At 63.8% G+C, this 55800-nt stretch carries 55 protein-coding genes and 1 tRNA gene (2 of these 56 only partly in view); 29 read left to right on the plus strand and 27 right to left on the minus strand.

Annotated features, from left to right (window positions below; translation table 11 throughout):
* On the minus strand, positions 1–816 hold the 5' portion of the coding sequence (locus tag ACZ7GB_RS03600) for a sensor histidine kinase (protein ID WP_078539797.1). It extends 609 nt beyond the left edge of the window; 816 of the gene's 1425 nt are visible here — the first part of the coding sequence; the start codon lies at positions 814–816; the stop codon falls past the left edge of the window.
* A gap of 305 nt (positions 817–1121) precedes the next feature.
* On the opposite strand from ACZ7GB_RS03600, the gene rpmH reads away from it, so the two are divergent.
* From rpmH to yihA, 8 genes are all read left to right on the plus strand, one after another.
* The gene (rpmH, locus tag ACZ7GB_RS03605) at positions 1122–1256 is read left to right on the plus strand and encodes a 50S ribosomal protein L34 (RefSeq protein ID WP_075776231.1); all 135 of its coding nucleotides are present in this window, start codon (positions 1122–1124) and stop codon (positions 1254–1256) included.
* A gap of 130 nt (positions 1257–1386) precedes the next feature.
* A complete protein-coding gene (gene rnpA / locus ACZ7GB_RS03610; protein ID WP_077701152.1) occupies positions 1387–1815 on the plus strand; it encodes a ribonuclease P protein component in 429 nt (142 codons plus the stop codon).
* On the plus strand, positions 1812–2102 hold the full coding sequence (yidD, locus tag ACZ7GB_RS03615; RefSeq protein ID WP_472157665.1) for a membrane protein insertion efficiency factor YidD: 291 nt from the start codon (positions 1812–1814) through the stop codon (positions 2100–2102). The genes rnpA and yidD overlap by 4 nt, the downstream gene beginning before the upstream one ends.
* Positions 2095–2976 (plus strand): tRNA 2-thiocytidine(32) synthetase TtcA, encoded by an 882-nt coding sequence (gene ttcA / locus ACZ7GB_RS03620; RefSeq protein WP_078539799.1) that lies wholly within the window; start codon positions 2095–2097, stop codon positions 2974–2976. Before yidD ends, ttcA begins: the two co-directional genes overlap by 8 nt.
* 80 nt (positions 2977–3056) lie before the next feature.
* Entirely contained in the window at positions 3057–4676 is a 1620-nt protein-coding gene (locus ACZ7GB_RS03625; protein ID WP_472157666.1) for an EAL domain-containing protein, read from the plus strand.
* Positions 4677–4867: 191 nt separating this feature from the next.
* Positions 4868–6715, plus strand: a complete 1848-nt coding sequence (gene yidC / locus ACZ7GB_RS03630) for a membrane protein insertase YidC (RefSeq protein ID WP_472157667.1) — start codon at positions 4868–4870, stop codon at positions 6713–6715.
* Positions 6712–7479: an MOSC domain-containing protein gene (locus tag ACZ7GB_RS03635; RefSeq protein WP_078569520.1), complete on the plus strand. Its 768-nt coding sequence runs from the start codon at positions 6712–6714 to the stop codon at positions 7477–7479. The genes yidC and ACZ7GB_RS03635 overlap by 4 nt, the downstream gene beginning before the upstream one ends.
* A complete protein-coding gene (yihA, locus tag ACZ7GB_RS03640; RefSeq protein ID WP_472157668.1) occupies positions 7479–8129 on the plus strand; it encodes a ribosome biogenesis GTP-binding protein YihA/YsxC in 651 nt (216 codons plus the stop codon). Before ACZ7GB_RS03635 ends, yihA begins: the two co-directional genes overlap by 1 nt.
* Positions 8130–8150: 21 nt before the next feature.
* Here the strand turns inward: yihA and argF are convergent, their stop codons facing one another.
* From argF to ACZ7GB_RS03655, 3 genes are all read right to left on the minus strand, one after another.
* Positions 8151–9077 carry an ornithine carbamoyltransferase gene (argF, locus tag ACZ7GB_RS03645; RefSeq protein ID WP_078519747.1) on the minus strand — a complete coding sequence of 309 codons (927 nt, stop codon included), beginning with the start codon at positions 9075–9077 and terminating at the stop codon, positions 8151–8153.
* 88 nt (positions 9078–9165) lie between these two features.
* Positions 9166–10344: an acetylornithine transaminase gene (locus ACZ7GB_RS03650; protein WP_472157669.1), complete on the minus strand. Its 1179-nt coding sequence runs from the start codon at positions 10342–10344 to the stop codon at positions 9166–9168.
* 221 nt (positions 10345–10565) lie between these two features.
* A complete protein-coding gene (locus ACZ7GB_RS03655) occupies positions 10566–11312 on the minus strand; it encodes a ZIP family metal transporter (protein ID WP_078520030.1) in 747 nt (248 codons plus the stop codon).
* Positions 11313–11466: 154 nt separating this feature from the next.
* On the opposite strand from ACZ7GB_RS03655, the gene ACZ7GB_RS03660 reads away from it, so the two are divergent.
* Positions 11467–12630, plus strand: a complete 1164-nt coding sequence (locus ACZ7GB_RS03660; protein WP_472157670.1) for an alpha-hydroxy acid oxidase — start codon at positions 11467–11469, stop codon at positions 12628–12630.
* 10 nt (positions 12631–12640) lie between these two features.
* On the opposite strand, the gene ACZ7GB_RS03665 is transcribed toward ACZ7GB_RS03660, so the two are convergent.
* Positions 12641–13513 carry a bifunctional helix-turn-helix transcriptional regulator/GNAT family N-acetyltransferase gene (locus ACZ7GB_RS03665; RefSeq protein ID WP_472157671.1) on the minus strand — a complete coding sequence of 291 codons (873 nt, stop codon included), beginning with the start codon at positions 13511–13513 and terminating at the stop codon, positions 12641–12643.
* A 185-nt stretch (positions 13514–13698) separates the two neighbouring features.
* On the opposite strand from ACZ7GB_RS03665, the gene ACZ7GB_RS03670 reads away from it, so the two are divergent.
* The 3 genes from ACZ7GB_RS03670 to pth all read left to right on the plus strand — a co-directional run bounded on the left by ACZ7GB_RS03670 (position 13699) and on the right by pth (position 15611).
* Positions 13699–14334: a 50S ribosomal protein L25/general stress protein Ctc gene (locus tag ACZ7GB_RS03670; RefSeq protein ID WP_078569525.1), complete on the plus strand. Its 636-nt coding sequence runs from the start codon at positions 13699–13701 to the stop codon at positions 14332–14334.
* A 189-nt stretch (positions 14335–14523) separates the two neighbouring features.
* Complete coding sequence (locus ACZ7GB_RS03675; RefSeq protein ID WP_078599527.1) at positions 14524–14814, plus strand: hypothetical protein; 291 nt, start codon at positions 14524–14526, stop codon at positions 14812–14814.
* A gap of 86 nt (positions 14815–14900) precedes the next feature.
* Positions 14901–15611 carry an aminoacyl-tRNA hydrolase gene (pth, locus tag ACZ7GB_RS03680; protein ID WP_472157672.1) on the plus strand — a complete coding sequence of 237 codons (711 nt, stop codon included), beginning with the start codon at positions 14901–14903 and terminating at the stop codon, positions 15609–15611.
* Here pth and ACZ7GB_RS03685 read toward each other — a convergent pair whose 3' ends face one another.
* The gene (locus ACZ7GB_RS03685; RefSeq protein WP_078519753.1) at positions 15612–16046 is read right to left on the minus strand and encodes a VOC family protein; all 435 of its coding nucleotides are present in this window, start codon (positions 16044–16046) and stop codon (positions 15612–15614) included.
* A 154-nt stretch (positions 16047–16200) separates the two neighbouring features.
* Between ACZ7GB_RS03685 and thyX the strand changes: the two genes are divergently transcribed.
* From thyX to ACZ7GB_RS03700, 3 genes are all read left to right on the plus strand, one after another.
* Complete coding sequence (thyX, locus tag ACZ7GB_RS03690; RefSeq protein WP_472157673.1) at positions 16201–17118, plus strand: FAD-dependent thymidylate synthase; 918 nt, start codon at positions 16201–16203, stop codon at positions 17116–17118.
* 11 nt (positions 17119–17129) lie between these two features.
* Complete coding sequence (locus ACZ7GB_RS03695) at positions 17130–17993, plus strand: hypothetical protein (protein WP_472157674.1); 864 nt, start codon at positions 17130–17132, stop codon at positions 17991–17993.
* Positions 17994–18199: 206 nt separating this feature from the next.
* On the plus strand, positions 18200–18607 hold the full coding sequence (locus ACZ7GB_RS03700; RefSeq protein WP_472157675.1) for a DUF1810 domain-containing protein: 408 nt from the start codon (positions 18200–18202) through the stop codon (positions 18605–18607).
* On the opposite strand, the gene ACZ7GB_RS03705 is transcribed toward ACZ7GB_RS03700, so the two are convergent.
* The 9 genes from ACZ7GB_RS03705 to ACZ7GB_RS03745 all read right to left on the minus strand — a co-directional run bounded on the left by ACZ7GB_RS03705 (position 18604) and on the right by ACZ7GB_RS03745 (position 31334).
* Positions 18604–19515, minus strand: coding sequence for an ABC transporter permease (locus tag ACZ7GB_RS03705; protein WP_078539814.1), 912 nt, complete (start codon positions 19513–19515; stop codon positions 18604–18606). The two genes, ACZ7GB_RS03700 and ACZ7GB_RS03705, sit on opposite strands and share 4 nt — an antisense overlap.
* 12 nt (positions 19516–19527) lie before the next feature.
* A complete protein-coding gene (locus ACZ7GB_RS03710) occupies positions 19528–20808 on the minus strand; it encodes an ABC transporter permease (protein WP_472157676.1) in 1281 nt (426 codons plus the stop codon).
* Between the two features lie 17 nt (positions 20809–20825).
* Positions 20826–21317 carry a YegJ family protein gene (locus tag ACZ7GB_RS03715; RefSeq protein ID WP_472157677.1) on the minus strand — a complete coding sequence of 164 codons (492 nt, stop codon included), beginning with the start codon at positions 21315–21317 and terminating at the stop codon, positions 20826–20828.
* A gap of 68 nt (positions 21318–21385) precedes the next feature.
* On the minus strand, positions 21386–22462 hold the full coding sequence (locus ACZ7GB_RS03720) for an ABC transporter substrate-binding protein (RefSeq protein WP_078599532.1): 1077 nt from the start codon (positions 22460–22462) through the stop codon (positions 21386–21388).
* A 115-nt stretch (positions 22463–22577) separates the two neighbouring features.
* Positions 22578–23678 (minus strand): ABC transporter ATP-binding protein, encoded by a 1101-nt coding sequence (locus ACZ7GB_RS03725; protein ID WP_078519761.1) that lies wholly within the window; start codon positions 23676–23678, stop codon positions 22578–22580.
* Between the two features lie 109 nt (positions 23679–23787).
* Positions 23788–26520: a Hint domain-containing protein gene (locus tag ACZ7GB_RS03730; protein WP_472157678.1), complete on the minus strand. Its 2733-nt coding sequence runs from the start codon at positions 26518–26520 to the stop codon at positions 23788–23790.
* Between the two features lie 121 nt (positions 26521–26641).
* Complete coding sequence (locus ACZ7GB_RS03735; RefSeq protein ID WP_472157679.1) at positions 26642–29206, minus strand: hypothetical protein; 2565 nt, start codon at positions 29204–29206, stop codon at positions 26642–26644.
* A 233-nt stretch (positions 29207–29439) separates the two neighbouring features.
* A tRNA-Leu gene (locus ACZ7GB_RS03740) sits at positions 29440–29526 on the minus strand.
* A 143-nt stretch (positions 29527–29669) separates the two neighbouring features.
* Entirely contained in the window at positions 29670–31334 is a 1665-nt protein-coding gene (locus tag ACZ7GB_RS03745) for a peptidoglycan-binding domain-containing protein (RefSeq protein ID WP_472157680.1), read from the minus strand.
* Between the two features lie 201 nt (positions 31335–31535).
* Here ACZ7GB_RS03745 and lipB point away from each other — a divergent pair, with 201 nt between their 5' ends.
* From lipB to ACZ7GB_RS03765, 4 genes are all read left to right on the plus strand, one after another.
* On the plus strand, positions 31536–32210 hold the full coding sequence (gene lipB, locus ACZ7GB_RS03750) for a lipoyl(octanoyl) transferase LipB (RefSeq protein ID WP_078546052.1): 675 nt from the start codon (positions 31536–31538) through the stop codon (positions 32208–32210).
* Positions 32211–32324: 114 nt separating this feature from the next.
* Complete coding sequence (locus ACZ7GB_RS03755; protein WP_078520032.1) at positions 32325–32756, plus strand: c-type cytochrome; 432 nt, start codon at positions 32325–32327, stop codon at positions 32754–32756.
* Between the two features lie 286 nt (positions 32757–33042).
* A complete protein-coding gene (ctaD, locus tag ACZ7GB_RS03760; protein ID WP_078519766.1) occupies positions 33043–34713 on the plus strand; it encodes a cytochrome c oxidase subunit I in 1671 nt (556 codons plus the stop codon).
* A 92-nt stretch (positions 34714–34805) separates the two neighbouring features.
* Positions 34806–35342 (plus strand): DUF2244 domain-containing protein, encoded by a 537-nt coding sequence (locus ACZ7GB_RS03765; protein WP_152843072.1) that lies wholly within the window; start codon positions 34806–34808, stop codon positions 35340–35342.
* On the opposite strand, the gene ACZ7GB_RS03770 is transcribed toward ACZ7GB_RS03765, so the two are convergent.
* The 3 genes from ACZ7GB_RS03770 to ACZ7GB_RS03780 form a co-directional block, all read right to left on the minus strand.
* Entirely contained in the window at positions 35343–35759 is a 417-nt protein-coding gene (locus tag ACZ7GB_RS03770; RefSeq protein ID WP_472157681.1) for a hypothetical protein, read from the minus strand. It abuts the gene before it with no gap.
* 59 nt (positions 35760–35818) lie between these two features.
* The gene (locus tag ACZ7GB_RS03775; protein ID WP_274963826.1) at positions 35819–36004 is read right to left on the minus strand and encodes a DUF3008 family protein; all 186 of its coding nucleotides are present in this window, start codon (positions 36002–36004) and stop codon (positions 35819–35821) included.
* A gap of 81 nt (positions 36005–36085) precedes the next feature.
* On the minus strand, positions 36086–36550 hold the full coding sequence (locus ACZ7GB_RS03780) for a GatB/YqeY domain-containing protein (RefSeq protein WP_078519770.1): 465 nt from the start codon (positions 36548–36550) through the stop codon (positions 36086–36088).
* A gap of 170 nt (positions 36551–36720) precedes the next feature.
* On the opposite strand from ACZ7GB_RS03780, the gene carA reads away from it, so the two are divergent.
* A complete protein-coding gene (carA, locus tag ACZ7GB_RS03785; RefSeq protein ID WP_472157682.1) occupies positions 36721–37884 on the plus strand; it encodes a glutamine-hydrolyzing carbamoyl-phosphate synthase small subunit in 1164 nt (387 codons plus the stop codon).
* A gap of 218 nt (positions 37885–38102) precedes the next feature.
* A complete protein-coding gene (locus ACZ7GB_RS03790; protein WP_472157683.1) occupies positions 38103–40046 on the plus strand; it encodes a glycosyltransferase family 2 protein in 1944 nt (647 codons plus the stop codon).
* Here the strand turns inward: ACZ7GB_RS03790 and ACZ7GB_RS03795 are convergent, their stop codons facing one another.
* Positions 40047–40700 carry a GntR family transcriptional regulator gene (locus tag ACZ7GB_RS03795; protein WP_078519773.1) on the minus strand — a complete coding sequence of 218 codons (654 nt, stop codon included), beginning with the start codon at positions 40698–40700 and terminating at the stop codon, positions 40047–40049.
* 96 nt (positions 40701–40796) lie between these two features.
* Between ACZ7GB_RS03795 and ACZ7GB_RS03800 the strand changes: the two genes are divergently transcribed.
* The 3 genes from ACZ7GB_RS03800 (at position 40797) to ACZ7GB_RS03810 (ending at position 43257) form a co-directional block, all read left to right on the plus strand.
* Entirely contained in the window at positions 40797–41498 is a 702-nt protein-coding gene (locus ACZ7GB_RS03800) for a pyrimidine 5'-nucleotidase (protein ID WP_472157684.1), read from the plus strand.
* A gap of 114 nt (positions 41499–41612) precedes the next feature.
* The gene (locus tag ACZ7GB_RS03805) at positions 41613–41840 is read left to right on the plus strand and encodes a hypothetical protein (protein ID WP_078604013.1); all 228 of its coding nucleotides are present in this window, start codon (positions 41613–41615) and stop codon (positions 41838–41840) included.
* A gap of 205 nt (positions 41841–42045) precedes the next feature.
* Positions 42046–43257, plus strand: coding sequence for a UbiH/UbiF family hydroxylase (locus ACZ7GB_RS03810; RefSeq protein ID WP_472157685.1), 1212 nt, complete (start codon positions 42046–42048; stop codon positions 43255–43257).
* Here the strand turns inward: ACZ7GB_RS03810 and ACZ7GB_RS03815 are convergent.
* The 5 genes from ACZ7GB_RS03815 to ppk2 form a co-directional block, all read right to left on the minus strand.
* Positions 43254–44612, minus strand: coding sequence for an MATE family efflux transporter (locus ACZ7GB_RS03815; protein ID WP_472157686.1), 1359 nt, complete (start codon positions 44610–44612; stop codon positions 43254–43256). The two genes, ACZ7GB_RS03810 and ACZ7GB_RS03815, sit on opposite strands and share 4 nt — an antisense overlap.
* Positions 44613–44712: 100 nt before the next feature.
* On the minus strand, positions 44713–45309 hold the full coding sequence (locus ACZ7GB_RS03820; RefSeq protein ID WP_472157687.1) for a cytochrome b/b6 domain-containing protein: 597 nt from the start codon (positions 45307–45309) through the stop codon (positions 44713–44715).
* 6 nt (positions 45310–45315) lie between these two features.
* Entirely contained in the window at positions 45316–45759 is a 444-nt protein-coding gene (locus tag ACZ7GB_RS03825) for a c-type cytochrome (RefSeq protein ID WP_078519779.1), read from the minus strand.
* A 263-nt stretch (positions 45760–46022) separates the two neighbouring features.
* Positions 46023–46625, minus strand: coding sequence for an SAM-dependent methyltransferase (locus tag ACZ7GB_RS03830; protein WP_472157688.1), 603 nt, complete (start codon positions 46623–46625; stop codon positions 46023–46025).
* Between the two features lie 92 nt (positions 46626–46717).
* Complete coding sequence (gene ppk2 / locus ACZ7GB_RS03835; protein ID WP_078599545.1) at positions 46718–47731, minus strand: polyphosphate kinase 2; 1014 nt, start codon at positions 47729–47731, stop codon at positions 46718–46720.
* Positions 47732–47870: 139 nt separating this feature from the next.
* Here ppk2 and ACZ7GB_RS03840 point away from each other — a divergent pair, with 139 nt between their 5' ends.
* From ACZ7GB_RS03840 to parE, 3 genes are all read left to right on the plus strand, one after another.
* Entirely contained in the window at positions 47871–48530 is a 660-nt protein-coding gene (locus tag ACZ7GB_RS03840; RefSeq protein ID WP_078519782.1) for a glutathione S-transferase family protein, read from the plus strand.
* A gap of 220 nt (positions 48531–48750) precedes the next feature.
* Positions 48751–49086, plus strand: a complete 336-nt coding sequence (locus tag ACZ7GB_RS03845; RefSeq protein WP_146673461.1) for a hypothetical protein — start codon at positions 48751–48753, stop codon at positions 49084–49086.
* Positions 49087–49208: 122 nt separating this feature from the next.
* Positions 49209–51164 carry a DNA topoisomerase IV subunit B gene (gene parE, locus ACZ7GB_RS03850; protein ID WP_472157689.1) on the plus strand — a complete coding sequence of 652 codons (1956 nt, stop codon included), beginning with the start codon at positions 49209–49211 and terminating at the stop codon, positions 51162–51164.
* 6 nt (positions 51165–51170) lie between these two features.
* Here parE and ACZ7GB_RS03855 read toward each other — a convergent pair whose 3' ends face one another.
* Positions 51171–52043: a BRCT domain-containing protein gene (locus ACZ7GB_RS03855; protein ID WP_472157690.1), complete on the minus strand. Its 873-nt coding sequence runs from the start codon at positions 52041–52043 to the stop codon at positions 51171–51173.
* A 485-nt stretch (positions 52044–52528) separates the two neighbouring features.
* Here ACZ7GB_RS03855 and ACZ7GB_RS03860 point away from each other — a divergent pair, with 485 nt between their 5' ends.
* Both ACZ7GB_RS03860 and ACZ7GB_RS03865 read left to right on the plus strand, forming a co-directional pair.
* Complete coding sequence (locus ACZ7GB_RS03860; RefSeq protein ID WP_472157691.1) at positions 52529–53380, plus strand: aldose 1-epimerase family protein; 852 nt, start codon at positions 52529–52531, stop codon at positions 53378–53380.
* The gene (locus tag ACZ7GB_RS03865; RefSeq protein ID WP_472157692.1) at positions 53377–53880 is read left to right on the plus strand and encodes a gamma-glutamylcyclotransferase family protein; all 504 of its coding nucleotides are present in this window, start codon (positions 53377–53379) and stop codon (positions 53878–53880) included. The genes ACZ7GB_RS03860 and ACZ7GB_RS03865 overlap by 4 nt, the downstream gene beginning before the upstream one ends.
* Here the strand turns inward: ACZ7GB_RS03865 and pdeM are convergent.
* Positions 53853–54500 carry a ligase-associated DNA damage response endonuclease PdeM gene (gene pdeM / locus ACZ7GB_RS03870; protein ID WP_472157693.1) on the minus strand — a complete coding sequence of 216 codons (648 nt, stop codon included), beginning with the start codon at positions 54498–54500 and terminating at the stop codon, positions 53853–53855. The genes ACZ7GB_RS03865 and pdeM overlap by 28 nt on opposite strands.
* Positions 54497–55800: the 3' portion of a ligase-associated DNA damage response DEXH box helicase gene (locus ACZ7GB_RS03875; RefSeq protein WP_472157694.1), read on the minus strand. Its footprint extends 1102 nt past the window's final position; the window shows 1304 of its 2406 coding nt (coding positions 1103–2406); its start codon lies off the right edge, out of view — the gene reads right to left on this strand; its stop codon occupies positions 54497–54499. The genes pdeM and ACZ7GB_RS03875 overlap by 4 nt, the downstream gene beginning before the upstream one ends.

Genomic DNA, 55800 nt, shown 5'->3' on the forward strand with positions numbered 1-55800 from the left:
CGAACTTTCCATCCGGTCGGCAAAGAGCTGCGCCGTGGTGAGGATGTTGCGCAGGTCGTGGCTGATCTTGGCGACCGCCTGCCCGAGCTGCGCGAGACGCTCCTTCTGGCGCAGCGACGCGGTGAGCTGCTGCTGCATCGAGGCCAGCGCCTCTTCCGCCACGCGCAGTTCCTCGACGCTGGCCTGCGGAGTTATGATGCGCCGCGCATCCTCGGGCGCGTCCGCGTAAGAAGACATATGCGCCACGAGCCGCTTGATCGGCACGACCATCAGGCGACGCACGAGAAGGAACAGCAGAACGGCGGTGATCACCGAGAAGACCGCCGAGATCGACAGGAGCCGCAGCCCGTATTCGACCATCGCGATCCGCATCGGTTCGGTCGCGAGCGTCACCTCGATCACGATACCGCCCTTCTGCACCGGCTGCCCCAGCACCCGGATCACGCGATCCCCGGAATCGAAGAGCGCGTGGACCGCATCGCGTATCCGCGTCCATTCGGTCGAATCGCGCAGGTCGTAGGTTTCGGTCACCGGAGAGGGAATCGGCGAGGACAGCACCAGCTGCCGCGCCGCGTCTCTGCGCAGTACCACGTTGAAGACGCCCGCATTGGACAGAAGCTCTTTTTCCAGATCGGGCGCGATGGTGGTGTCGGTGGTCAGAAGAGCAAGTGAGGCGATCTGTGCACGCTCGAGTCGCGTCAAAAGATAGTCTTCACGAAAATTCGCCAAACCCGGCAAAAGGATCAACGCCTCGGCGAGCACCACGAAAACCGTGGTCAGGATCAGAAACCGCCCTGAAAGAGTGTTCACTTTCATCGCCTATCAAACGCAAGGCCGTCCCGCAGGATCGGCCCGTCCCCTTCAATGTCACTCTTGATGCACCGCCGGTCAGGATGCAAGGATACCGTCCCCTGCGTCAGCCGCGCTTTGCGCACAAGATAGGCGGCTCGCGCAGAAGGCAAAACCCCGTGAGAGGTCACGATCCGTGGGAAGCGACCGGAAAAGCCGGAAAAAACCCGCTTTCGCGAATTGACTTGGAGGGGAGAGGTCACTAAAGAGCGGCTTCGAAATGCTATCTGGCCCTCGAATCCTGTTTCTGGGCCCGAACCGGAGTGAAAACGATGAAACGCACGTTCCAGCCGTCGAACCTCGTTCGCGCCCGTCGCCACGGCTTCCGCAGCCGCATGGCCACGAAGGGTGGACGCCGGGTTCTCAACGCCCGTCGCGCGAAGGGCCGTAAGCGTCTGTCGGCTTAAGGCCGTTACAGCCGCGACTGGCTTTTGACGCCGCCGGATGCTTTTCGCAGGTCGGGCCCTCGGGTCGGATCGGTGAAAAGACCGGCGGCTTCGCTATTTTGCGCGTCGTTTATTCGCCGGAGGTCGCCTGATGGCCGCCATACGCTCAGATGATCCGACTCGTCCGACCGCGGTTCTGCGGCAGCGGGCGGATTTCCTGAAAGCGGCCTCGGCGCAGCGTAAGGGGATGCCCGGCTTTCTGCTGCAGGCGCGCAAGCGCCGCGAAGACGAGCCTGTCGCCCCCGATCTGATCCGCGTGGGTTTCACCTGCTCGAAGAAGCTCGGCAATGCGGTGGCACGCAATCGCGCGAAACGGCGTCTGCGCGAGATCGCCCGCGCCGTTCTGCCCAAGGCGGGTCGGCCGGGCTGGGACTACGTGCTGGTCGGGCGCCCCGAGGCGACCGCCACCCGCGATTTCGCCGCCATGCTGGCCGAATTCGAGACCGTGCTCACGATCATTCACGATTTGCCGATCACCCCACCGCGGCCGCGCAAGCCCAAGGGGAGCAAACGCAAATGAGCCCCCTCGCCCGAATCCTCGCCCTGCCGGTTCATGCCTATCGCTTGCTGCTGAGCCCCTGGATGGGGCATGGCTGCCGCTACCAGCCGACCTGTTCGTCCTATGCGCTCGAAGCGCTCGAACGGCATGGTGCGGTGAAGGGTGGCTGGCTGGCCGGGAAGCGGCTCCTGAGCTGCCACCCTTGGGGCGGGCATGGCTACGACCCGGTGCCCGGGGCCGATCCCGAATATGACGCCGCCCATCGTTGCGCCCATGCGCATGACGCGAAGGACACTCCAGATGCTTGATGACGAAGACAGCCCGATCCATCCGCTTTTCGCAGGCGCACCCTCGACGACCGAGTTCAAGAAGCTGCGCAAGCGCATCGTGCGCGAGACCCGCGAGGCGATCGAGAAATACGGGATGATCGAACGCGGGCAGCGCTGGCTGGTCTGCCTCTCGGGCGGCAAGGACAGCTACACGCTGCTGGCCGTTTTGCACGAGCTGCAATGGCGCGGGCTGCTGCCGGTGGAGTTGCTGGCCTGCAATCTCGATCAGGGCCAGCCGGGCTTTCCCGCGACCGTGCTGCCGGAATTCCTCGAGAAAATGGGCGTGCCGCACCGGATCGAATATCAGGACACCTATTCGATCGTGATGGACAAGGTCCCGCAGGGCCGCACCTATTGCGCGCTGTGCTCGCGGCTGCGGCGCGGCAACCTCTATCGGATCGCGCGCGAGGAAGGCTGCTCGGCGGTCGTGCTGGGCCATCACCGCGACGACATCCTCGAGACCTTCTTCATGAACCTGTTCCACGGCTCGCGGCTTGCGACGATGCCGCCGAAACTGCTGAACGAGGAAGGCGATCTCTTCGTCTATCGCCCGCTCGCCTTCGTCTCCGAGGCCGATTGCGAGAAATTCGCCCGCGCGATGGACTATCCGATCATCCCCTGCGACCTCTGCGGCTCTCAGGACGGGCTGCAGCGCCAGCAGGTGAAGATGATGCTCGACGGCTGGGAGAAGAACGCGCCCGGCCGCCGCAACAAGATGTTCAAGGCGCTGATGAACGCGCGCCCCTCGCATCTGTGCGACCCCTCGATCTTCGATTTCGCGGGGCTCGAGCGCCGCGCGGAGGGTGAAGCGGATTTTAACGAAAACGTCCCGGTTTTGCGCGAGCGCGATTAACCGGCTGAACACGAATGACATCTAGCCTTGCTGGCGAAGGGGGCCTTGAGGGGCCCGCATGTGCCACGGGGGTAGGTGTCATGGGTAATGACGGGGGCAAGCGCGCCGCCCGCAAATCAGAGCTGCGCGCAAGATATAACGGCAAGCCGGGTCCGGTTCTGCTCCGACGCGAGATGATCGCCTTTTTGCCGGCCTGCGGGCTCGCCCTGCTTTGGGTCGGACCCGAGGCGATGGTGCTGATCGGTCTGACCGCGATTCTGGTGGGCTGGATGACACGCCCCCTGCCCGTTCCGCCCGAGATCGACGAGGAAGGCTGCGACCCCGCGACCGGCCTGCTGCCACCGAGTGCCGCGATTGCCGAGATGGCCGCCTCCTTGCAGGACGCACAGCAGCGCAATCGCCCGACCGGATGCCTGATCCTCGGGCTCGACGCCCCCGATCAGGTGCTGCGGCGGCTGCACCCGAAGGAATTCGACCTTCTGCTGCGCCGGATTGGCGAACGGCTACAGGCGCAGTTGCGCAGCGGCGATGTGGTCACGCGCTGGGACGGCGCGCGCTTCGCGGTGCTGCTGCGTCCGACGCCACGGCTTGGCCTCGAAGGGATGATCCAGCTTTGCGGCCGCCTTCAGGAAGCGGTGAGCGAGCCTTACGTGATTGCCGAGCAGACGCAGGAGATCACCATGCATATCGGGTTTCACCTCGTGGGCCGAAGTGCTGCAGCCCCGGCCTATCGCGACGACGCGGCCACGCAGGCCAAGGCCGACGCGCGCGCCAATACAGAAGCGGAGGCGGCGCTCTCGCGCGCCGAGACCGCGGCCAACCGTGCGATGCAATCTGGCCCCGGTGCGATCCGCTCCTCCCGCTCGGACAAGAACGCCACGAAAGACCTGGGCGCGCATCCGCTGTCCGCCAGTGTCGGAGAGGCGCTCGAAGCGGGCCATATCAAGGCGTTTTTCCTGCCGCAGATTTCCACCGACACAGGCGATATCAGCGGGTTTCAGGCGATTCCGCGCTGGCTTCATGCCCAACGCGGAATTCTGACCGAAAGCGAGATACTCCCCGCAATCGAGTCTGCAGGGCTTGGCGCGCGCTTCTCCGAGGTGATGCTTTACGCGGCCTTCGGTGCGCTGCGCGACATCGCCCGCGACGGCAGTGATTTCGGCCCGGCCTCGCTTCCCTTCCTGCCCGGACAGATGGGCGACCCGAAGCTGGCCGAGCGGCTGGCCTGGGAATTCGACCGCTTCGAGATCGCCCCGAACCGGCTGCGGCTGATCGTCCCGCAGGCGATGGTGGCGCGGCTCGACGATCCGGTCTGCAGCCATACGCTGCACGCGATCAAGCGCCTCGGCTGCCTGATCGAACTGGCGGGTTTCGGCTCCGGACCCGTCTCGGCGGAGACGATCCGCCAGATCGGGCCGCAGCGGCTGCGCATCCATCGCTCGCTCACGGCAGAGATCGACCACAACACCGAACACCAGCGCCTGACCGCCGCGATCGTGTCGATGGCCGAGGGGCTGGGACTGGAGACGCTCGCCGAAGGGGTGCCGGGGATCGCCGAACACGCGATGCTGTGCCAGTTGGGCTGCTCGGCGGTGCAGGGCCCGGCGATTGCCGCACCAATGCCGATCAGCGAATTCCTCGAATGGGCGGAACGCCATCGCACCAAGCTCGACGCGACGCCGCAAATCGGTAGGCGTTGAGCCACCCCAAAGACCGGGCCGCAGACCGAGTCGCAGGCCGGGCTTTGCGACTGCGGACCCCGGATCTGGGCCGAAAGCGTGATCGCAAACCATGCCCGATCCACTGTTTCAAGGGAAAATGGCTTGACCTTTGGCTGCCCCTTCTGTTGAACCCATGCAAGTTTTCGACAGGCTTGTGGAATTAGGGTTTCATGGACAACCAAAACAAGAATCTCATTCTCGCGGTGGTGCTTTCCGCGCTCGTGCTGGGCGTCTGGACCTACTTCTTCCCGCCCACGGAAGACACGACAACGGCACCGAGCCAACCGGTCGCGGAGCAGAGCGCTACGCCCGAAGGCACTGATATCGCACCGAAGACCGCCGCCGACTCCACGGGCGCACCGGTCGATACGGCGACGATGTCGCAGGCCGCGAGCGCCCAGTCCCAGAGCGCCGCGCGCATCGAGATCGACACCCCCGCGGTCGAGGGCTCGATCTCGACTCTCGGCGGGCGTTTCGACGACCTCTCGCTCAAGAAATACAAGGAAACGCTGGCCGAGGATTCGCCCGACGTGCGGCTTCTGTCGCCGATCAGCGGCGATACCGGCAATTCGACCCTGCCCTATTACGTCGTCTATGGCTGGCTGCCCGCAGGCGGTCTGCCCGGCGATCAGGTGCCCGGCCCGAACACGGTCTGGACGCAGGTCGGAAACGGCAAGCTCACGCCCGACACCCCCGTCACGCTGCAATGGGACAATGGCAACGGCCTGACCTTCCAGCGCGAAATCTCTGTCGACGACAAGTATCTCTTCACAGTCAAGCAGTCGGTGCAGAACGGCACCGATGCGCCCGTGAAGCTTGCCCCCTACGGCATCATCGCGCGTCACGGCATCCCGCAGGAGCGCCGCGTCTACGTGCTCCACGAAGGCCTCGTGGCGATGGATGACGGCAATCTCGAAGAGATCAAATACAAGAACATCACCAAGCTCGATAACAAGGGCGCCGAGGGTCAGGCCGAGATCAAGCAGGTGCAGGACGCCGGCTGGACGGGCTTCACCGACAAATACTGGCAGACCGTTCTGGCGCCGATTTCGGGCCCGTTCACCTCGGTCGTGAAATATTCCGGCGAGAAGTCCGACATCTACCAGACCGAGACCCGCCTGCCGGTGATCGACGTGGCGCCCGGCGCCAAGGGCGACGCGCAGACCCACCTCTTCGCCGGTGCGAAGGAATGGGAAACCCTGCGCGACTATCAGGACAATGTCCCGATCCCGAAATTCGTCGACTCGCTCGACTGGGGCTGGTTCTACTTCCTCACCAAGCCGATGTTCCGCCTGCTGCACTTCCTGCATGGCGCGATCGGCAACATGGGCTGGGCGATCATCGCACTGACCTTCATCATCAAGCTGATCGTCTTCCCGCTGGCACGGAAGTCCTACATCTCGATGGCGCGCATGAAAGAGCTGCAGCCCGAGATGGAGAAGATGAAGGAAGCCGCTGGCGACGACCGCCAGAAGATGCAGCAGGGCATGATGGAGCTCTACAAGAAGCACAAGGTGAACCCCGCCGCGGGCTGTCTGCCGCTTCTGATCCAGATCCCGATCTTCTTCTCGCTCTATAAGGTGATCTACGTCACGATCGAGCTGTATCACGCGCCGTGGATCGGCTGGATCCATGACCTCTCGGCCCCCGATCCGACCTCGATCCTGAACCTGTTCGGCCTACTGCCCTTCGCAGCGCCCGATCCGGGCTCGCCGCTCTTCATCCTGTCGCTCGGTATCCTGCCGATCCTGCTGGGTGTGTCGATGTGGTTCCAGCAGCGTCTGAACCCGGCGCCGACGGATAAGACGCAGGCGATGATCTTCGCTTGGATGCCGTGGGTCTTCATGTTCATGCTGGGCAGCTTCGCCTCGGGCCTCGTGCTGTACTGGATTACGAACAACACCATCACGTTCCTCCAGCAGTACACGATCATGTCGATGCACGGGAAACGCCCGGATCTGTTCGGCAATATCAAAGAGAGCTTCCAGCGGAAGAAACCCGCCGAAGAGAAGAAATGAGCGCAACGCTCTCTCGCATCTACCGACATCCGATCAAGTCGATCGGGGTAGAGGAACTGAAGGACGCGTCCCTTGAAGAGGGGCGCGTCTTGCCTTGCGACCGGGAGTGGGCGGTGCTGCACGAGCGCTCCAAGGTGGGCGTCGGCGCGGATGGACGTGCCGATAGCTGGGGGCAGAAGATCAACTTCGTGATCGGGCGCTCCGCGCCGGGGCTGATGGGGGTCACCTCTCGGATGCTCGATAACGGGCACATCCTGCTGGAGCATCCCGAGCAGTGGCATCTCGAGATCGACCCCGAGCGCGAAGCCGACCAGCGCAAGCTATTCGAATGGCTGCGCACCTTCTGGCCGGACAGTGCACCGCGCCCGACCGCGCTGGTGCGCGGCCCCGACCGGGCCTTCACCGACGACCCCCTGCCCTATGTTTCGCTGATCGGGCAGGCCTCGCTCGACGATCTTTCGGCACGGGTGGGCAAGCCGATCGACCGCCGTCGCTTCCGCGCCAATCTCTGGGTCGAGGGCTGGGAGCCTTTCGCGGAGATGGACCTGATCGGCAAGACGGTGCGCGTTGGCGAGGCGGAACTGCAACTGCGTGCCTGTATCGGGCGTTGCCGTGCGACGGACGCCAATCTCGAGACGGGCGAACGCGATATCGACATGCTGGCAGAGCTGGAACGCCACTACGGGCATACCGACCTTGGCGTGTTCTGCCTCGTCACCAAACCGGGCCGCATCGCGCGCGGCGACAAGATCGAGGTACTCTGATGGAGTTGAATTTCCCGCTGGCCGAGGCCCCCGACGATTTTTCGCGTGAGCGCGGACGCAAGCTTTTCGCCGCTCCCGTCGATTTCCTCAAGGGCGTCGTCGCGATGAAGGGGCTGCCGCCTGCCGACCGGATCGAGGTCTGTTTCGCGGGCCGCTCCAATGTTGGCAAGTCGAGCCTGATCAACGCGCTGACGAACCGCCGCAACCTTGCGCGGGCGTCGAACACGCCGGGCCGGACGCAGGAGATCAACTATTTCACCACGCAGGACGGTCCCTATCTGGTCGACCTTCCGGGCTATGGTTTTGCCCAGGCCCCCGTGGCGGTGGTCGCGAAATGGCAGGCGCTGCTGAAGGATTATCTTTCGGGCCGCGCCACGCTGCGCCGCGCCTTCGTGCTGATCGACACGCGTCACGGCGTGAAAACGGTGGACGAGGAAATCCTGACACTGCTCGACCGCGCTGCCGTCCCCTTCCAGGTCGTGATGACGAAGGCGGACAAGGTCAGCGCAAAAGATTGCGAGAAGGTGCTGGATCAGGTGCGCAAGGCGCTGACGAAGCACCCGGCCGCCTTCCCCGAGATCGTGCTGACCTCGTCCGAGAAGGGCGAAGGGATCGAGACGCTGCGCGCGATCATCGCCGGGCTGGAGTAACCCCCTGCCCGGCTGCTGTCGTTATTTGCCGAGGCAGTAGCGCATCACCGCCTTTTGCGCGTGCAGACGGTTTTCGGCCTCGTCGAAGATCACCGAGGCCGGGCCGTCCATGACGCCGCTCGTCGCCTCGTCATTGCGGTGCGCGGGCAGGCAATGCATGAAAAGCGCGTCGGGCTTGGCGTGGCTCATCAGCTCCTCGTTGACCTGATAGGGCCGCAGCTGGTTGTGGCGACGCTCCTTCGCGGATTCCGGATCGTGCATCGACACCCAGGTATCGGTGACGATCAGATCGGCGCCTTCGACCGCCTTGACCGGATCCCGCTCGATGGTGATCGGGTGGCCCGCCTTCTCGGCCACGTCGAGCCAAGCGCGCTCGGGATCGAGCGTTTCCGGACCCGTGAAGGTCAGATCGAAGCCGAACTGTGCAGCCGCATGGGCGAAGCTCGCGAAGACGTTGTTGCCGTCGCCCGACCAGACCACCTTCTTGCCCGCGATCGGTCCGCGCTGCTCTTCATAGGTCATAACATCGGCCATGATCTGGCAGGGGTGGGTGCGGTCGGTGAGACCGTTGATCACCGGCACCGAGGCATATTCCGCCATCTCGAGCAGGGTTTCCTCCTCGAAGGTCCGGATCATGATGAGATCGACATAGCGCGACAGAACGCGGGCGGTGTCGGCGATGGTCTCGCCATGGCCCAGCTGCATATCCGCGCCCGAGAGCACCATCGACTGGCCGCCCATCTGGCGCACGCCGACATCGAAGCTGACGCGGGTCCGGGTCGAGGGCTTCTCGAAGATCAGCGCGACCATGTGACCGGCCAGCGGCTGCTCGTCATCGGGCGCGCCTTTCGGGCGACCGTTGCGGGCCTGCTTCATCGCGATGCCTTGGTCGATCATGGACCGCAGCGCAGCGGGGTCGGTTTTGTGGATATCGAGAAAATGGTTCATCGGTTTGTCTTTCGTGGAGGGGCCTGAGGGGCTGTCCGCCCCGCTGCGCTCCCGCGCAGCCCCCGAGGATATTTACGCCAAGAGGAAGTCAGGCGGCCTTTTCGAGTTGCGACGCGGCGGCATCGAGACGGGTCACGGCCTCGGCCAGATCGGCCTCGGAAATGTTCAGCGCGGGCAGAAGGCGCAACACATTGTCGGCAGCCGGCACGGTCAGCAGGTGCTGATCATAGGCGGCAGCGACCAAGTCGGTCGGCGCGCGCTTGCATTTGAGCCCGAGCATCAGACCGGTCCCCCGCACGCTCTCGAACGTGTCGGGATGCGCGGCGATCAGCCCTTCGAGCTTCTGACGCAGGAAGCCAGCGCGCGCGTTGACCTGATCGAGGAAGGCGGGCTCGGAGACGATCTCCATCACCTTGGCGCCGACCGCGCAGCCCAGCGGATTGCCGCCATAGGTCGAGCCATGCGTGCCCGCGACCATGCCGGAGGCGGCGTCTTCGGTGGCCAGCACAGCGCCCAGCGGGAAGCCCCCGCCGATGCCCTTCGCGACCATCATGATGTCAGGGGTGATGCCCGCCCATTCATGCGCGAACAGCCGTCCCGAACGGCCCACGCCGCATTGCACCTCGTCGAAGATCAGGAGCGCGCCGGTCTCGTCGCAGAGATCGCGCAGTCCTTTCAGACACTGATCGGGCACCGGGCGGATACCGCCCTCGCCCTGGATCGGCTCGATCAGGATGGCGGCGGTCTTGTCGGTGACGGCAGTCTTCAGCGCCTCGTGATCGCCCCAGGGAAGCTGGGTGAAACCGGGCAACAGCGGACCGAAGCCCTTCACCATCTTCTCCGAGTTCGGCGTGGCCGAGATCGCACCGGTGGAGCGGCCATGGAACGCGCCATCGAAGGTGATGATCTCGGTCCGATCTTCGCCCTTCGAGGACCAGTATTTCCGCGCCATCTTGATCGCGAGTTCCGCGGCCTCGGTGCCGGAATTGGTGAAAAAGACCGTATCGGCGAAGGTTTTCTCGACCAGCGCATCGGCCAGCGCCTGCTGCTGCGGGATCTGATAGAGGTTCGAGACATGCCACAGCTTGCTCGCCTGCTCGGTCAGCGCCTCGACCAGTTCGGGGGCGGCATGACCCAGCGCATTCACCGCGATCCCCGCGCCCATGTCGAGATATCGGGTCCCGTCCGCCGTCTCCAGCCAAGAGCCCTCGCCCTTCACGAAGGCGAGCGGTGCGCGATTATAGGTCGGCAAAACGGAGGGGATCATCGGGTCAAACTCCAGTAAGAGAAGGCAAATGCGTGCAACAGTCCCGGGGGGCTGTCAACATTCAGGGGCCTAAGGTCAGCGATTTGGGATAGGGTGTGGCGGCATGCCACGGCAGATCGGACGTCAGGCGCTTCAGCGGCGACGTCGGGGACGGGCGATATATGCGGTCCGTGCGATCATGCTTTGCGCTTATGCCGGGGCAGCGCGGAAGTAAAGAGGGTTTAACCAAGCGTCACGTCGAGGAACATCATCAGGATCAGCCCGAAAAGCAGCCCCGCAGTCGCGCGGTTCTGGTGCCCGTTGCGGTGGGTTTCGGGCAAAATCTCGTGGCTGATGATGTAGAGCATCGCCCCCGCCGCGAAGGTCAGCCCCCATGGCAGCAACGCGCCGGAGACCGACACGGCAGCCGCGCCGACCAGCGCGCCCACGGGTTCGACCGCCCCGGTCATCGCGGTGACGAAGAAGGCTTTGCGGCGGGTATAGCCCTGCCCGATCAGCGCGACGGCCACAGCCAGCCCCTCGGGGATGTCCTGCAGCGAGATGCCGGTCATCACCGAGAAGCCATTCTCGTTGCCCGCGCCGAAAGCGACGCCGATCGACAGGCCCTCGGGGAAGTTGTGGATCGTGATCGCGATCACGAAGAGCCAGATCCGCGCCAGTTGCGCCGCGTCTGCCCCTTCGCGCCCGGAGGTGAAGTGCTCGTGCGGCAGGGTTGCGTTCAGCCAGGCAACGAAGCCCGCGCCGATGGCAATGCCGATCGCGGCGATGGCGGCGGCGACCCAGACCGAGCCGAACATGGTCTCGGCCACGTCGATGCCCGGCAGGATCAGCGAGAAATACGAGGCCGAGAGCATCACGCCCGCCGCGAAGCCCAGCATCGTGTCGGCGGTGCGCTGGCTCATGGAGCGCCCGAGCAGCGCCGGGATCGCCCCGGCGGCCGTTGCGACGCCCGCCACCATGCCGCCCATCAGGCCGAGCCAAATCTCGTTCACACCGCTCTCCTTTTCGTGTTCGCTTGGCGAGATGGGAACGGATCGCGCATGATTGCAAGCCTTGCGATGGGTGATTGCGCAAATTTCGAGGGATTGGTAAGGAAACTTAACCACGGAGAGAGGAACACCCATGCCCGTCATCACCTCCATCGCCGATCTGAAACGTCTGCATAAGCGCCGCACGCCGAAGATGTTCTACGATTACGCGGAAAGCGGCTCCTATACCGAGCAGACCTTCCGCGAGAATACCGAGGACTTCGCGCAGATCCGCCTCAACCAGCGTATCGCGCGGGACATGACGGGGCGCACGACGACATCGACGATGCTGGGTCAGGAGGTCGCGATGCCGGTGGCGCTCGCGCCCGTGGGGCTGACGGGTATGCAGCGCGCCGATGGCGAGATCAAGGCGGCGAAGGCGGCGGAGAAATTCGGCGTGCCCTATACGCTCTCGACCATGTCGATCTGCTCGATCGAGGACGTCGCCGAGAATGTCAGCCAGCCCTTCTGGTTCCAGATCTACACGCTGACCGATGACGACTATAACAAGCGCGTGCTGGAGCGGGCACGGGCGGCAGGCTGTTCGGCGCTGGTGATCACGGTCGATCTGCAACTGCTGGGCCAGCGGCACAAGGATCTGAAAAACGGCCTCACCGCGCCGCCGAAATTCACCCCAGCCGTGCTGGCGGATCTGGCGACGAAATGGCGCTGGGGCATTGAGATGCTGCAGACCAAGCGGCGTTTCTTCGGCAATATCGTGGGCCATGTGGACAGCGCCGCCGACCCGGCCTCGCTGTCGTCGTGGACCGCGGAGAAGTTCGACCAGTCGCTGAACTGGGACCGGATCAAGCAGCTCATGGATATGTGGGGCGGCAAGGTGATCCTGAAGGGGATCCTCAGCGAGGAAGACGCCGAGATGGCCGCCGCGACCGGGGCCGATGCGATCGTGGTCTCGAACCATGGCGGGCGTCAGCTGGACGGGGCGCTCAGCTCGATCCGGATGCTGCCGAAGATCGTCAACGCGGTCGGCGACAAGACCGAGGTCTGGCTGGATTCCGGTATCCGCTCGGGTCAGGACGTGCTCAAGGCGCTCGCGCTTGGCGCGAAGGGCGTGATGATCGGGCGCGCCTATGTCTACGGTCTGGGCGCGATGGGCGAGCCGGGCGTGACCAAGGCGCTGGAGGTTATCCAGAAGGAGCTCGACACCTCGATGGCGCTGTGCGGCGAGCGTCGGATCGAGGATCTTGGCCGGGACGATCTGCTGATCCCCAACGGCTTCTTCGACACCTATTCCTGAGGGCGAGCTCCTAAGGGTTTAGGCGCTTCTCGAAGAACCGGTCGGGATAGGGATCGTCGTTGAAGCGGTCGATCTCGTCCCAGCCGAAGCGGTGATACATGGCGACCGCTTCGGGCAGCGCCGAATTCGTATCGAGCCTCAGATGCAGCTGGCCCAACTCACGCGCCGCCGCCTCGATCGCCTCCATCAACTGCCGCGCCAGCCCGAGGCCACGCGCGGCAGGCGCGATCCAGACGCGCTTCACCTCGGCATAATCCGCCCCGCCCTTCAGCGCCGCGCAGCCCACCGGCACTCCGTCGGACAATGCGAGCAGGAAGGTGCCACGGGGCGGGCGCATATCGTCGGCCTCGGGATCTTTCGACAGGTTCACATCGAAGCCACCTTCAAACCGGGCGGCAAGTTCCGCGTAATAGTGCTGAAGGCAATCCCGCGCCCGCGGGTCGAGCGGATCGCAGGGCACGATTTCGATCTCGGCGCGGGTCAGTGCCGTCGCGATCAGATCCATCGCCGCCAAGAGCGCGGTCTGGTCGGGATGGCGCGAGAGGATATCCGCCGCCTGCGCATCAGAGAGCCGTTCGTATTCCGCGAATTCCGCCTGCCCCGCCTCGGTCAGACGCGCGATGCGGCGCCGCCCGTCTTCGGGATCGTCCTCCACGACGATCAGCCCTTCGCTTTCCAGCCCGCGCAGCAGACGGCTCATCAGCCCGGAATCGAGCGCCAGAGCCTGACGCAGCTTCGCGACGTCGCCCTGCCCGCGCCCGATCGCATTGAGCACCCGCGCAGAGCCCAACGGCCGCCCACGATCGAGAAACGAAGAATTCAGCGCGCCCACCTGCCGGGTGACGGCCCGGTTGAACCGGCGTATATGTGCGAGTGCGTCCATGGGAATACCTGACCTGAGTCCGAGATGATTCCTGACGCTAGTCAGATATCCTTCTATAGCAACCCGGATTCTGCCGTACCGTCGCTTTCCCCTTGCCAACTCGGCCAATCCCGAGTATCCGCGCGGCTTCATGGGCCCGACACCCTTGGAGGCGGCCCATCACTTTGACAAATTGGAGACCAGTTATGGCAAAAGAGATCGAAACGATCGAAGCCGTGGCGCGTACGGGGACGGGCAAGGGGGCCGCTCGGCAAGCGCGTCGTGAGGGCCTCGTGCCCGGTATCGTCTACGGCGACGGCAAGGACCCGGTTGCAATCAACCTCGACTACAACCGCCTGATCACCCGCCTGCGTAAAGGCCGCTTCATGTCCACCCTCTTCAACCTGAAGATGGACGGCCAGGAAGATGTCCGCGTGATCTGCCGCGGCGTTCAGAAAGACGTCGTCAAGGACCTGCCGACCCACGTCGACTTCATGCGCACCCACCGCAACTCGCGCATCTCGCTCTTCGTGCATGTCGAGTTCATCAACCACGAGAAGGCGCCCGGCCTTAAGCGCGGCGGCACCCTCGTCGCAGTGCGCCCGGAAGTCGAACTCAACGTTCTCGCCGGTGACATCCCCGAGCAGATCGTGGTCGACCTCGAAGGCAAGCAGATCGGCGACACCATCCACATCTCCGACGTGGACCTGCCGAAAGGCGCCAAGCCGACCATCGAGCGTGACTTCGTGATCGCGAACGTCGCCCCGCCGAAAGGCTTCGGTGGCGGTTCCTCCGACGAGGACGAAGGCGAAGAAGCCAGCGAAGAAGCGACCGAAGAGTAATTCTTCTTCCGATGAGATTTTCGAGACGGGGCCTTTCGGGGCCCCGTTTTTCTTTGCGCAGAGCCGTGCTCCCCGGATGCGCGGCACGCCGCAGGCGACGCATGCTCACATTTATGTGAACAAAAAATTTCTCGCCTTTTTTCCAAAACGCGATAGCTTCGAAGGTAATACAACCTAAAGGCTAGTCACATGCTGGAGCTTATCGCACTCGTTCTTGCAGCATTCGTGGTGCTACCGCCTAGAATGCTCAGCGCAATTGGTCGCGCCGTTTACGCGGTGCTGCGTCCGGTTCTCCGCCCGTTCTACCGCTTCGCGTCGAGACGACTCCCGCGCAACGGGTATGAAGAAATTGCGAAATGCAATATCGACGAGACCAGCGAGCGCCTCTTCGATGAATTCGCCCTGCCCGAGCCGCAAGAGCGCCCGATCATCCTAGGCGAGTCGGGACGCCCGACCTATGTCGAATACCGCGCGGCTTAAGCGCGACGCCCCCTTTCCCCTGCGCGCCCGCTCACATATCCCTCGGTGAGCAGAGCCTCGACACCGGCGTTCGAAAGGGGAGACGCATGCAGCTTTGGGTGGGCCTAGGAAATCCGGGCGCGAAATACGCGAACAACCGTCACAATATCGGCTTCATGGCGCTCGACCGGATCGCCGAGGATCACGGCTTCGCCCCGTGGCGCGGCAAGTTTCAGGGTCAGGTGAGTGAGGGCCGCTTCGGCTCGACCCGCGTTGTGCTGCTGAAACCCGAGACCTTCATGAACCTGTCCGGCCAATCCGTGCGCGCGGCCGCCGATTTCTACAAGGTCAATGTCTCCGACATCACCGTCTTCCATGACGAGCTGGACCTCGCCCCCGGCAAGTGCCGCCTCAAACAGGGCGGCGGACATGCGGGGCATAACGGGCTGCGCTCGATCCATCAGCATATGAGCCCCGACTATGCGCGGGTGCGGCTGGGGATCGGCCATCCGGGGCACAAGGACCGCGTGGCGGGCTATGTGCTCAACGATTTCCCGAAGGCGGAGCAGGAGATGCTCGACGACCTGCTGCGTGGTATCTCGGACGGGGCGCCCGCGCTGGCGGCGGGCGACGGCTCGAAATTCCTCAACGCGGTGAGCCTGCGGGTCGCGCCGCCGCGCTCGTCGACCGGAACCAAAGCGCCTGCGAAAGCCGACACCCCTGCCCCGCAAGACGCCCCGCAGCCCGCACCGCAAAAGAAAGAGGCCACGGAAACCCGCAGCCCCTTCGACAAGCTCAAGGATCACTTCCGTAAGTGATCACCAGCTGCCGGTGTTCTCCATGCTCGACCACGGCTCCTGGATCGGCAGCGGCTCGCCCATCTGCAGCAGCTCGATCGAGATATTGTCGGGCGAGCGCACGAAGGCCATGTGACCGTCGCGCGGCGGGCGGTTGATCGTCACGCCATTGTCCATCAGGTGCTGGCACATCTCGTAGATGTTCTCGACGCGATAGGCGAGGTGGCCGAAATGGCGGCTGTCCGAGGGCAGCCCGCTATCGCCGTCCCAGTTCCAGGTCAGTTCCACATCCGCCGTGCCGTCGTCCTGCTCGGGCGGGCACATGAAGACCAGCGTGAAGCGGCCCTTGTCGTTTTCGATGCGGCGGCGTTCCTTGAGGCCCAGAAGCTCGTAGAAGGCTTTCGATTTCTCGAGGTCGAGCACGCGGACCATCGTGTGCAGATATTCGATTTTCATGAACAGGCTCCCTTGGAACTGATTGCGGTTAACCGGAGGATAGCCCTTGAGGCAGCCGCGGCAAGCACCCCGGCTTATCCACAGGATATGGCGGTTCCTAGAGCCGCCCATCGCATATATAGTGGAGATCGATTCGAGACATCCGGAGGACATCATGGCGCTCACCCCCGAACAACAAGCCGAGATCGACGCACAGCGCGCCGAGACGCAAATGACCGCGCGGGCGGTCTCGCCGGGGATGGAGAAGCGGCTCTATACCGCCCATGAAGTGCTCGATCACGGGGTGGTCCGGGTCATCGACTATATGGGCGACGACAACGCGATCGTGCAGGCGGCGCGCGTCTCCTATGGCCGGGGCACCAAGACGGTGAACAGCGACGCGGGCCTGATCCGCTACCTGATGCGGCACTGGCATTCGACCCCGTTCGAGATGTGCGAGGTCAAGTTCCACGTCAAACTTCCGGTCTTCGTCGCGCGCCAGTGGATCCGCCACCGCACCGCGAACGTCAACGAATACTCCGCGCGCTACTCGATCCTCGATCGCGAATTCTACATCCCCGAGGCGAGCCAACTCGCCGCGCAATCGAGCCAGAACCATCAGGGCCGCGGTCAGGTGCTGGAGGGTGCCGAGGCCGCCCGCGTGCTCGACATCCTGCGCGACGACGCGATGCGCGCCTATGACCATTACGAGGACATGCTGACGCCCGACGAGGATGCAGGCAAACAGGGCCTCGCCCGGGAACTGGCACGGATGAACCTGCCCACCAATATCTACACGCAATGGTATTGGAAGGTGGACCTGCACAACCTCTTCCACTTCCTGCGCCTGCGCGCCGACAGTCACGCGCAATACGAGATCCGCGTCTATGCCGAGACCATGTGCGACATCGTCAAGGATTGGGTGCCCGCGGCCTATTCGGCCTTCGAGGATTACCGTCTGGGCGGGGTGAACCTGTCGGGCAAGGCGGTGGAGCTGCTGAAGCGCCGTCTGGCGGGCGAGGAGATCACGCAGGAGACCTCTGGCATGAGCAAAGGCGAGTGGCGGGAGTTTTGTGAGGTGTGGGGGGAGTAATCTTTCTTTTGATGCCAATTCAGTTTTTAAGCGCTAATTTCGACTGGTCCAATTTAATCGCAGGCTTTGGTGGCGCGGTGATTGGCGCTTATTCTGCTTTTCGACTATCGGAGCGCCAACATCGCACGAAAATATCAATTGAGAATTTTGAAAGAATATACAAAGCCGCAACGCTTGCGGGGCTAACTTGCAAAGAAGCCTTAGATCTCAAACGGCAACACTTATCAAAGCTATCGAATGACTATGAGGCATCGCGAAGCCGTGTACTCCGGACCCTCGGAACGCCGACGGTAAAGAAGGTCATCCGAGAGCGATACGACTTGCTCACAATTGAGGTCAACAATCATCTGGCTGGAGAGCTTTCCCAAAAACTCTCAACGCTCGCATTGTTCGACCTTAAGGCGACATCATACATGTCAAGTTTAATACTGAACTCTCAAAACCTGAAGATACTTTTGCGAGAGCGGAATAACTGGATCAAGAGCTTTAAAGCGGAGGAGAAAAACCGCACAGAACAAACAAAATTCGCCCTCTACTTTGGATATCCGACAAAAAGTGATGTCATTGATCAAACATATCTGAACATTATGAGAGAAGTTCCCATCGCATGCGATGGAATGATTATTTCGTCTTACAGATTATACAGACTATTAGCACGAGCCTCACTAAAAGCGCACAAGAATATTCCGAAAAAAATGCGACAGGACTTCAACGTCTCTCTTGTCGATTTTTCCTTTGAGGACTACGAGGAATTTTTCCCAAATATGCCCGAATTAGTTTTTGAGTCGCAAAAAACTAAACCTAAAAAGTATGTTCTAGAAAGTTATGAGCAATATTTTGATGCCATTATAGATCACTATCTACCGAAAAGGTGATTTAAACCTTAGGCAGCTCGCGACCGGCCTTTAGAAACGGATCAAGCATCGGCCTCGAGATTTTCCTGCATTGTCATCGCCACACCTCCCGCCCGGCCCCTAGGCCGGGCCGCGCCCGACCCGCCCCCAGGGCGGGCGCGATTGCGCCCACCCTCGGGTCGGACGCGGCCCTCCTCGCGATGTCCAGAGCGTGTTAGGCTCATCCCATGACCCAACGCTTCCACGCCCCCCAAGCCCGCGACTATCCGACCGCGCTGCGCGAGCTACGCCAAGGTCGGAAGACCAGCCATTGGATCTGGTGGATCTTCCCGCAACTGGCCTCGCTCGGGCGTTCGCCCCGGGCGGTGGAATACGGGATCGCGGATCTGGCGGAGGCGCAGGCTTATCTCGTCGATCCGGTGTTGCGGGCGCGGCTGGTGGAGGCATCCGAGGCGGTGCTCGCCCATGCGGGCACGCCCATCGAGGAGATAATGGGGCCGGTCGATGCGCTGAAGCTGCGCTCTTGCGCGACGCTGTTCGAGGCCGCCTCAAAGAAAAAGGAGCCGGTGTTCACCCGGCTCCTTGAGACGTTTTATGAGGGCGAGCGCTGCCCGCTGACGCTGGACGCGCTTTAACCGGGTGACATCCCGCGCAGGCGCTCGGAGCGGCGGCGCAGCAGCTCGACCGTGGTCAGAAGCGCGATCGATACGAAGACGAGGATCGTGGCCACCGCAAGGATCGCGGGGCTGATCTGCTCGCGGATACCGTTCCACATCTGACGCGGGATCGTCTGCTGATCATAGCCCGCCACGAAGAGCACCACGACGACTTCGTCGAAGGAGGTGACGAAGGCAAACAGCGCGCCCGAGACCACGCCCGGCAGGATCAGCGGCATCACGATCTTGAAGAAGGTCGTGCGCGGATCCGCGCCCAAGTTCTGCGCCGCGCGGGTCAGCGAGTGATCGAAACCCACCAGCGTCGCGGTCACGGTGATGATCACGAAAGGAATGCCCAAGGTCGCGTGGGCCATGATGATGCCCGGATAGGAATGCGCCAGCCCGGTCTTCGAGTAGAAGAAGAACAGCCCCGTCGCGGTGATAATGATCGGCACGATCATCGGCGAGATCAGCACCGCCATGATGGCACGGCGGAACGGCATCTCGGGGCGCGACAGGCCGAGGGCGGCCAGCGTGCCCAGCACCGTCGCGAGGATCGTCGAGAAGAAGCCGATGATCACCGAGTTCTTCGCCACGTCGATCCAGGTCGAATGCTGCCAGGCATCCATCCACCACGACCAGCCACGCTCCACCTGCGGCTCCTGCATCCCGAAGGTCAGCAGCAGGTCATACCAGCGCATCGAATAGCCGGAGGGGTCGAAGGAGAGCATCTTCTCGGTGAAGGTGAAATAGGGCTCCGCGTTGAAGGACAGCGGAATGATCACCACGATCGGCGCGATCAGGAAGAAGAAGATCAGGCCACAGATCACGAGATAGGCGTAGTGCCAGGTTCTCTCGAGCGGGCTTGCATATGCGGGAACGGCCATCTGTGTTTCTCCTCAGCCCAGCTTCATGTTGTCGATGCCCACCAGCCGGTCATAGAGCCAGTAGAGGATGATGACGCCGCCCAGCAGCATCGAGGCGAGTGCTGCAGCGAGCGACCAGTTGAGCGATTTCTGCATGTGGAAGGCGATCATGTTCGAGATCAGCTGACCATCGGCACCACCGACAAGGGCGGGGGTGATGTAGTAGCCGACCGAGAGGATGAACACGAGAAGCGCCCCTGCCCCGATCCCCGGCAGCGTCTGCGGCAGGTAGATGCGGCGGAAGGCGGTCCACGAGGTGGCGCCAAGGCTGCGGGCCGCGCGGACATAGCTCGGCGGGATGGTCCGCATCACCGAGTAGAGCGGCAGCACCATGAAGGGCAGCAGGATATGGGTCATCGCGACGATCGTGCCGGTCTGGTTATACATCATCTCCAGCCGGTTATCGTTGCCGATCAGCCCCGACCAGACGAGCAGATCGTTGATCACGCCCTGCTGCTGCAACAGCACCATCCACGAGGTCGTCCGCACCAGCAGCGATGTCCAGAAGGGCAGCAGCACGAAGATCATCAGAAGGTTCGATTTCGCCAGTGGCAGCGAGGCCAGCAGATGCGCGATCGGGAAGGCGAGGAACATGCAGAGCACGGTAATCACCAGGGACAGGATCGCGGTGCGGATGAACAGCTTGCCGTAGATCGCGCGTTGCGGATCGACGGGCACGATATTGTTGTCCTTGTCGCGGGTGTGATCGGTCGCGGCGAGGTAGAAATCCACCGTGTAGGGGCTCGACGCGGAGCGCATCGCGCGCCACAGGTTCGGGTCGCTCCACCCCTCGTTCACGCCGAGGATCGCTTCTTTCCACGGCGGCTCGAGACGTTCGATCTTGCGCGCGGTCGAGGTGAACAGCGAGCGCGTCCCCGCCACGTCATAGTTGATGCGCGTGCCCGCCTCGCCCTGCGTGCGGTTTTCCTTCATCTGCTTGAGGTCCGAGGCGAGCGCGGTATAGGCGCTCTCGTCGATCGGCGACCCCAGGGGGTGTTCGTTGAACCATTGCCCCAGCGCCGGCGCGTTCTTCGAGAACCCGTCATTGTAGACCGATTGCAGCAGCATCTGCCCGATCGGAACGACGAAGGTAATCAGAACGAAGAGGAACAGCGGCGCGACCAGAAGGAAGGCGCGGCGTTTTGCGCGGAGTTGCGATTTCGCAAGGGCGGCCTTCAACGGCAGCCCGTCGGCGGTCTTCAACTGTGTTGGTTCGGGGCCGTTCAGGCTCGCATCCATCGTTGCGTCGCTCATCGTGTCTCCTTGGCCCCTTAGGGCAGCGGGGCGAGCTGCGCGCGCAAATTCGCGGCTTGCTCGGCGGGAATATCGGGCAGCATCACCCGCGTCGTATAGTTGCCGTGAAGCTTGCCATCGCGGCGAAAGCTCCAGTCGGAAATCTGGTTCGGCGCGAAGGTAATCTCATCCCCCACATGCGCTTTGAAATGCACGGGCTCGTTCATCAACGTGCCGATGATTTTCTGCGCGGAGATCGAAATCGGCGCGATCCAGATATGTTCGAGGCCATCGGCGGGCGTATCGATCCCCGCCTTGAGCATGAATTGCGAGCCGGACCGGGCGCGCACCGCAGGAATGAAGACGCTTTCATAGGTCGCGCGGGCTTGGCCGATCGCCGCGTTCATCTTCGTATCGCCGGTCTCGTAGCCGACGACCGCATCGTCTTGCGCCTGAGCGTGCAAGGCAGCGGGCAACGACAGGCAAAGACCGATGCACAAACAGGCCAGTGACGACCGGAAAGCTGACATCCGCGGAGCTCCTGACATCGAACAGGTCGAGCCGCGCGACATGGAAATGCCGCGCGGCCCTATTGGCTTTAGCCAGCGAGCCAAGCGTTGAAGCGCTCGCTCAGTTCGGTGTCGTGGTCGGCCCAGAACTCCGAGTCGTTGACCAGGGCGTTCTGCATGTTGTTTTCCGCGGTGGGCATATGCGGGCCCATCTCGGTTTTGCCGTCCTGATACATACCGACCATCGGAGCCGAGGACTTACGTGCCGGACCGTAGGAGATCCACTTCGCCTGGTTGGCGAGCTGCTGGGTCTCGGTCGCGAACTTCAGATATTTCTTCGCGGCTTCCATATGGGGCGCGCCCTTCGGGATCACGAAGAAGTCGAAGTCCATCAGCTGACCGTCCCAGACGATCTTGAAGGGCTGACCCTCGGCGACTTCGGCGTTGAAGATACGACCGTTATAGGCGGTCGACATCACGACTTCCCCATCGGCGAGAAGCTGCGGCGGCTGCGCACCGGCATCCCACCAGACGACGTCGCCCTTGATCTTGTCGAGTTCGGCGAAAGCCTTGTCGACGCCCTCGGGGGTGCCGAGTTCCTTGTAGACGTCCGCAGCCGGAACGCCTGCCCCCATCAGCGCGAATTCCAGCGTGCCTTTGGCCGACTTACGCAGACCGCGCTTGCCCGGGTACTTCGCGGTGTCGAAGAAGTCGGCGATCGAGGTCGGCTCACCGTCAACTTTGTCCGAGTTGTAGGACATCACGGTCGACCACACGATGTTCGCCACACCACAATCGGTGAAGGAGCCATCGATGAAGTCTTCGCTCGCCGGGGTGCCGTCGGGCGACGCGGCCAGATCGGTGTCGGGGTCGATCGGCTCGAGCAGACCTTCGTCGCACAGGCGGATCGCGTCGGACTTTTCAACATCGGCCACGTCGACCGACACGTTGTTTGCTTCGACCTGTGCCTTGATCGGGGTCGCCGGGTTGTCGGCGGCTTCCATGTTCACGTCGATGCCGGTCGCTTCCGCAAAGGGCTTGTTATAGGCTTCGACCTGGCTTTTTTCGTAAGCGCCGCCCCAGGAAAGGACAGTGACTTCCTCGGCCTGCGCCGCACCGGCCACGAGGCCGACGAGCGCGGTGCTCAGGATCATTGCTTTTTTCATCTTGGTTTTACTCCCAGTTGGTTGAGCTTTTGTGGTTTCGCGACGTTTTCGCCGCTTGGCCGCTTTTTGCGGCAGTTCGGAGCGTGCGGAGCTTGGACCGCACGTTCCGCATTCTTTAGAGATCGAGCGCGCGCGCGTCTTGCGGGTGCCAGCCGATCTTGACCGTCTGGCCTTCCGTCAGCCGCACCTGATCGAGCGTATTGCGCGATTTCATGACGAATTCCGGCGACCCGGCAACCTTCATACGGGTGCGCAGGATGTCCCCCATATAGATCACTTCGAGCACGTCGGCGTTGATCGTATGGGCGCCCGAAGGCATCATCTCGGGCTTGAATTCGACCCGCTCGGGACGGATCGAGACCAGCGTCTCCTGCCCTGCCTCGCGGATGTTCACCGCCGTCGCGTCGATGATCTCGCCTGTTTCCAGACGCACCGTGCAGGTGTCGCCATTCAGCGTCTCCACCCGGCCCGGAAGCTTGTTGTTCTCGCCGATGAACTGCGCGACGAAGCTGTTCTGCGGACGTTCATAGAGCTCGTCCGGCGGCGCGAGTTGCTGAATGCGGCCATCGTTGAACACGGCCACGCGGTCCGACATGGTCAGCGCCTCACCCTGATCGTGGGTCACGTAGACCACGGTGATCCCGAGGCTTTCATGCAGGTGCTTGATCTCGAACTGCATATGTTCGCGAAGCTGTTTGTCGAGCGCGCCGAGCGGTTCGTCCATCAGGACCAGCTCGGGGTCGAAGACCAGCGCGCGGGCCAGCGCGATCCGCTGTTGCTGACCGCCCGAAAGCTGCGCCGGACGGCGATGGATGAAGCTCCCCATCTGCACCATGTCCAGTGCGCGCTTGACCTTGGTTTCGCGTTCATCCTTGCCCATGCCCCGCACTTCGAGCGGGAAGGCGAGGTTCTCGCCCACGGTCATATGTGGAAAGAGTGCATAGTTCTGGAACACCATCCCGATGCCGCGCTTGTGCGGAGGCACCATGTTGATGTTCTGGCCGTCGAGGCGGATCTCGCCGTTGGTGGCGGTTTCGAAACCTGCAAGCATCATCAGGCAGGTGGTTTTCCCTGAACCGGACGGTCCGAGCATCGTCAGAAACTCGCCCTTACCGATCGAGAGATTGAGATCCTTCACGACGAGCGTTTCGCCGTCATAGCTCTTCTGCACGCGGTCGAATACGACGAATCCATCGTCGCTAGCTGCGTTGTTCAAAGCGGGCTCCCCGTTGTTTTTTGTCGTTGGTCAATTCCCGTGCATGTGACTAAAGCAAGGGCATTTGCGTTTTTCAACCCGGAAATCAAAAACCCACGTCACCGACGCATCACAGCACGGTTTCGCCTGAAAAATTGCCGTTTTGCGTCGCTTGTCGCGCAAGGAGCGACCACGACTTGCATTTGGAACGATCTAGCTTCCGCGACGTAAGAGGCGGACGAACTCGTGGACCGTAGACCGCTTCCGGCGCCGCGCCGAGGAAATGGACCTTCGCCAAGGCGGGGTGGGCGCGCAGCAGATCGGTCAGATCTGAGGGGGTCAGCGCGCGCAGCGCCTGCTGTCCGGGCCAGAAACTTTCGACCCAGGCGCCCTCGGCATTGACCAACGCATGACGCGGCAGCAGCAAGTGGTGATAGGTCACCTCCCGGCAGCCCCGCATCACCCGCGCCCCGCCCCATCCCGTTGCCGCTAAGTGGCGCGCGCGCGCGAGGGCGCCCTGCCCCTCCGGCACCCAGATGCAATGTTGCCCGGAGAGAACCAGCGCCTCGCCATTGCCGAACGCACCGGGCCGCAGTCGCACCGGGCAAAGCCGCGGATCGGCGGCCAGCGCCGCCGCGCCGAACCGGCGACGCGCATGCCACAGCACCGGCTGCGATCCACCGTCCAGCGTCGCGACCAGATCACCCGGTTTCAGGGTTTCCACCCGGCGCGGCCCGCGCGGCGTAGCCAGCCGCGTGCCTTCGGTGAAACAGGGGATGCCCATCGCGTAAAGCTGCGGAGCGGTCGCAACCTGGTCGGGCGCGATACCGGTCAGCGTCAGGCTCTCGCCCGTGGGGAAGCTGAGAACCGCATTGCCCGCGCCATCGTCGCTGACCGTCACATCCCAGGCATTGACCGGATTGCCAGCGCCATCGGTAAGGTCAGAGACGTCGAGCTGATCGAGCGTGAAACCTGTCCCGTCATCCGTCAGATCGAAATCGGTGACGATGTCCTGCCCGTCGCCATCGCCGAAGCTGAGCGTATCGGCCCCAAGCCCGGTGGTTATCGTATCGACCCCGGCACCCGCATCGATGACGTCATCGCCAGCGCCCGCATCGAGCGTGTCGCCCAGCGCCGAGCCAGTCAGCGTATCGGCCCCGTCGCCTGCTGCGATCGAGACGGCATTCCCCGCGGCGGAGGCATCGAATGCCTCTGCGTCAGCGGAGCCCCGAACCTCCTCGACCTCCCAGAAATAGGTGACGGTAATGCCGCCGTCATAACTGATCGCGCCGGTTTCCCAACCCGTCCAGAGGACGACGGCCTCACCCGGACCAAGCTCGATCACGTCCCAATCGGTGCCGCCTTCGCCGCCTAAGATCGTCTCGGCCCCGTCCCCGGCATAAAGCAGGAAGGTATCGGCATCGTCGCCGCCGTGCAGCTCGTCAGCCCCTGCGCCGCCGGTCAGCGTGTCGCTGCCGCCCACGCCCTGTAGCGTATCGTCGCCCGCCCCGCCCGAGATCAGGTCGTCGCCGCCCAGCGCCCAGATCGTGTCGTTGCCGTCACCCCCTGAAAGCGTGTCCGCGCCCGATCCGCCGGTGATGGTGTCGGCGCCGCCACCACCGTCGATCAAGACGCCGCTGGCATCACTGGTAGCGTCGATCACGTCGCCCTGCTGCGACCCGACGACCCCTTCGATTTCACTGAAACTCGCCGCGTTTCCACCGGCACTGGCCGTGCCGCTCTCCGATCCGGAGAAGGTGACGGCCACGCCGCCCGCCGTGTAATAGGTGAAGTTGAGCAGGTCGAAATCGTTGCCCGTGGTGACCGTCTCACCGCCGAAGATCGTATCGCTGCCCCATGCGTCGCTCAGGTAGAACGTGTCGGCATCGGCATCGCCGTAGAGGAGGTCGCTCCCGGCCTCGCCCGCGAGGTGATCGGCCCCGTCCCCGCCCGAGATCGTGTCGTCCCCCGTCCCGCCGAGGATGGTATCCGAGCCCGCCTCGCCCAGAATCGAGTCGTTGCCATCCTCGCCATAGAGATAGTCGTTCCCCGAGCCACCAAGGATCGTGTCATCCCCGGCCTCGCCATGGACGACGTCGTCATCATCCCCGCCCTCGACGTAATCCGCGCCGCCCCCGGCCCAGACCGTATCACTTCCGGCGCCGCCATAGATGGTGTCGTCATAGTCATAGAAGGTGCCCGAAATATCGTCGATCAGATCATTGCCATCGCCGCCATAGACCAGATCGCCCTCGGCCAAAGTGCCGCCGCCGGAACCGTAGTAAATCGTGTCGTCGCCCGCGCCACCGTCGATCGTGTCGGCGCCAGCGCCCCCATCGATCAGGTCGTTCGACGCGCCCCCTTGAAGCGAGTCATCCAGACTGCCGCCCTGGATCGCGTTGGCGTCGTCGGGGTCGTAGGTTGCGTTGAAGAGCTCGGTATAGGCGGGACCGGTCGAGACGTCGTTGACGGATGTGACCTCATAGGTGACGCCAGGCTGCAGCGGTTGATCGGCAACCTCCCCGATGATCGTCCCACCAATCTCGAGGATGTAGACAGTGATCGTCGTGCCGTCCGGGGCGAGCAGCGTGAACGCATTCTCGATATAAACCTGACCGGACGCAATCGGCGCGCCATATGCATCGGTCACCGAGACGGATTGCGTGAGGTCGTTGCCGATCTCGTCGAGGATTGTGTCGCCGGAGAGAGTCGAGCCGTCGTCGGTGAAGGTGAAGATACGTCCGCTCGTATCGACGTCCCAGCTCGGGTCGATCATGAGACGGCTGCCGGTGACGACGGTCGAGCCGCCGCCCTCGATCAGGAAATCCGATCGGAAATAGCCATGAAAGACGTAACTCGTCATCGCACGATCGCCCGATCAGCCCCAAAACGGTTTCACCCGGGGCGATCATCGCGCGCATCTCCCAAGGCAGGGTTAACGCGCGCGAGAGAGTTCTTGCGATTTGAGATAAATCGGTCGGGGTTCAGCCCGGCGTGACCGTATTGTCGGGTTGCCACGGCGCGAGGCCGGATGCATCCACGGGCAGCGACAGCGCCACCCCATCCGATGCCCCCGACGGATCGAGCGGCGGAAACTGCGCCATCCGCGTCGCGACCCGGTTCGCGCACAGCCGCCCGCCACGGTCGTTGAGATGGATGAGCAGATCGCCCCCAGCCTCGACCGCGAGATACCAGCCGCGCGTCGCGAGGTTGATGCCGCTCTCGCCCCACAAATCGATCAACGGGATCCCCCAACGATCAGCCACGCGCGCATGCACCGCGTTGCGCTCGAAATGCCCTTGCGGCCAGTCGAGCGTCCCATCGAAAGACCAGAAGGCCTGCGGTTCGCGCACGATGAACAGCCGATGATCTGGCACCCCATCGAAGCCGCTCGCCGCAAGATAATTGGCGATCATCGTGTGCCAGAGACCTTCATAGGTCACGATATACCCAGTGCTCAGCGGTTCAGACAGAAAGGCCGCCGCACCATCCGCGGCGTTGCGCACCTCGAACTCGTTCTGCTCGGCCTCGGTCATGATCCGATCGCAGCTATAGGGGGTACCGGGCTGCGGAACGCAATAGATCGCGCGCGCCTCGGCGCTGCCGGTATTGCGATGCTCATAGAGGATATCGAAGCCGGGCTGCGTGCCGGGGGCCGTGAAACAGGCCCCGGCTTGCGTCGCCGCGAGCCCCTCTGCGCGGCCTGCGAAATGCCCGACGGAGAGCGCCGCCGCCTTCGCCGCCAGCCCCGCGATCTGCGCCCCATCGAGCGCGAGGGTTTGATACCCGGCATTCGCGAGATCCGTCACCCCGTCATTCGCGCCGAGCCAGAAGATCGTCGCCGCACTCCGGTCCCGGACACCCGCGCTCAGGCCCAGCGTCGTCGCGTTTCCTGCGGTCGCATCGCTGAAATTGATCAGGTCGTTCGCGAGTCCCGCCATATAGTCGCGCGAGAACATACCCGTCACACCCTCGCCCGGCTTGGGCTGCAAGGTGCCACCCGAGATCCCGCGCACCGAGTGCCCCTCGAGCGACAGCATCTCGCGCAGATGCGGTTGCCACATGACCTGCGAGACCAGCGAATGGCCCAAAGTGATAACCCTCTTGCCCGCCCAAGGGGAGCGCAGCGCCTCTGCCATGTCGGCAAGATCGGCGCGAGCCGCCTGCCCCGCCTGCTGAGCGTAGCCCGTCTGGACCGCACGCACCGCGTCGAAGCTGATCGCCTGCGCGGTCTCGGCCAGCGGGTGATAGGGGGCGCCAAGCCGCGCCAGCGCCTCGGCCACCTCTGCCTCACTGAGGTCGAAAGCGGGTTCGCCGGCCATGCCCAGATCGACCAGCATGAAGCAGCGCAGCGTGAGTTTGAGCGACAGGGTCAGGAGGTTCTGATCGCTCCCGTCGCGCGGGCTCGCGAATTCGATATAGGGATTGCCGCGCGTGGCGTTCGCCTCGGCAATGAAACACCGCGCAACGCGGTGGCGGATCGGCGCACCTGTCTCACCCACCTGCACGCGCAGCGCGCCCATTGCCGATCCCGGCGTCGATTGCAGCACGAAGGGACGCCAGCCGAGCGTGTCGATACCGCTTGCGGCGACATCGCCCTCCACATCGAAATCGGCGTAGAGCGCGTAGCGATGGCCCGCGACCAGATCGACGCCCGCGCCGGGGACGTCCTTATAGATCAGCATCGCGCCGAAGCTTTGCCCCGACAGGCTCCGCGCGACCTCCGCTCCCTCGAGGGTCCAGTTTACGGTATCCGCCCCAGAGATGGCCCATCCCGCGGCACCGTCGCGAAAGTCGTTGCCGCCGAAGACCGAGCGCATACCAGAGAAACTCCGCGCCGCCAGCGCGTCGGAAGACGGGTAGCTCGCGACCTCCTCGGCGATGCCTCCAGCCGCATGACGGTAGAGCGTCGCGAAACGCGCGCCCTCGCCCGCCACACTGAAATGCGCGCCTTCCGCCGTGGCCCCGAGCCCGTCGGCAACGCTCGCATAAACTCGTCCGCTCAGCATCGCGGCATCGCGCGCCAGTTCCGCCGCCGCCCGACTCTCCGCAGCCGACGTGCTGGCCACCGCAGCCGCGGTCGCGTCTGCGCCCGCCGATTGCGCCCCGGCCTGCGCCACCTCCGCCCACGCCTGCGCGCTTTGCGTGCCCGGCCCGCCCGGGGTCGTGCCTTCCGCCCAAGCCTGCGCCAGCGCGACATATACCGCGCTCGCCTCCGAGGGCGGCGTATCTGCGGGCGCTTCCTCAGGGGCAGTCGCTATACAATTGGCGAAACTCTCGCTTGGCGCATCGGGCACACGGGCCAGAAACTCCCAATGCAACTGCCACGCGTCACCGAAACAGGTGCCGTGATAGTCGCCCGCAGGCAAGTCGATCGCGAGCGCGCCTTCCGCGTCGGTCTGGGCCGAGACGACCCTAGGCAGCCGGACCGTGACGCCGCCTTGCTCGACGGTCGAGACGATTCCGCCCAGCCGCTCGAAGCTGACGGTGCAATTGGCGCTAATCGTCCCGTCTGGGGATGTGACGATTCCGGTGATGTGGCAGGTCATGCGATCCTCGCTCAGGGTAAGCCGCTGTCGAGGGATAGGATCAGCAAGAGGCCCTACCGAGCCTTGAACCGAGCGCACGGAGCTCGCCCGAGGCCATCAAGCCTTTGAAATCAAATGCAAACCGCCAAAGCTGGAGATACACAAAGCGGCGCGCACATCTACGGTGCAACGTGAGATTTTCGAAATGGGGGATACCCGCCTCGGGTCTGTCAGGTTTCTCTTCAGGAGAGAAATGGTGCGGTCGAGAAGACTCGAACTTCCACGGGAGTTACCCCACAGCGACCTCAACGCTGCGCGTCTACCAATTCCGCCACGACCGCACTGTCTAGGCTTGGTGTGGCGCGTATTAGCCAAAGGCTTGGGGGATGAAAAGGGGGTATTTCGGGATTGGCGAGAATTTTTCGCATTCGCGCTCTTGCCGTTGCGACAGGCCGGGCGGTCCCGGCCTGTCGCAGGAGGCAGGTTATTGCGGCGCCGCGGTTTCCACGAGTTCAGCCGCCTTCGCCGCAAAGCTCGGCAGCGCCATCGCGGGCTTCGGCGCGGTGGCGGCATCGGCGCGACCGTTCATCATCAGGGCCGCCTTGCGGATCAGACCGCTGCGCTCGGGCTGCGCGGGCGCGAAGACCGGCTGCGCCGAAAGCGCGTTCTCGTACCAGCCCATCGCGAGGTCGGCGCGCTCAGCCGTACCGATTCCCTGCATCAGGTGATGGCCGACCAATTCGTCATAGGCGCCCTCGCCCAGTCCACCCAGAACCAGCGCCGAGCCCAGCGCCACCTCCATGTCGTCGGTGCGGTAGCCGACCGACAGGCAGACCTTCGCGGTGCCCGAGAGCTGCGCCGGGCTCATCCCCGAGCCGTCGATGAAGCTTTTTACCTTGGCAAGCGTCGCCTCGCGCGGGGTGGTGCCGACGGCAGCCACCTCCTCGGAGAGAAGCGCGCCGAAATCGCGACATTGCGCGGCGATCTGTCCGGGTGTGAAGCCGCCGATATTGGCCTCCAGCTCCGCACCTTCGTCCAAGGCATAGCCGCGCGCGAGGCAGAACTGCTCGCCCAGGGCCTGCCCCGGATCGGTGAGCGAAGCCTCGGTGGCGAAGCCGCCATTGGATGAGGTGACGAGACTGGTCTTCGCGCAGAAGGATGCAAGAGACACCGGCACCGGTTCCGTAACCGGCGCGGGCGCCACGAAGGACGGCATCGCGGGCGCTGGCTGCGAGGCCATCTGCGTCGCGAAGGACGGCGCAGCTGGCGCCGGAGCAGGCGCGGGCGCGGCAGCCGTGACCGGCGCGTTGCTCTGGGCCCCCGTATCGGCCTTCTGGCACGCCCCCGCCTGACAGGTGAACATCGCAGGCGTCGCGTTATAGGCTTGGAAGTCGTTGCGCGAGAAGCCGCTCGGCGTCGAGGCGAAGACCCGCACCGCGCAGCTCTTGTCGTTGCACCAGAAGCCCGGCCCCAGAACCGACGTGTCGAGCAGATAGTCGGTGCGCCCGTCATTGTTGAGATCGGCCAGCTGCACGAAGCCAGACCGCGCCATCAGCTGCTGCGGCTCCACGTTGGAGCTGCGCGCGATCTCGAACACGGCCTCAGAGATCTGAGGCGGCAAGCCCCCGATCGAATTGCCAGCGTAGGTCGATTTCCCCGTGCCCAGCATCTGCTCGCGCGTCTGCAAGAGAAGCCCGCGCATCCCTTGCGGATGGGTCGAGATCGTCTGCGTGACCGCCGCGCCGCCCAAGCTCGCCTTCTGATACGACGTGGTCAGGATGGTGCGCTCCAGATCGGTCAGCTTGCCCGTGATCGGGAAATCCATGAAGGCCTGATATTGCGAGATGCCCGCGCGCGAGTTGCGCCCCAGCACCCCATCCGGCGTGCCGACATTCCATCCGAAGTGGTTGAGCGAGACCTGCACTTCGCGATTGGCCTCGCGCTGCGCCGACGACATGGTCGGCTTCTTGTAATAGGTGCGCTTGGTGACCGTGCGCGGCTGGCGGTTGGCCTCGTTCACGATCGCGCCGCCGATGATCCCTCCGATCACCCCGCCTACGATATCCGAGCCGCCCGCCAGCGCCGACCCTGCCGGTCCGCCCGTAGCGACGGCGAGCGCAAGACCCGCCAGAACGAACTTGTGTTTCATCCCTGAACCCTCCAATCAAATAACTTCCGGTCTTGCCTGTTGCCCCGCAAATTCCATGTTTCTGCACGACAGGACCGGTCGGAATGTGACCGGCGCGGGGGGTGCGCGACCTTACCAATAGGTCAAGTTTGCGCTCCGAATCGGTGATGTGGCAAGGAATATTGACGCCGGGTGAGGAATTCCGGCGGGTGAGGTTAAGAAATGGTCGAATGGCGCGTAAGTGACAGCCCGGTCCCCTATCATGAGGCGCTGGCCTTCATGGAGGATCGCGTGGCCAAGATCGCCGCGGGCGAGGCCGAGGAGATGATCTGGCTTCTCGAGCACCCGCCGCTCTACACGGCGGGAACCTCGGCGAAGCGCGAAGATCTCGTCGATCCCGACCGGTTTCCCGTCTTCGAGGCCGGGCGCGGCGGCCAATACACCTATCACGGCCCCGGCCAGCGCGTCGCCTATGTCATGCTCGATCTCAACAAGCGCGGGCGCGACGTGCGCTGCTTCGTGCGCCAGCTCGAGGATTGGGTGATCGCCGCGCTCGACGAATTCAACGTGAAGGGCGAAATTCGCGACGGTCGCGTCGGCGTCTGGGTCCAGCGCCCCGACAAGCCGAAGGCGGCGGATGGCAGCCTGCGCGAGGACAAGATCGCCGCGATCGGGGTGAAGCTGCGCAAATGGGTCAGCTTCCACGGCATCTCGATCAATGTGGAGCCGGACCTGTCGCATTTCGAGGGAATCGTGCCGTGCGGGATTCGCGATCACGGGGTGACGAGCCTCGTCGATCTCGGCCTGCCGGTCGAAATGGCCGATCTTGATCTCGCGCTACGTGCGACATTCTGTCGCATTTTTGTGAGTAAACTAAATGCGACCTCAGAAGTTTAGTGGACACATAGGTAATCATGCATGTTAGAACGCCCTTCAAGGCAGCGTGACTGCCCTGTGAAAGCCGGGTCGGGAGGGCCCGAGCTTCGTCTCAAAATGAACAAGGAAGACGCGATGAAACTCAGCCTTATTGCCATGATCACCGCCGTCACCGTTGCGAGCCCCGCGCTTGCGCAGGACGTCGAGAAAGGCAAAAACGAATTCAAGCGGTGCAAGGCCTGTCACTCGATCGTCGCCCCCGATGGCACTGCGATCTACAAAGGCGGCAAGGTCGGCCCGAACCTCTACAACGTGATCGGCCGCAAGGTCGCATCCGTGGATGGCTATAAATACAAGGACGGGATCAAGGAATACGCCGATACTGGCGCCGTCTGGACCGAAGAGCTGCTCGCCGAATACATCACCGATCCGTCGAAGTTCCTCGAAGAGCAGACCGGCGACCCCAAGGCGAAATCGGGCATGGCCTACAAACAGCGCAAGGACCAGGCGGACATCGCCGCTTACCTCGGTTCGGCAGAAGTGTCGCCCGACGCGCCCGCGTCCTGATCGCGACATAAACGCATCACGCGTTCGTTGGCGGACCCTTTCGGGGGTCCGCTTTTTTTGTGCCAGCGTCGCGGATTCGCAACGCCCGCGCGGCGCCACCCCGACGCTCGCACAGCCCGCAAAGGGCGTGAGATCACACATCACTCACGCCTGACAGAGCTGCGACATTTTTTCACGGCTGCGTGTGCAGAATTCTTGCCCTGCCATCGAAATATTCATAACCTCCGTTCATTCAGGCCCAAAGGGACGGGAGACCCGGGTCTGACGGGAGAAATGGGAGATCACTATGGCGGACGCAGCCGTTCACGGCGAGGGCGCACATGACACGCGCGGGTTCTTTACCCGTTGGTTCATGTCGACCAATCACAAGGATATCGGGATCTTGTATCTCTTCACCGCAGGCGCGGTGGGGCTGATCTCGGTCCTGTTCACAGTTTACATGCGCCTCGAGCTGATGGAGCCGGGCGTGCAATACATGTGCGCCGAGGGCGCGCGCTTCATCGCTTCGGCCGAGGAATGCACCCCCGACGGGCACCTCTGGAACGTGATGATCACCTATCACGGCGTCCTGATGATGTTCTTCGTCGTCATCCCGGCGCTGTTCGGGGGCTTCGGCAACTACTTCATGCCGCTCCAGATCGGCGCGCCGGACATGGCGTTCCCGCGGATGAACAACCTCAGCTACTGGCTCTATGTCGCGGGCACCTCGCTCGGGATCGCTTCGCTGCTCGCCCCCGGTGGCGGCGGCGGCGCAGGCTCGGGCGTGGGCTGGGTGCTCTACCCGCCGTTGTCCGTGAACGAGGGCGGCTATTCGATGGATCTCGCGATCTTCGCCGTGCACGTTTCGGGCGCCAGCTCGATCCTCGGCGCGATCAACATGATCACGACCTTCCTCAACATGCGGACGCCGGGCATGACGCTGCACAAGGTGCCGCTGTTTGCCTGGTCGATCTTCGTGACTTCCTGGCTGATCCTGCTGTCGCTGCCGGTTCTGGCAGGCGCGATCACCATGCTGCTGATGGACCGTAACTTCGGCACCACCTTCTTCGATCCGTCGGGTGGCGGCGATCCGATCCTCTACCAGCACATCCTGTGGTTCTTCGGTCACCCCGAGGTCTACATCATCATCCTGCCGGGCTTCGGCATTATCAGCCACGTCATCGCGACCTTCTCCAAGAAGCCGGTCTTCGGCTACCTGCCGATGGTCTACGCGATGGTGGCGATCGGTGTTCTGGGCTTCGTCGTCTGGGCGCACCACATGTATACGGTGGGCCTGTCGCTGACCCAGCAAAGCTACTTCATGGTGGCGACGATGGTGATCGCGGTGCCAACGGGCGTGAAGGTGTTCAGCTGGATCGCGACGATGTGGGGCGGCTCGATCGAGTTCAAGACGCCGATGCTCTGGGCGATCGGCTTCCTGTTCCTGTTCACCATCGGCGGCGTGACCGGCGTGGTGCTGTCGCAGGCGCCGCTCGACCGCGTCTATCACGACACCTACTACGTCGTGGCGCACTTCCACTATGTGATGTCGCTGGGGGCGGTGTTTGCGATCTTCGCGGGCGTCTACTTCTGGATCGGCAAGATGTCGGGCCGTCAGTATCCCGAATGGGCCGGCAAGCTGCACTTCTGGATGATGTTCATCGGTTCGAACATGATCTTCTTCCCGCAGCACTTCCTGGGCCGTCAGGGCATGCCGCGCCGTTACATCGACTATCCGGAGGCCTTCGCCACCTGGAACTACATCAGCTCGATCGGTGCGTTCATCTCGTTCGCCAGCTTCGTGTTCTTCATCGGCATCGTGTTCTACACCCTCTTCAAGGGTAAGCGCGTCACCGAGAACAACTACTGGAACGAGTATGCCGACACGCTGGAGTGGACCCTGCCCTCCCCGCCGCCGGAGCACACGTTCGAGGAGCTCCCGAAGCGCGAGGATTGGGATCACGCCCACGCGCACTAGTGATCTAGATCTCCTGATAACGAGAACGGCCCCGGAGCGATCCGGGGCCGTTTGCAAAAGGGCGAGAGGTTGCAGGAAGGACCGGGCGGATCATGCCCTATCGCTGGACAGATACCGAAGGCCAAACCATGGAGGCGCCCCGCTCCGAGGCTGCGCCCCTGCCCGATCAGCTGCACCTGTGGCCCTATCGCTCCCTGCCGCGCAAAGGCTTCGTCTTTTTCATCGCAGCCACGGTGGTCATGGTCAGCCTGCCGCTGCTGTCGCTGCTGGGCCATGTGGAGCTGTGGGGGCTGCTGCCCTTCATCGCGCTCGCCATCGCAGGCGTCTGGTGGGCAATCTCGCATAGCTATCGCACCGGGGAGGTGCTCGAGGTCCTGACCTTCAACGGGCCGGACCTGCACCTGATCCGCCACGAACCGGGCAAACCCTCACGCGACTGGGCGGCCAATCCGCATTGGGTGCAGGCCGACCTGCACGGCAAGGGCGGACCGGTCGAAGCCTACCTCACCCTGCGCGGCGGCCCGCGCGAGGTGGAGATCGGCGCCTTTCTCACGCCGGAAGAGCGCCGCCAGCTGCACCGCGAACTGGTGATCCGGCTTGCTGCCGCACGCGCGCCCATTGCGCCCTGATCACTTAGAAATGCCAACCCCCGGCGCGGCCACGGGCAGGCATTCATACTGTTCTTCGATCTTCAACGCCGCCTCGCGCGCCCAGGCGTCGCTGTCGCGATTGACCTCTTGCGTTGCAGAACTGGCCCCCGTCCCAGCTTCCAGAGCGGAGACCAGCGTCTCGGCGAACCTGTCGCCGTAGCTCTGTATTTCAGCCTCATAGGCAGCATGGGCCTTGCGCGCGCGGGCCTTGGTGGCCCTCGGCGTGCTACCCGGCGCGCAGAGATAACTCACCTCACCGCCCAGGGCAGACGAGTTGAAATGATAAAGCGTGCGGTCGGGATAGCTCCGCTTCAAATCCTGCAAGCCCGGCTGCGGGACACATCCCGCCAGCCCGACAACCGTCCCAAAAACTGCCAACCCCGGAAGACGCCTCATCCACTTCTCCAAACACATTACTCGTCACTCGACATCAGGCACAGCCTTGGCGGCACCGCTCAGTCGTCCTTGCTGTCGGGAAGATCCTTGCGCTTGGTGCTCGCGATATCTTCAAGCTCGCTTTCGGACATGCTGTCATACATCTCCTTCGACGCGCCCTGAAGATCGCCGACCTTGGTCTCGCCGCGCTTGGCTGCGAGCGCCGCGCCCGCTGCTTTCTGCTGTGCTTTCGATTGCGCCGGCATCGCCGCCTCCTTTGACAAACGCTCAAAAGAAAACGCCCCACAAGGGGGCGCTGTTCCCAGTCTCGAGAGACCCAAGTCAGATCAGGAGGCGAGACGATCTTTCACCATCGGGCCCGCCTTCGAGAAATCCATCTGTCCGGTATATTGCCCCTTCAGCTCGCCCATCACGCGCCCCATGTCGCGAATCGACTCCGCACCGAGTTTCGAGATGGCGGCTTCGATGGCGGCATTCACCTCATCTTCGCTCAGCTGACGCGGCAGGAAGTCCTCGATCACGCGGATCTCGGCCTGCTCCTTCTCGGCCAGCTCCAGCCGACCGCCCTCTTCATAGGCGCGTGCGCTTTCCTGACGCTGCTTCACCATCTTTCCCATGATCGCAAGCACTTCGGCGTCGCCGACAGTGCCCTCGCCCTCGCCTTCGGCGCGCATCGCGATCTCGCGGTCCTTGATGGCGGCGTTGACCAGTCGCAGCGTCGAGAGCCGCTCCTGATCCTTTTCCTTCATCGCCGCTTTCAACGCGGCGGCGATCTTATCGCGCATTTGCATCACATCGTGTCCCTACTTCAGTGAAGGCGCCAGAATAGCGGCATTGCGAAACGCGCACAACATCCGCAAGCCATTGATAAATAAGCATTTCGCAATTATCTCATGGCCTCTTGACCCCCGCGTTCAGCGCGTCTAGGTTCCGGCGAATTTTGACATCGGGGAGTCGCGCCATGCCTGCAAGCCAGTCCGCATCGGAAAAGCCCACTGCGTTGATCGCGCTCGCTGATGGATCGCTGTTTTACGGGAAGGGTTTCGGCCGCCCGGGCGAGACAGTGGCCGAACTGGTCTTCAATACGGCGATGACCGGCTATCAGGAAATCATGACCGACCCGTCCTATGCGGGTCAGGTGGTGACCTTCACCTTCCCCCATATCGGCAACACCGGCGTGAACCCGGAAGATGACGAGACCAACGACCCCGTCGCCGCTGGCATGGTGGTGAAATGGGACCCGACCGAGCCGTCGAACTGGCGCGCGGCCGAAACGCTGGTCGAGTGGCTCGAGAAGCGCGGCCGGATCGGCATCGGCGGCATCGACACCCGCCGCCTCACCCGCGCGATCCGCCAGCAGGGTGCGCCGCATGTCGCGCTCGCCTATAACCCCGATGGCGTCTTCGACATCGAGGCTCTGGTGCGCAAGGCCCGCGAATGGTCCGGGCTCGAAGGGCTCGACCTCGCGAAGGACGTGACCTGTTCGCAAAGCTACCGCTGGGACGAGATGCGGTGGGCCTGGCCCGAGGGCTACAAGAAAGCCGAAGGCAACGATCTGAAAGTGGTCGCCATCGACTACGGCGCGAAGCGCAACATCCTGCGCTGCCTCGCTTCGGCTGGCTGCGACGTGACCGTGCTGCCCGCCACCGCGACCACCGAGGACGTGCTCGCGCTTGAGCCCGATGGGGTCTTCCTGTCGAACGGTCCGGGCGATCCGGCGGCCACCGGGGAATATGCCGTGCCGATGATCAAGGGCGTTCTGGAAACCGAGCTGCCGGTCTTTGGCATCTGCCTCGGCCACCAGATGCTGGCGCTCGCGCTTGGCGCGAAGACGATCAAGATGAACCACGGCCACCACGGGGCGAACCACCCGGTGAAGGACCTGACCACCGGCAAGGTCGAGATCACCTCGATGAACCACGGCTTCGCGGTCGACAGCCAGACCCTGCCCAAGGGCGTGTCGGAAACCCACGTGTCGCTCTTCGACGGCTCGAACTGCGGGATCGCGATGTCCGACCGCCCGGTCTTCTCGGTGCAATATCACCCCGAGGCGAGCCCGGGTCCGCAGGACAGCTACTACCTGTTCGAGCGCTTCGCGACCGCGATGCGCGCACGCAAGGCGTAAGCGACCCGGCGACTGCGGCCTCCAGACTGCGGTTAATGGCCTATTAACCAAACGCTCGCATCCTGCCCCCCGGGACAGATGCGAGGTTTGGCATGGGCGCGCGGCAACAGCTTCTCGAGATACCAGCAGATGTTGCCGAACCGGCACCGCTCCTGCTGACCAATCCAATTGCGAATTCCATTGATCCGCTGGAACGGCGAAGCCCTGACGCCGAGCCAATGAGGCGCGACAACCGCCCGCGGCGCCAACCTCTGGGGCAAATCCTGCTGGACCGAGGTGCGATCGACCCGGGCGATCTGCTCAAGGCCGCAGCATTGCGGCAACGCGAGGATGTGCGGCTGGGCGACATTCTTCTGGCCAATGGCTGGGTCCGCGAGGCCGATCTGCTGGCGGCCTTGGCCGAGCAATGGCACGCCTCGGTCGTCGATCTGCAGGCCTGCCCGCCCGATCCGCGCCTGATCGACGCTGTCGGGGCGGAACTGTGCCTGAGACATGCGATGGTGCCGTGGCGGCGCGTGGGCGGCGTGACCCTCATCGCGACCGCACGGCCCGAGGATTTCGAAGCGCTTCGCGACGCCCTGCCCGCGCGCCATGCGCCCTACAGGCTGGTGCTGGCGCCGGAACGCTGCATCCACGAGAGCTTGTTGGCCCGCCGCCAGACCGCCCTGATCCGCCGCGCCGAAATCAAGGTCGACCCGGCCGAGAGTTGCCGTGACCATAACGAACAACGTGCAAGCCGGATTGCGGCGGGGTTTCTCGTGGTGACGGGTCTCGGCCTGTGGCTCGCACCTTCTCTCCTGATCGGCATTCTCTTCGCATGGGTGATGCTGACGCTCGTAGGCTCCATAGCGCTCAAACTGGTCGCTTTCGCGAGCGAACTCACCGCCCGCCGTCGTCCCGCCCCTGACCCGTGCGACCGTAGCGCGCCAAGGGGACGGCTCCCGATCATCTCGATGATGGTCCCGCTCTTTCGCGAGACGGACATCGCCGCGCGGTTGGTCGAACGGCTCGGCAAGCTGCGCTATCCGCGCGAATTGCTCGACGTGATCCTCGTCGTCGAGCAGACCGACGCGATGACTCTGGCAGCCCTTTCCGGTGCCGACCTGCCCCGTTGGATGCGGGTGGTCACGGTGCCCGACGGGCCGATCAAGACCAAGCCGCGCGCGCTCAACTACGCGCTGAACTTCTGCCGCGGATCGGTGATCGGGATCTGGGATGCCGAGGACGCGCCCGAACCGGATCAGCTGCAGATCGCCGCCCAACGCTTTCTCGAGGCCCCGCCCGAGACCGCCTGTCTGCAAGGCATCCTCGACTATTACAACCCGCGCACCAACTGGCTCGCCCGCTGTTTCACGGTGGAATATGCGACATGGTTCCGGATGTTCCTGCCGGGGCTCGCGCGGCTCGGTTTTGTCGTGCCTCTGGGCGGCACGACCCTGTTCTTCCGCCGCGACGCACTGGAGAAGCTGGGCGGCTGGGACGCGCATAACGTGACCGAAGATGCCGATCTCGGCGTGCGTCTGGCGCGGCATGGCTACCGGACCGAGCTGATCCCGGCGGTCACCTATGAGGAAGCCAACTGCCGTGCTGTACCGTGGGTCAAACAACGCTCGCGCTGGCTCAAGGGATACGCGATGACTTGGGCGGTCCATATGCGCGATCCGGTGCAGCTCTGGCGCGATCTCGGAACGAAACGCTTCATCGGGGTGCAGATCCTGATCCTCGGATCGCTCTCGCAATATGTTCTGGCCCCGGTGTTGTGGAGCTTCTGGCTCGCGCTGTTCGGGGTCTGGCATCCGATCGCGAGCGCCCTGCCCGGCCCGGTCTTCGCGCTCGTCATGGGCACTTTCCTCCTGTCGGAGCTGATCGCGATCACGACCTCGGCCTGGGCCTGCCGCGGTGCGGAACATCGCCATCTGATCAAATGGGTGCCGACGCTGCATCTCTATTATCCGCTGGGCGCGCTGGCGGGCTGGAAGGCGCTGTATGAGTTGGTCGCGCGACCCTTCTACTGGGACAAGACCAGCCACGGCATTTTCGATGCCAATGGAGCCACGGCGCCGGACAGCGCGCGGCACAGGCTTCTCGAGGAAATCGCAGCCGCACAGGCCGGGGTAAAGCCCGGACCGCAGCGTCTGGCGCGTGCGCCGCTTATCGGCTGATCAGAGCGCCTCGGCCCAATGGCCCGCCGTGCCGTGATGCGCAGCGTCGAGCGTGAGGCGCGTCTCGAAGGCGCGCGAGATATGGGCGCGCAGCGCCGAGGCTGCCGCATCGCCATTGCCTTCGCGGATCGCATCGACAATCGCCTGATGCTCGTCGAGCGCCGCCTCGCCCCGGCCCTTCACCGCAAGCGATGTCGTCGCGAGAAGCGCCATCGAACGGTGCACGAGGTCGAGCTGCTGGACGAGGTAACGATTATGCGAGGCGAGGTGAATTTGGTGGTGGAACCGGCGATTTGCCCGGCTCAGCGCCTCCGGATCGTCGAGTTGACCGCGATCCTCGTCGATCATGTTCTGCAGCACGCGGACCTCTTCGGGGGCCGCATGTTTCGCCGCCAGTTGCGCGGCCAGCGCCTCCAGCTCGGCGCGCACGATATAGAGCTCCGCCAGCTGGTTGTGATCGAGCGAGGCCACGATCAGCGACCGCCCGTCGCGGGCCAGCATTTGCTGGGTTTCGAGCCGCTGCAGCGCCTCGCGCACCGGGGTGCGTGACACTCCGAACCGCTCCGCCAATTCGGATTCGACCAAGCGGTCCCCGGGGCGGTAAACGCCTTCGTCGATGGCGTCGAGTATGAGAGTGTAGGCGTCTTTTTGCATGCAACCTGCTTTCGCGTTCTGCCAGAGATTAGGCGCGGGCCGCCCCCGGTGACAAGCAGATTGCACCTGCGCGCCGCGCGACCTAGCTTGCAGCCCATGACAGACAGCTCCGCGCCTGCCCCCGCCTCCGCCACCCCTGCCGACCGCGATCTCGCCGCCGAGTTCGCGCATGTCGACGCCTGGGTGTTCGATCTCGACAACACGCTCTACCCGCCAGAGGCGCGGCTCTTCGACCAGATCGAAGTGAAGATGACCGATTTCGTGATGCGCTCGCTGGGCGTCGATCGCGCGCGGGCCGACCATCTACGCAACCACTACTGGCAGCTTTACGGCACCACGCTGGCGGGTCTGATGCACGAGCACGACGTCGACCCGGCCCCCTATCTGCACGAGGTGCACGAGATTTCGCTCGACCATCTGGTGGTGGATGAGGCGCTGCGCGACGGCATCGAAGCCCTGCCGGGCCGCAAGATCGTCTACACGAACGGCTCGGCCCCCTATGCGACGCGGGTGATCGCGGCGCGCGGGCTGACCGGGCTGTTCGACGGGATCTATGGCGTCGAGCATGCCGAGTTTCATCCCAAGCCGCGCGCCGAAGCTTTCGACCGGGTCTTCGCGCAGGCCGGGATCGCGCCCGACCGCGGTGCGATGTTCGAAGACGACGCCCGCAACCTGCGCCATCCCCATGCGATCGGGATGAAGACCGTGCATGTCGCCCCCGCTCCCGTGCCGGAGGATCACATCCACTATCACACTGCCGATCTCGCCGGGTTCCTGCGCAAAATCACGCGCGCATGAAGGGAAAGTGACGGCGCTGCGACAATATGGCACGGCTTCGCATCTTTATCGAAACGAGATGCATCTTTAAATCACGGTGGCCTGTCAGGGAGACAGCAAACGGGAGAATCGATTATGACCATGACGACCGCCGATTCCGGCGTTTCGGCCTATGTGGCCGATCATTCCGAAACCGAGCACAAGCAGATTTCGCCGGCTTTCATGTTCACCCTCGCGCTTGTCGTCGTGGCTCTGGCCGCGGGTATGGTCGCGATCATGGGCCTTGGCGGCCTGATCCTCTGGGCCGTGGGCGCCACCTGGATCATGCTCGGCCTCATCGTGGTGATGACCGCAGGCGGCTGACGTCGCACTAGTAGAATTCTCGCCCTTGGCGAACACGGCCCGGATCCGCGCGATCCGGGCTGTTTCTTTTTGCGCCCCGCGTTGCGGGGACCTCCACGCCCCCGGCTTGCGTTTCACTGTGTCGCCGCGTCGCATCCCGGCGGCGGATCATTGCACCTGCCCGCGCCGGAGGGCAAAGTGGCACTGACATTGACGGAGGCGCCCCATGGCCGAGACCCGCACACCCATCGACACCGATATCCTGATCTCCGGCGGCGGCGTCGCCGGTCTGACGGCAGCCGCAGCCTTCGGGCAGGCGGGCTTCACCACGATCTGCGTCGACCCCACGCCGCCGGTCACGGAAGAGGCGGCAGAGGGCGCGGATATGCGCTCGACCGCGTTCCTGCGCCCGTCGCGTGAGGTGCTGCAGGCAGCCGGGATCTGGGATCGGCTCCTGCCCTATGCCGCGCCGCTGCAGATCATGCGGATCGTGGATGCGGGCGGCGAAAGCCCGACCGCGCGCCTGACCCGCGATTTCGACGCGGCCGACCTGTCCGACGAGCCCTTCGGCTGGAATTTCCCGAACTGGCTGCTGCGCCGCGAGCTGGTGGCCGCGCTGGCCGATAACCCGCTCGTCGATTTCCGCCCCGGCGTCGCGACGACCGGCCTCGTGACCCGCGAAAGCGGTGCCGAGGTGACGCTCTCCGACGGCACCCATGTGCGCGCGCGTCTCGTGATCGGGGCCGATGGCCGCAATTCCTTCGTGCGCGAAGCGGCGGGGCTTGGCGTCAAGACGACCCGCTATGGCCAGAAGGCGCTGGCCTTCGCGGTCACCCACCCGATCCCGCATGACAACGTCTCCACCGAAATTCACCGCTCGGGCGGGCCGTTCACGCTGGTCCCGCTGCCCGACCGTGATGGCAAGCCCTCTTCCGCGATCGTCTGGATGGAACGCGCCGCCGAGGCTGAGCGCCTCGCCACGCTGCCCCCGGAAGAGTTTGAAGCGGCGATCATGGAACGCTCGACCGGGCTTCTCGGGCCACTGAAGCTGGAGACCCGCCGCGCGGTTTGGCCGATGATGACGCAGATCGCGGATCGGTTCTCGGGCCAACGCGTGGCCCTGATCGCCGAGGCCGCCCATGTCATTCCGCCGATCGGCGCGCAGGGGCTGAACATGAGCCTCGCCGATCTCGCCTGCCTTCTGAAACTGGCCGAGGAAGACCCGGTGCATCTGGGCGAGGCGAAGATGCTCGACGCCTATCACCGCCGCCGCTGGCCGGAGGTGAAGGCGCGCGAAGTGGGGATCGATCTGCTCAACCGCGCTTCGATGGTGGAATCTCAGCCGCTGCGCGACCTGCGCGCAGGCGTTCTGGGCGCGCTCTATTCGCTCGGCCCGGTGCGCAAGACGCTGATGAAGGCGGGTCTTGGCGTGCGTTAAGTGACTGACTGGCGCGGCTGCAGCCACGGCCCGCGCCAGAACCGCCGCATCATCATCGCCCCCGCCGAGGCGAGACCGAGGACGAGGCCCAACCACAGCCCGACACCGCCGAAATCCAGCGTGAAGGCGAGGAAGTAGCTGGCCGGGATACCGATCAGCCAATAGCTCGCCACCGCCATCCACATCGGCACGCGCGTATCCTGCACGCCGCGCAGCAGGCCCAGCGCCATCACCTGCATCAGATCGAAGAGCTGGAAAATCGCGGCGACCATCAGGAAACGCACACCGTAAAGGACAATCTCGGGCGTGGCGGGATTGTCGGCATCGAGAAAGAGCCGCGTGAGCCAAGGACCCGCGAAGACGAAGACCGCCACCGTCAGCAGACCGAAGCCCACGGAGAGCCCTGTCACCACCCGCGCCCCGTCACGCAGAAGGCGCGGGTCACGCTTCCCATGCGCCCGGCCCGCCCGCACGGTGGCGGCGTTCGACAGGCCGACATGCACCATGAAGGTGATCGAGGAGACCTGCAGCGCGATCCCGTGCGCGGCGAGTTCAATCGTGCCGATCCAGCCCATCATCAGCGCCGAGGCCTGAAACATCGAGCCTTCCGCCACCGAGGTCAGCCCCACCGGCAGGCCCATTTTCGCGACGATCCAGAAGGCTTCCCAATCGGGTCGCCAGAAGCGCTGGAACAGCCGGATATGGGTCAGGCCCGGCGCGCGCGCGGCATAGATCGCCTGCGCCACGAGGTTCAGCACCATCGCGCTCAGCGAGGCGATGGCAGCCCCCCGCACGCCCAGTTCCGGCGCGCCCCAATTGCCGAAGATCAGGATCCAGTTGACGCCCGCATTCAGCAGGACAGCCCCCAGCGTGATCCAGAGCAGCACCGCCGTGCGTTCCTGCGCGGACAGGTAGGAGCGGATCACCATCATCGCGAGACCGGGCGCGAGCGCGAAGCCGAGGATGCGCAGGTAATCTTGTGCGAGCGCCGCAATCTCGGGCTTCTGGCCCAGCATCTCCAGCACCGCGCCGGAATTCCAGAAGACCGGCAGCATCGCGACCCCGAACAGGATCGACAGCCAGATCCCCATTCGTGTGTCGCGCCGCGCCTGCACCTCGTCATCCGCGCCCAAGCTTGCCGAGACGCGCCCCATCACCGCAAGCGCGATCCCGTTGCCCAGCATGAAGATCGAAAAGAAATAGGAGGTTCCCAGCACCAGCGCCGCCAGCGCCTCGACGCCATACCAGCCCACCATCACCGTATCGGTGACGTTGAGCAGCATCTGCGCGAGGTTGGAGCCGATCAGCGGCAGACCCAAAGTGAAGATCGCCCGCACGTGGCGGGCGAGAGGCATCGCTTGGTTTTGCGGCTGAGGCGGTGGCGCGCTCTGGGATGGATCGGTGCTCGTCATGGGCGAGCGCTAGCCCTGCCCGACGCGGCGGTCAAGAGAGGGGTTACTCGCCCACTTCTTTCTTACCCGTGATCATCGGCTTCACGAGGTTCACACCCTTCCACGTCCGGTAATAGACGATGGCCGCGATATGGATGCCGACGACGATCAGCAGCAGGGTCGCCACGAATTCGTGGATTTTCGGCGCCCAGCTCGTGCTGATGCTGTCGGGCACGGAGCCCGCAAGAGGCCCGACGTTGATGTAATCCTGCGGATCGGAGGTCAGCCCGGTCACGACCTGCACAATCAGCAGCGCGAGCATCACGAGAACCGACCAGCCGCCCAGCGGATTATGCCCGACATGGCCGGAGCTTTCCTTGGATGGCAGGTGGCGAAGATAATCCGCCACCGCCTTGGGTCCATAAAGGAACTGCGAGAACCGCGCCGTGCGCGACCCCACGAATCCCCAGATCAGACGCACCGCCAGCAGCCCCGCGATCGCGTAGCCGGCATAGAAATGCCACGTCATCTGGTTCGGCCCCCATTCCCCGAGGCCCCAGGCGGCGGCAAAAGCCGCCACCAGAAGCCAGTGGAACAGACGCACGACAGGGTCCCAGACCGTGACGGTTTTCTTCGCGGGGGAGGCGGCGGTGTCTTTCATTCTGCGTTACTTCGAACGGAACTCGTCGTGGCAGCTCTTGCAGGTGCCGCCGAGCTTACCGACCGCCGGCTGCAGCGTCTCGAGGCTGCCTGCCGCATCGGGCATCTCAGCCGCGGCTTGATGGAGGGCATCCGCCTTTTCCATGAACAGGTCCATGTTCGACCAGATTTCCGACTTCGCGTGGGTCTCCATCATGTCGTCGACCGAAGTGCCTTCGACGAAGAGCGGCGAGATGTCGACCTTCGCGAGCGCCGCGATGTTGTTGGCGGCGGTCTGTGCCTTGGCGGCATCGAAGTCCATCTTGCCCTGCGCCATCGGCGCGAGCACGGCCATCTGGGCGCCGAGCAAATCGAAGAAACCTTGGCGCGCTTCGACAGCGTCTTTGGGCGACTGCGCGAAAGCGGCACTGGCGGCGAGGGTGAAGGTCAGGGCGAGGAGAGGCTTACGCATGTGGAACTCCAATCTGCGATGGCAAGAAACGTACAGGTTTGAGGTTACACGCATTCGTGTCAATCCGAAGACACTCCTATGTGCGCAGGCACACATTTCCCCTACCGGGACGATAGGGAGGCACCGGGTCTTAGGCAGGTTCCGGCCTATTGCCGATCGAACGCGCAAATCGCCTAGAAATCGCACTTAAATCGCGACGGAACGTCAGGCGCCCCGCGTATAAGCAGCGCGAAATCCTGACTTTATTGCTGAAACCCGCGGAATCACCGCTCGGGTTTGCGGGCGACGAAATCGATCAGAGCCGCGCGGCCGGAATGGCCCGCGCCCTCGTCGAGATCGGCATCGTAATCGGCCTGATGCAGCACCTCCCAGCGCGGGAACGCGTCGCGCAGGAGATCGAGATCGTAGAGCTGCTCCACGATCCCCGGACCGCCCGTGCCGTAGCGCGGCTGGCGGCGTGCGAAACCGTGGATCAATGCGAGCCCGCCCGGTTTTAGCGCGGTCGCGATGCCGTCGAAAATCTCCGCGCGAAAGGCGGTATCGGCGAATTGGATGAAACAGGCGAGAACGGCGTCATATTCGCCGCGCGGCCAGTCGTAGCCGCGCAGATCGGCGTCGATCGTCTGCATCGACACGCCCCGCTCCTGCGCCAGTTCAGCGGCCTTGCGGCGCGCGTTTTCCGACGGTTCGAGGGCTGTGACCTGCACTCCGAGGCTCGCGAGATAGGTGCCGTTGCGCCCTTCGCCGTCAGCGATGCTCAGAAGCCGCGCCCCCGGAGCGAGACGCCATGCCTGACGCGCCACGAAATCCGCCGGGGTCGTGCCATAGAGATACTCTTCTCCGGCGAATCTTTCGTTCCAGCCCATGCTCTCCTCCGGTTGTTACCTTTCACATGGAATGCAACCGGCGGAGGGACAAGCCCCACCGGTCACCGAAATCGCCATCGGCAATCACATGCTCAGGATTTGGTCACGCGGCGCTGATCGGGATGAAGAGATGCGCCAAGAATATGCTCGGACGAATGCACGACATGGCTCGCATGGCCCACGATCAGCGGATCGGGCGGCGTTGCGATCGTGGGATCCTTGTCGGGATAGTCCAGCGTCGACAGGAAATGCTTCATGCAGTTCAGCCGCGCGCGCTTCTTGTCGTTCGACTTCACGATGGTCCATGGCGCATCGGCGGTGTCGGTGTAGAAGAACATCGCCTCTTTCGCCTCGGTGTAATCGTCCCAGCGATCGAGGCTCGCCAGATCGATCGGCGACAGCTTCCAGCGCTTGAGCGGATCGGTTTCGCGCGATTGGAAGCGGCGGCGCTGCTCCTCGCGGGTGACCGAGAACCAGTACTTGTAAAGCCGAACCCCCGAGCGCACGAACATCCGCTCCAACTCCGGGGTCTGGCGCATGAATTCGAGGTAATCGTTGGGTTTGCAGAAGCCCATCACGCGCTCCACACCCGCGCGGTTATACCAGCTGCGATCATAGAAGGTCATCTCGCCCGCGGTCGGCAGATGCTCGACATAGCGTTGGAAATACCACTGACCGAGTTCCTCTTCCGAGGGCTTGTTGAGTGCGACGACCCGGGCAAAGCGCGGGTTGAGATGTTCGGTGAAGCGCTTGATCGTACCGCCCTTGCCCGCCGCATCGCGGCCCTCGAAAAGGATCACGAATTTCTCGCCGCTCTCCTGCGCCCATTTCTGGACCTTCAGCAACTCCGCCTGAAGCTCCGCCTTTTCTTTCTCATAGGCGGCGCGCGCCATCTTGCGCTTGTAGGGGTATTTCCCGGTCTCGAAAGCCAGCCGCACCGCACTGGGATCGACGCGCGGGAAGCTCTTCGGGCCGGTCGCCTTCGGCTCTGGCGGGGTGATCGCGGGATGCGCCTCGGCGGGATCGATCGGCTTGACGACAGCCTCTGCCTTCCCGGCTGCGGCCTTGGCCGGTTTCGTCGCGTCGCTCATGAGCTGATCTTTCATGCGTATCCCTCCGTTGGCTGAACCTTGCGGAGCATCGCGCAATCCCGCGTGATGTGCCTTGATACGCATCAAAAACCCGTGTCTGCTGGGCCTCCGGCGGCAAAAACGCCACAAAATCGAGCGAAACGAAGGAACGGACATGATCACGATCTACGGCAACTATCATTCGCGGGCGAGCCGGGCGCTGTGGTTGCTCGAGGAGTTGGGCCTGCCGTTCCGTCTGCGCCGAGTCGTGCAGGCGAACCGTTTCAAGGATCCGCTCGCGCCGGAGGTTCCGCTCAACACCCGCTCGCCCGAATTTCGCAAGCTCTCGCCGATGGGCGCGATCCCGGTGCTGGAGGAAGACGGGCTGATCTTGACGGAGTCGCTCGCGATCAACCTGCATCTCGCGCGCAAGGCGGGTGGGCCGCTCGCGCCTGCGCACGAGCGCGAACTGTCGCAAATGGAGCAATGGGCGCTCTTCGCCGCGACCTGGATCGAGACCGACGCGCTGGCGCTCAGCTTCGTTTATCGCCGCAAGGAGCAGGACACGCCCGAAGGCAAGGCCGAGATCGCGTCTCTCTGCTCGAAGCTCGCCCGGCCGCTGACCACGCTCGAGACCCATCTCGAGACGCATAGCCATATCGTGGGCGGTCGGTTCACCGTGACGGATCTCAATCTGGCCGAGGTTCTGCGCTATGGACAGGACCACCCGGAGTTCCTCGCCCCCTACCCGCGCCTGCAAAGCTGGATCAAGCTGTGCCAGAGCCGGAAAGCCTTCCGCGCAATGTGGGAGAAGCGCGAAGCCGAGGCGGTTTGATTCGGCACACGCCGCGTCGCGCCTAATTCGAAAGGTGTATGCGAAGACGGAACTGATACGCACTCTGCTCAAGGCGCGGGCAGGCGCTCAGCCTCCACCTCGCTTTTCAGTCAGGTCCGCCTTACCAAGCAGTCAGGTTTTCCGCAGCATGGCCATTTCCTTTTGGCCATCAAACTTCCCTTACGTCATCTTGTCGGGGTGAAGAGGGTTCGAGGAAACCATGTCTGCTTTGCTTGGATACAGCCTGTGTTTGGGTGCGACGCTGATCGTGATCGCGGGAGATTTCGTCCTGAAATCCGCCGTTGATAAAGGTCACGCGCTGCATTCGCCGTCTGTCTTCCTAGGTTGCGTGCTTTACGCCGCTTCGGCAGCAGGTTGGTTTCTGGCCTTGCGGCATGTGTCGCTGGCACAAACGGGCGTGGCCTCGGCGCTTTTCACATTGATGGCTCTGGTGACGATGGGAGTCGTCCTGTTCGGTGAAAAACTCGCCTTGCGGGAAGTCTTCGGTATCGCGATGGCGGTGGGGTCGATGCTGCTCATGGCGCGCGTCGCGTAAGGGCCGGACGTTTTCGGGGGTGTGGGGCTTTCGAAGCGGATCGGGGCGGTGGGGTCTTCTTGCTCCTCCGCCCCAACCTGCGGTATCTCTTGTTTAGAAAACTACAAGAGAAAGCGAGCAGCATGGCCGACGATCTTCTGACGCCCCAGACCGATTCCTATGACGCCTCCTCGATCGAGGTGCTCGAAGGTCTCGAACCCGTGCGAAAACGCCCCGGCATGTATATCGGCGGCACGGACGAGCGCGCGCTTCACCACATGGTGGCAGAGGTGCTCGACAACTCGATGGACGAAGCGGTGGCCGGTCACGCCAACCGCATCGAGGTCGAACTGCTCGCCGATCATTCCGTCGTCATCCGCGACAACGGGCGCGGCATCCCGATCGACCCGCACCCGAAATTCCCCGGCAAATCCGCGCTGGAAGTCATCCTTTGCACGCTGCACGCGGGCGGCAAGTTCTCGGGCGACGCCTACGAAACCTCGGGTGGTCTGCACGGGGTGGGCGCCTCGGTGGTCAACGCGCTGTCGGACCTGATGGTCGTTCAGGTCGCCAAGAACAAGGAGCTGTATGAACAGCGCTTCTCGCGCGGCATCCCCGAAGGTCCGGTCGAGAAGATCGGCGCGGCCCCGAACCGTCGCGGCACCACCGTCACCTTCCATGCCGACGAGCAGATTTTCGGCCATCACCGGTTCAAGCCCGCACGTCTGCTGAAGATGGTGCGCTCGAAGGCGTATCTCTTCTCGGGCGTGGAGATTCGCTGGAAATCCGAGGTCGACGATGGCGAGACCCCGACCGAGGCGACCTTCCACTTCCCCGGCGGCCTCGCCGATTACCTGACCGAGACGCTGAGCGGCGCAAGCACCTATGCCGACCGCCCCTTCTCGGGCAAGGTCGAGTTCCGCGAAAAGTTCAACGTGCCGGGCTCGGTCGAATGGGCGATCAACTGGACGCCGTCGCGAGACGGTTTCATCCAGTCCTACTGTAACACCGTGCCGACGCCCGAGGGCGGCACCCACGAGGCGGGCTTCTGGTCGGCGATCCTCAAGGGTATCCGCGCCTATGGCGAGCTGGTGAACAACAAGAAGGCCGCGCAAATCACCCGCGACGACCTGATCACCGGCGGCTGCGCGCTGGTCTCGTGTTTCATCCGCGAGCCGGAATTCGTAGGCCAGACCAAGGACCGCCTCGCCACCGTCGAGGCGCAGCGTCTGGTCGAGGGCGCGGTGCGCGACCACTTCGACAACTGGCTGGCCTCGGACACGAAATCCGCAGGCGCGATCCTCGATTTCCTCGTGCTGCGCGCCGAGGAACGCCTCAAGCGCCGGCAAGAGAAAGAGACTCAGCGCAAATCGGCCACCAAGCGCCTGCGCCTGCCCGGCAAGCTGGTCGATTGCTCGGCCACGAACCGTTCGGGCACGGAGCTGTTCATCGTCGAGGGCGACTCGGCAGGCGGCTCGGCCAAGATGGCGCGCGACCGCAAGAACCAGGCGCTGCTGCCCCTGCGCGGCAAGATCCTCAACGTGCTCGGCGCGGCTTCCTCCAAGCTCGGCTCGAACCAGGAGATCAACGATCTGACGCAGGCGCTCGGCGTGGGGCTCGGCACCAAGTTCAACGTCGACGATCTGCGCTACGACAAGATCATCATCATGACCGACGCGGACGTGGACGGCGCGCACATCGCCTCGCTTCTGATGACCTTCTTCTTCACCCAGATGCGCCCGATGATCGATCAGGGGCACCTCTATCTGGCCTGCCCGCCGCTCTACCGCCTGACCCAGGGCGCCAAGCGTGTCTATGTGGCCGACGACGCCGAGAAGGACGCGATGCTGGAGAAGGGTCTCGGCGGCAAAGGCAAGATCGACGTGCAGCGCTTCAAGGGTCTGGGCGAGATGGACGCGAAGGACCTGAAAGAAACCACGATGCACCCCGACACGCGCAAGCTGATCCGGGTCACGATCCACGACGACGAGCCGAACGAGACCGGCGATCTGGTGGAAAGGTTGATGGGGAAAAAGCCCGAACTGCGGTTCCAGTATATTCAGGAGAACGCGCAGTTCGTGGAGGAGCTGGATGTTTGAGGATAGTTAAGCCTTCATCAGACGGATCAATTGTGCTTCGGAGATAAACCGAGGGCTTGAGTTCGTCTGACGCAATTCCAGCGCTTTGCGAAGTTTTAGCCCTCGGTTCAACTCAATCCAATCTCGCGAGCATTCTCCACCTACGATCAAATAATCGGTTTTTCCCGTGACTGACTTTCCGATGATCACTCCAAAATCTGCCAGTGCTTCTTCCAGCAACCGGCGCGGCGAGGTTTGAAAGTTTCCTGTGAAGACAATCCGCTGCCCATTTAAGTCAGCGGGAAAACGACCAATTTTGTGCTCGTCGAAGTTTGCCACACCAAAGACTTGCGACAATCCAGTATCTGCGTAGCTATCACCGACAACTCGGGCGATTGCTTCGCAGATTTCCTCTGACTCTTCTGATGTAACGATCTCATCCTGAACTGCATCGACGCATGTGAGATAAATTTCGCGGACGCCCGGCACGGCCAGAAGTTCGTCGCGGGCTCCAATCTGCTCAATAATTCCTTGAGCCTCGCCGGAAGTAATTCGGTTGTCACACGCGATTCCACGGCAATAGCCGAGAAAACGGTTCACTGCACTTTTCTGACAATCCGGATCCATATCACGGAGCCGCATTTCCGCGACCTGCACAATCGAGTCGTGATCCATCAAATCGGCATCAAAATCCGCAATCAAATCCTCAGCATCGCCGTCCACTACCTTTGCTACGAAAGTACGGCATTCATTGAGTAGCGGCTCGATCTCACCCACCTCAAGCATTCCGCTGGCAGCGACACCTTCGAGAAAACCGGTGAAATGGCATGCAAGCTTAGATGCATTTGATTTGTTATGAATTCTTCCGAGGGCGGGACTATCATGTTCAAAGCTGTTCATTAATACCTCCTGATCAAATGCCGTTATTGTGCGATCAAATTGGTAGTCCAATCAAGCATGCTGTTGCCAACATCGCCCGGGCGACCAGCCCGGGCAGCGCCCGCCCCTCCCCCGAGAGGGCGCATTGGCGATGCAGTTCACAGCCTCCCCGTCCTCCGGGCTTGCAAGATAAACCGCCCAAATCAGACGACAGCACAGCGCCCCCTGCACCGCGACGCGCGGCGCGTTCGCCACTGAAGGCTTCCACTGGAAGCCTTCCGAGACGCGGCTTACCCCAAGGGTCGGGCGCTGCCCTCATCGCTCGCCACACGCGCTCGTCCGGCCCTTCGCTAGCGCTTCGGGCGTTCGCCGGGGCGTCCTTCCACTGGAAGGCCGCTCTTCCCGGCTCACCCCTCCTCACTCGGCATCGAATGGACACGGGCTTGGATCATCTCCGGCTGCGCGATACCAAGGCGCGATACGTCACAACCTCCGGATCCCGACACATGCCCCAGATTTCCTCCCAAAGCCTCAGCGTCACCATCGCCGATTTGGGCGCCGAGATGCAGGGGCTGAGCTATCAGGGGCAGGAGCTGCTCTGGGAGGGCGACCCGGCCTGGTGGAGCGGGCAGGCCCCGATCCTGTTCCCCATCGTCGGCCTTCCCGCGCCCGAAGGGGTGACGATCGACGGCACGCCCCACGCAATCCCCAAGCACGGCTTCGCCCGCAACCTGCCCTTCCGCGTGACCGAGCTGACGCAAAGCCGCTGCTGCCACCTGCTCGAACCCTCGCAGGAGACCGCGGCCTATCCGTTCGAATTCCGTCTCGAGATCGTCCACGAGGTCGTGGGGGCGGAGCTGAGCGTCACCGCCACAGTCAGCAATATGGGCGATCGGGAGATGCCGTTTTCCTTCGGCTTTCACCCCGCGTTCCGCTGGCCGCTGCCCGGCGCGACCGGCCCGCATCGGATCGAGCTGCGCAACGGGGCGGAGCCTGCCTTGGCGCGGCTCGCGGAAGGGATGCTGGGGCGCGCGCGGATGCCCTCGCCCTTCACGGCGGGCGCGCTGACCCTCAATCCGGCGCAGTATGAGGACGATGCGATGATCTTCCCCGAAGGCGCGGGCGACGGGCTGCGCTACTTCGCCGACGGGGCGCCGGTGCTCGATTTCCGCTTTTCCAACCTGCCCAATCTCGCCCTGTGGCAGAAACCCGGTGCGCCCTATATCTGCGTTGAGCCGTGGCATGGGCTGCCTGCCGCGGAAGGGGCCGGGCCGGAACTCGCCGCGCGGCCCGACAGCATGATGCTGCCGCCCGGCGCGCAGGAGACATTCGCCATGACCCTACAGGTGAGCCGATGATCCCCTACCTCGCCTATGGCTCCAACCTGCTGACCTCGCGGCTTGCCGCGCGCTGCCCCTCGGCCCGCGTGCTCGGGTTGGCGGAGGTTCCCGGACATGCGCTCGATTTCTCGAAGCGCGGGCGCGACGGGAGCGCGAAGGCCACAATCACCGAAAGCGACGCGCGCACCCAAGGCGTGCTGTTCGAGATCACGGAGAGCGACATTCCCGTGCTCGATGCCGCCGAAGGCGCGGGGCTGCATTACGAGAAGATCGCGCTCGTGCTCGAGGATGGCCAGCGTGCCTTCACCTATCGCGCCTTGCAGCGACAGGACGGGATCGCGCCGTTCGAATGGTATCTCGCGCTGATCCGGGCGGGGCGGCGCGAGCATGGGCTGGGCCTGGACGATCTGGCGCATGTCGAACCGATCCCCGATCCCGAGCCCGACCGCCCCGGTTTCATCGCCGCACGCGAGGCGTTGGTCCGCGCGGGCTATCGCGACTGGCGCAGCGCACTTTGACCGATCGGGCGCACAGGCATGCCCGGCCCGGTCAGCACGGCGATGCCCGCCCCGACCAGCGACGACAGCTCCGGCCCGTCGCAATCCAAGCCCCCGGTATAGGTGCCGAACGCGGGCAGGATCAGGTGATCGCGCCCCACCAGAAACGCCCGATGCGACCGCCGGGCGATCTGAGCTTTGGGGTGGAAATGGCCAGAAAGGTCCGGCCCCTGCCCTGCGATATGGCGCAGGGTGAGCGGGCCGATTTGCGCCTCTTCCACGGTCTGCCCGAGGCCGATCGGGTCATGGTTTCCCGCGATCCATAGCAGCTTCGTCTGCGCCGCGATGCGGGTCAGCCGCCCGGCGATTTCGGGCGCGATCTCACCCGCCGCGGCATCATCATCGAACGCATCGCCGAGGCTGATCAGCCGCGAGGGCCGCAGGCGCAGCACCTCCGCCTCCAGCCGGATCACCGTGTCGAGGCTCTCGAAAGGCGGCAGCAGCGCACCGCCGCGCCGCGCCATCCGCTCGGACTTGCCCAAGTGAAGATCGGCCACGATCAGCGAGTCTTCCCCGGGCCAAAAAAGCGCGCCCGACGGTTGCGCGATGAGCCGCTGCTCCGCGAAGGTAATCTCTCTCATTCCAGCCCCGCCTCGCGCATCATTGCCTGCGCCTCTTCTTCCATCAGCCGCGCCTCGCCCGTGCCGCCGCGAATGCCGACCTGCCCGTGTTCCAACAGCAAAGGCGCGGCGAGCGGCGTCACATGCGGGGCGCGGATATGCACGATTCTCTGCCCCTGGGCCAGCATCTCCTCGATCCGCTCGAAATCGACGAGGCCGCGGCTCGCTTCCTCGCGGGTGATGCGCAAGAGCAGGTGATCGGGATCGTAGCGGCGCAGGGTGTCGTAGAGGATGTCCGAGGAAAACGTCGCCTGTTTGCCCGATTTGCGCTGCCCCGGCAGATTGCGCTGGATGAGGCCCGCAATCGTCGCGATGGAGCGAAACGCGCGCTTCATCACCGCGTTGCTCTCCAGCCAATCGCGCAGCCCTTCCCGCAGCCCTTCGGCCGATAGCAGCGGGGCGGGATCTTCGACAGGGTCGATCGACCAGATCAGCAGCGCGTAATCGGTGGCCACGAACCCGAGCGGCCCGAGCCCCGCCTGCTCCATCCGGTGGGTCAGCAGCAGCGCCAGCGTCTGATGCGCATTGCGCCCCGCGAAACCGTAGAGGCAGAAGAACGCCCGCCCGCCGCGCAGAAAGGTCTCGCAGGTCAGCGTGCCCGGGGCGGGTAGCGTGGAAATCTCGCGCTGCAGCGCCAGCCAGTCGCGGGTGTCAGGCGGCAGTTTTTCCCAGTCCTCGGGTGAGGCAATCAGGCGCTGCACCCGTTGCGACAGCTCCAGCGAGGTCGCCATTTTCAGCCCTGAGAAGACGGCGATCTTCGGCTCGCGCGTGGCGGCGTTCGTCACCTCCACGACCATCTCGCGCAGGCCTTCGTAGCGCACCACCTGTCCGCCGATCAGGAAAGTGTCGCCGGGAGTCAGCGACGAGGCGAAGCCCTCCTCCACTTCGCCCAAGGGCGTGCCGCCGCGTCGGGATTTGCGGCGGACTTTCAGCTTCTCGGTCTCGGTAATCGTGCCGATATTCATCCGCAGGTCGCGGGTCGCGCGCGGATCGCGGAGCTGCCATTTGCCGTCGCGCTGCAACAGGCGCTGCCAGCGGTCATAGGCGCGCAGCGCGTAGCCACCCGTCGCGCAGAATTCCAGACAGGCGTCGAAATCCGCGCGTGGCAAATTCGCGTAAGGCCCCGCCCGCAGCACCTCGGCATAAAGCGCATCCTCCTCGAACGGCCCGGCGCAGGCGGTCAGCAGGATATGCTGACACAGCACGTCGAGCGGCCCGCGCCAGCGCCGCCCGCCGCCGTCCAGATCGTTCTCGCGCACGG

The sequence above is a fragment of the Thioclava sp. PTB-PU3-1 genome (genome assembly GCF_055666785.1).

Bases quoted from the DNA above. Each gene is read 5' to 3' on its own strand.
- yidC (WP_472157667.1), top strand. From the start codon at position 4,868: ATGGACAACCAAAACAAGAATCTCATTCTCGCGGTGGTGCTTTCCGCG.
- carA (WP_472157682.1), top strand. From the start codon at position 36,721: ATGCCTGCAAGCCAGTCCGCATCGGAAAAGCCCACTGCGTTGATCGCG.
- ppk2 (WP_078599545.1), bottom strand. From the start codon at position 47,731: ATGAAAGATCAGCTCATGAGCGACGCGACGAAACCGGCCAAGGCCGCA.
- ACZ7GB_RS03815 (WP_472157686.1), bottom strand. From the start codon at position 44,612: ATGCCTCTCGCCCGCCACGTGCGGGCGATCTTCACTTTGGGTCTGCCG.
- ACZ7GB_RS03845 (WP_146673461.1), top strand. From the start codon at position 48,751: ATGTCTGCTTTGCTTGGATACAGCCTGTGTTTGGGTGCGACGCTGATC.
- ACZ7GB_RS03665 (WP_472157671.1), bottom strand. From the start codon at position 13,513: ATGGACGCACTCGCACATATACGCCGGTTCAACCGGGCCGTCACCCGG.
- thyX (WP_472157673.1), top strand. From the start codon at position 16,201: ATGGCGCTCACCCCCGAACAACAAGCCGAGATCGACGCACAGCGCGCC.
- ACZ7GB_RS03745 (WP_472157680.1), bottom strand. From the start codon at position 31,334: ATGAAACACAAGTTCGTTCTGGCGGGTCTTGCGCTCGCCGTCGCTACG.
- ACZ7GB_RS03755 (WP_078520032.1), top strand. From the start codon at position 32,325: ATGAAACTCAGCCTTATTGCCATGATCACCGCCGTCACCGTTGCGAGC.
- ACZ7GB_RS03730 (WP_472157678.1), bottom strand. From the start codon at position 26,520: ATGACGAGTTACGTCTTTCATGGCTATTTCCGATCGGATTTCCTGATC.
- ACZ7GB_RS03795 (WP_078519773.1), bottom strand. From the start codon at position 40,700: ATGCAAAAAGACGCCTACACTCTCATACTCGACGCCATCGACGAAGGC.
- ACZ7GB_RS03650 (WP_472157669.1), bottom strand. From the start codon at position 10,344: ATGATCCCCTCCGTTTTGCCGACCTATAATCGCGCACCGCTCGCCTTC.
- yihA (WP_472157668.1), top strand. From the start codon at position 7,479: ATGGAGTTGAATTTCCCGCTGGCCGAGGCCCCCGACGATTTTTCGCGT.
- pth (WP_472157672.1), top strand. From the start codon at position 14,901: ATGCAGCTTTGGGTGGGCCTAGGAAATCCGGGCGCGAAATACGCGAAC.
- ACZ7GB_RS03775 (WP_274963826.1), bottom strand. From the start codon at position 36,004: ATGCCGGCGCAATCGAAAGCACAGCAGAAAGCAGCGGGCGCGGCGCTC.
- ACZ7GB_RS03765 (WP_152843072.1), top strand. From the start codon at position 34,806: ATGCCCTATCGCTGGACAGATACCGAAGGCCAAACCATGGAGGCGCCC.
- ACZ7GB_RS03720 (WP_078599532.1), bottom strand. From the start codon at position 22,462: ATGAAAAAAGCAATGATCCTGAGCACCGCGCTCGTCGGCCTCGTGGCC.
- ACZ7GB_RS03675 (WP_078599527.1), top strand. From the start codon at position 14,524: ATGCTGGAGCTTATCGCACTCGTTCTTGCAGCATTCGTGGTGCTACCG.
- rnpA (WP_077701152.1), top strand. From the start codon at position 1,387: ATGGCCGCCATACGCTCAGATGATCCGACTCGTCCGACCGCGGTTCTG.
- ACZ7GB_RS03735 (WP_472157679.1), bottom strand. From the start codon at position 29,206: ATGACCTGCCACATCACCGGAATCGTCACATCCCCAGACGGGACGATT.
- rpmH (WP_075776231.1), top strand. From the start codon at position 1,122: ATGAAACGCACGTTCCAGCCGTCGAACCTCGTTCGCGCCCGTCGCCAC.
- ACZ7GB_RS03830 (WP_472157688.1), bottom strand. From the start codon at position 46,625: ATGGGCTGGAACGAAAGATTCGCCGGAGAAGAGTATCTCTATGGCACG.
- ACZ7GB_RS03655 (WP_078520030.1), bottom strand. From the start codon at position 11,312: ATGGGCGGCATGGTGGCGGGCGTCGCAACGGCCGCCGGGGCGATCCCG.
- ACZ7GB_RS03635 (WP_078569520.1), top strand. From the start codon at position 6,712: ATGAGCGCAACGCTCTCTCGCATCTACCGACATCCGATCAAGTCGATC.
- ACZ7GB_RS03855 (WP_472157690.1), bottom strand. From the start codon at position 52,043: ATGAACAGCTTTGAACATGATAGTCCCGCCCTCGGAAGAATTCATAAC.
- ACZ7GB_RS03860 (WP_472157691.1), top strand. From the start codon at position 52,529: ATGCCCCAGATTTCCTCCCAAAGCCTCAGCGTCACCATCGCCGATTTG.
- ACZ7GB_RS03800 (WP_472157684.1), top strand. From the start codon at position 40,797: ATGACAGACAGCTCCGCGCCTGCCCCCGCCTCCGCCACCCCTGCCGAC.
- argF (WP_078519747.1), bottom strand. From the start codon at position 9,077: ATGAACCATTTTCTCGATATCCACAAAACCGACCCCGCTGCGCTGCGG.
- ACZ7GB_RS03670 (WP_078569525.1), top strand. From the start codon at position 13,699: ATGGCAAAAGAGATCGAAACGATCGAAGCCGTGGCGCGTACGGGGACG.
- lipB (WP_078546052.1), top strand. From the start codon at position 31,536: ATGGTCGAATGGCGCGTAAGTGACAGCCCGGTCCCCTATCATGAGGCG.
- ACZ7GB_RS03715 (WP_472157677.1), bottom strand. From the start codon at position 21,317: ATGTCAGCTTTCCGGTCGTCACTGGCCTGTTTGTGCATCGGTCTTTGC.
- ACZ7GB_RS03695 (WP_472157674.1), top strand. From the start codon at position 17,130: ATGCCAATTCAGTTTTTAAGCGCTAATTTCGACTGGTCCAATTTAATC.
- ttcA (WP_078539799.1), top strand. From the start codon at position 2,095: ATGCTTGATGACGAAGACAGCCCGATCCATCCGCTTTTCGCAGGCGCA.
- ACZ7GB_RS03700 (WP_472157675.1), top strand. From the start codon at position 18,200: ATGACCCAACGCTTCCACGCCCCCCAAGCCCGCGACTATCCGACCGCG.
- ctaD (WP_078519766.1), top strand. From the start codon at position 33,043: ATGGCGGACGCAGCCGTTCACGGCGAGGGCGCACATGACACGCGCGGG.
- ACZ7GB_RS03770 (WP_472157681.1), bottom strand. From the start codon at position 35,759: ATGAGGCGTCTTCCGGGGTTGGCAGTTTTTGGGACGGTTGTCGGGCTG.
- ACZ7GB_RS03825 (WP_078519779.1), bottom strand. From the start codon at position 45,759: ATGCGTAAGCCTCTCCTCGCCCTGACCTTCACCCTCGCCGCCAGTGCC.
- pdeM (WP_472157693.1), bottom strand. From the start codon at position 54,500: ATGAGAGAGATTACCTTCGCGGAGCAGCGGCTCATCGCGCAACCGTCG.
- ACZ7GB_RS03710 (WP_472157676.1), bottom strand. From the start codon at position 20,808: ATGAGCGACGCAACGATGGATGCGAGCCTGAACGGCCCCGAACCAACA.
- ACZ7GB_RS03820 (WP_472157687.1), bottom strand. From the start codon at position 45,309: ATGAAAGACACCGCCGCCTCCCCCGCGAAGAAAACCGTCACGGTCTGG.
- ACZ7GB_RS03625 (WP_472157666.1), top strand. From the start codon at position 3,057: ATGGGTAATGACGGGGGCAAGCGCGCCGCCCGCAAATCAGAGCTGCGC.
- ACZ7GB_RS03805 (WP_078604013.1), top strand. From the start codon at position 41,613: ATGACCATGACGACCGCCGATTCCGGCGTTTCGGCCTATGTGGCCGAT.
- ACZ7GB_RS03790 (WP_472157683.1), top strand. From the start codon at position 38,103: ATGAGGCGCGACAACCGCCCGCGGCGCCAACCTCTGGGGCAAATCCTG.
- ACZ7GB_RS03780 (WP_078519770.1), bottom strand. From the start codon at position 36,550: ATGCAAATGCGCGATAAGATCGCCGCCGCGTTGAAAGCGGCGATGAAG.
- ACZ7GB_RS03865 (WP_472157692.1), top strand. From the start codon at position 53,377: ATGATCCCCTACCTCGCCTATGGCTCCAACCTGCTGACCTCGCGGCTT.
- ACZ7GB_RS03660 (WP_472157670.1), top strand. From the start codon at position 11,467: ATGCCCGTCATCACCTCCATCGCCGATCTGAAACGTCTGCATAAGCGC.
- ACZ7GB_RS03685 (WP_078519753.1), bottom strand. From the start codon at position 16,046: ATGAAAATCGAATATCTGCACACGATGGTCCGCGTGCTCGACCTCGAG.
- yidD (WP_472157665.1), top strand. From the start codon at position 1,812: ATGAGCCCCCTCGCCCGAATCCTCGCCCTGCCGGTTCATGCCTATCGC.
- ACZ7GB_RS03705 (WP_078539814.1), bottom strand. From the start codon at position 19,515: ATGGCCGTTCCCGCATATGCAAGCCCGCTCGAGAGAACCTGGCACTAC.
- parE (WP_472157689.1), top strand. From the start codon at position 49,209: ATGGCCGACGATCTTCTGACGCCCCAGACCGATTCCTATGACGCCTCC.
- ACZ7GB_RS03810 (WP_472157685.1), top strand. From the start codon at position 42,046: ATGGCCGAGACCCGCACACCCATCGACACCGATATCCTGATCTCCGGC.
- ACZ7GB_RS03840 (WP_078519782.1), top strand. From the start codon at position 47,871: ATGATCACGATCTACGGCAACTATCATTCGCGGGCGAGCCGGGCGCTG.